At 59.1% G+C, this 57,317-nt stretch carries 53 protein-coding genes and 4 tRNA genes (2 of these 57 cut by a window edge); 21 read left to right on the top strand and 36 right to left on the bottom strand.

The genetic code is table 11. The features are described from left to right. Positions 1-607, bottom strand: partial view of an ABC transporter ATP-binding protein gene (locus JOE29_RS07015; RefSeq protein ID WP_057445898.1) — the 5' portion only. Its footprint begins 218 nt before the window's first position; the window shows 607 of its 825 coding nt (coding positions 1-607); its start codon is at positions 605-607; its stop codon lies beyond the left edge, outside the window. 4 nt (positions 608-611) lie between these two features. Beyond that, positions 612-1,469 (bottom strand): ABC transporter permease subunit, encoded by an 858-nt coding sequence (locus JOE29_RS07010; protein WP_058446405.1) that lies wholly within the window; start codon positions 1,467-1,469, stop codon positions 612-614. 256 nt (positions 1,470-1,725) lie between these two features. On the opposite strand from JOE29_RS07010, the gene JOE29_RS07005 reads away from it, so the two are divergent. After that, positions 1,726-2,814 carry an LLM class flavin-dependent oxidoreductase gene (locus JOE29_RS07005; protein WP_210079205.1) on the top strand — a complete coding sequence of 363 codons (1,089 nt, stop codon included), beginning with the start codon at positions 1,726-1,728 and terminating at the stop codon, positions 2,812-2,814. Between the two features lie 65 nt (positions 2,815-2,879). Here JOE29_RS07005 and JOE29_RS07000 read toward each other — a convergent pair whose 3' ends face one another. Beyond that, positions 2,880-3,785: a LysR family transcriptional regulator gene (locus JOE29_RS07000; protein ID WP_003393841.1), complete on the bottom strand. Its 906-nt coding sequence runs from the start codon at positions 3,783-3,785 to the stop codon at positions 2,880-2,882. Positions 3,786-3,992: 207 nt separating this feature from the next. Here JOE29_RS07000 and JOE29_RS06995 point away from each other — a divergent pair, with 207 nt between their 5' ends. The 4 genes from JOE29_RS06995 (at position 3,993) to JOE29_RS06980 (ending at position 8,610) form a co-directional block, all read left to right on the top strand. Next, complete coding sequence (locus JOE29_RS06995; protein ID WP_210079203.1) at positions 3,993-4,601, top strand: cysteine dioxygenase; 609 nt, start codon at positions 3,993-3,995, stop codon at positions 4,599-4,601. Beyond that, complete coding sequence (locus JOE29_RS06990; RefSeq protein WP_210079200.1) at positions 4,598-6,181, top strand: rhodanese-related sulfurtransferase; 1,584 nt, start codon at positions 4,598-4,600, stop codon at positions 6,179-6,181. Before JOE29_RS06995 ends, JOE29_RS06990 begins: the two co-directional genes overlap by 4 nt. A 224-nt stretch (positions 6,182-6,405) precedes the next feature. Beyond that, positions 6,406-7,395 (top strand): ABC transporter substrate-binding protein, encoded by a 990-nt coding sequence (locus JOE29_RS06985; RefSeq protein WP_029572781.1) that lies wholly within the window; start codon positions 6,406-6,408, stop codon positions 7,393-7,395. Between the two features lie 21 nt (positions 7,396-7,416). After that, complete coding sequence (locus JOE29_RS06980; protein ID WP_103363336.1) at positions 7,417-8,610, top strand: acyl-CoA dehydrogenase family protein; 1,194 nt, start codon at positions 7,417-7,419, stop codon at positions 8,608-8,610. Between the two features lie 6 nt (positions 8,611-8,616). Here the strand turns inward: JOE29_RS06980 and JOE29_RS06975 are convergent, their stop codons facing one another. The 3 genes from JOE29_RS06975 to JOE29_RS06965 all read right to left on the bottom strand — a co-directional run bounded on the left by JOE29_RS06975 (position 8,617) and on the right by JOE29_RS06965 (position 12,944). Then, positions 8,617-10,887, bottom strand: a complete 2,271-nt coding sequence (locus JOE29_RS06975; protein WP_210079198.1) for a molybdopterin guanine dinucleotide-containing S/N-oxide reductase — start codon at positions 10,885-10,887, stop codon at positions 8,617-8,619. 38 nt (positions 10,888-10,925) lie between these two features. Next, on the bottom strand, positions 10,926-11,918 hold the full coding sequence (locus tag JOE29_RS06970; protein ID WP_210079196.1) for an ABC transporter substrate-binding protein: 993 nt from the start codon (positions 11,916-11,918) through the stop codon (positions 10,926-10,928). A gap of 117 nt (positions 11,919-12,035) precedes the next feature. Further along, positions 12,036-12,944: a LysR family transcriptional regulator gene (locus tag JOE29_RS06965; RefSeq protein ID WP_210079194.1), complete on the bottom strand. Its 909-nt coding sequence runs from the start codon at positions 12,942-12,944 to the stop codon at positions 12,036-12,038. A 183-nt stretch (positions 12,945-13,127) separates the two neighbouring features. Here JOE29_RS06965 and JOE29_RS06960 point away from each other — a divergent pair, with 183 nt between their 5' ends. After that, on the top strand, positions 13,128-13,850 hold the full coding sequence (locus JOE29_RS06960; protein WP_003314693.1) for a pirin family protein: 723 nt from the start codon (positions 13,128-13,130) through the stop codon (positions 13,848-13,850). Between the two features lie 135 nt (positions 13,851-13,985). On the opposite strand, the gene JOE29_RS06955 is transcribed toward JOE29_RS06960, so the two are convergent. From JOE29_RS06955 to JOE29_RS06940, 4 genes are all read right to left on the bottom strand, one after another. Further along, a tRNA-Gly gene (locus tag JOE29_RS06955) sits at positions 13,986-14,061 on the bottom strand. 4 nt (positions 14,062-14,065) lie between these two features. Further along, positions 14,066-14,141 (bottom strand) — tRNA-Glu (locus JOE29_RS06950). Positions 14,142-14,241: 100 nt separating this feature from the next. Then, positions 14,242-14,317: transfer RNA gene (locus tag JOE29_RS06945), tRNA-Gly, on the bottom strand. Between the two features lie 2 nt (positions 14,318-14,319). Then, positions 14,320-14,395 (bottom strand) — tRNA-Glu (locus JOE29_RS06940). 304 nt (positions 14,396-14,699) lie between these two features. On the opposite strand from JOE29_RS06940, the gene JOE29_RS06935 reads away from it, so the two are divergent. Beyond that, positions 14,700-15,458, top strand: a complete 759-nt coding sequence (locus tag JOE29_RS06935) for a hypothetical protein (protein ID WP_004416847.1) — start codon at positions 14,700-14,702, stop codon at positions 15,456-15,458. Positions 15,459-15,512: 54 nt separating this feature from the next. Here the strand turns inward: JOE29_RS06935 and JOE29_RS06930 are convergent, their stop codons facing one another. After that, the gene (locus JOE29_RS06930) at positions 15,513-15,995 is read right to left on the bottom strand and encodes a GAF domain-containing protein (protein ID WP_016568678.1); all 483 of its coding nucleotides are present in this window, start codon (positions 15,993-15,995) and stop codon (positions 15,513-15,515) included. Beyond that, complete coding sequence (locus JOE29_RS06925) at positions 15,992-16,882, bottom strand: ATP-binding protein (RefSeq protein ID WP_003314690.1); 891 nt, start codon at positions 16,880-16,882, stop codon at positions 15,992-15,994. The genes JOE29_RS06930 and JOE29_RS06925 overlap by 4 nt, the downstream gene beginning before the upstream one ends. An 85-nt stretch (positions 16,883-16,967) precedes the next feature. Between JOE29_RS06925 and JOE29_RS06920 the strand changes: the two genes are divergently transcribed. Next, entirely contained in the window at positions 16,968-19,319 is a 2,352-nt protein-coding gene (locus tag JOE29_RS06920; protein ID WP_210079192.1) for an ATP-binding protein, read from the top strand. Between the two features lie 4 nt (positions 19,320-19,323). Here the strand turns inward: JOE29_RS06920 and JOE29_RS06915 are convergent, their stop codons facing one another. Further along, positions 19,324-19,809 (bottom strand): glutathione peroxidase, encoded by a 486-nt coding sequence (locus JOE29_RS06915; protein WP_003418059.1) that lies wholly within the window; start codon positions 19,807-19,809, stop codon positions 19,324-19,326. 57 nt (positions 19,810-19,866) lie between these two features. Beyond that, a complete protein-coding gene (gene msrB / locus JOE29_RS06910; RefSeq protein ID WP_003314687.1) occupies positions 19,867-20,262 on the bottom strand; it encodes a peptide-methionine (R)-S-oxide reductase MsrB in 396 nt (131 codons plus the stop codon). 188 nt (positions 20,263-20,450) lie between these two features. On the opposite strand from msrB, the gene JOE29_RS06905 reads away from it, so the two are divergent. Together JOE29_RS06905 and htpX are read left to right on the top strand one after the other, a co-directional pair. Continuing rightward, positions 20,451-21,662: a pyridoxal phosphate-dependent aminotransferase gene (locus tag JOE29_RS06905; protein ID WP_003314686.1), complete on the top strand. Its 1,212-nt coding sequence runs from the start codon at positions 20,451-20,453 to the stop codon at positions 21,660-21,662. Between the two features lie 265 nt (positions 21,663-21,927). Continuing rightward, complete coding sequence (gene htpX, locus JOE29_RS06900; RefSeq protein ID WP_003314685.1) at positions 21,928-22,815, top strand: protease HtpX; 888 nt, start codon at positions 21,928-21,930, stop codon at positions 22,813-22,815. 146 nt (positions 22,816-22,961) lie between these two features. On the opposite strand, the gene JOE29_RS06895 is transcribed toward htpX, so the two are convergent. After that, positions 22,962-23,624: a thiopurine S-methyltransferase gene (locus JOE29_RS06895; protein WP_210079181.1), complete on the bottom strand. Its 663-nt coding sequence runs from the start codon at positions 23,622-23,624 to the stop codon at positions 22,962-22,964. A gap of 101 nt (positions 23,625-23,725) precedes the next feature. On the opposite strand from JOE29_RS06895, the gene JOE29_RS06890 reads away from it, so the two are divergent. Next, positions 23,726-24,493 carry a class III extradiol ring-cleavage dioxygenase gene (locus JOE29_RS06890; protein WP_074997888.1) on the top strand — a complete coding sequence of 256 codons (768 nt, stop codon included), beginning with the start codon at positions 23,726-23,728 and terminating at the stop codon, positions 24,491-24,493. A 90-nt stretch (positions 24,494-24,583) separates the two neighbouring features. Here the strand turns inward: JOE29_RS06890 and JOE29_RS06885 are convergent, their stop codons facing one another. After that, entirely contained in the window at positions 24,584-26,290 is a 1,707-nt protein-coding gene (locus JOE29_RS06885; RefSeq protein ID WP_170855933.1) for a DEAD/DEAH box helicase, read from the bottom strand. A 421-nt stretch (positions 26,291-26,711) separates the two neighbouring features. Next, the gene (locus tag JOE29_RS06875; RefSeq protein WP_137983226.1) at positions 26,712-27,473 is read right to left on the bottom strand and encodes a spermidine synthase; all 762 of its coding nucleotides are present in this window, start codon (positions 27,471-27,473) and stop codon (positions 26,712-26,714) included. Positions 27,474-27,642: 169 nt separating this feature from the next. Here JOE29_RS06875 and JOE29_RS06870 point away from each other — a divergent pair, with 169 nt between their 5' ends. Next, a complete protein-coding gene (locus JOE29_RS06870) occupies positions 27,643-28,989 on the top strand; it encodes a 3-deoxy-7-phosphoheptulonate synthase class II (RefSeq protein ID WP_004411146.1) in 1,347 nt (448 codons plus the stop codon). 26 nt (positions 28,990-29,015) lie between these two features. On the opposite strand, the gene JOE29_RS06865 is transcribed toward JOE29_RS06870, so the two are convergent. After that, a complete protein-coding gene (locus JOE29_RS06865; RefSeq protein WP_003342689.1) occupies positions 29,016-29,249 on the bottom strand; it encodes a DUF1127 domain-containing protein in 234 nt (77 codons plus the stop codon). A 94-nt stretch (positions 29,250-29,343) separates the two neighbouring features. Between JOE29_RS06865 and JOE29_RS06860 the strand changes: the two genes are divergently transcribed. Further along, positions 29,344-30,198, top strand: coding sequence for a LysR family transcriptional regulator (locus JOE29_RS06860; RefSeq protein ID WP_201025969.1), 855 nt, complete (start codon positions 29,344-29,346; stop codon positions 30,196-30,198). Here the strand turns inward: JOE29_RS06860 and JOE29_RS06855 are convergent. Further along, complete coding sequence (locus tag JOE29_RS06855) at positions 30,188-30,934, bottom strand: sulfite exporter TauE/SafE family protein (protein WP_003424767.1); 747 nt, start codon at positions 30,932-30,934, stop codon at positions 30,188-30,190. The genes JOE29_RS06860 and JOE29_RS06855 overlap by 11 nt on opposite strands. Positions 30,935-31,123: 189 nt before the next feature. Between JOE29_RS06855 and JOE29_RS06850 the strand changes: the two genes are divergently transcribed. After that, a complete protein-coding gene (locus JOE29_RS06850) occupies positions 31,124-31,597 on the top strand; it encodes a MarR family transcriptional regulator (protein WP_003342696.1) in 474 nt (157 codons plus the stop codon). Between the two features lie 202 nt (positions 31,598-31,799). Continuing rightward, positions 31,800-32,219, top strand: a complete 420-nt coding sequence (locus tag JOE29_RS06845) for an organic hydroperoxide resistance protein (protein WP_003342698.1) — start codon at positions 31,800-31,802, stop codon at positions 32,217-32,219. 102 nt (positions 32,220-32,321) lie between these two features. Here the strand turns inward: JOE29_RS06845 and JOE29_RS06840 are convergent, their stop codons facing one another. Both JOE29_RS06840 and earP read right to left on the bottom strand, forming a co-directional pair. Further along, positions 32,322-32,891, bottom strand: coding sequence for an elongation factor P (locus JOE29_RS06840; RefSeq protein ID WP_002554550.1), 570 nt, complete (start codon positions 32,889-32,891; stop codon positions 32,322-32,324). Between the two features lie 99 nt (positions 32,892-32,990). After that, positions 32,991-34,127, bottom strand: coding sequence for an elongation factor P maturation arginine rhamnosyltransferase EarP (gene earP, locus JOE29_RS06835; protein ID WP_210079171.1), 1,137 nt, complete (start codon positions 34,125-34,127; stop codon positions 32,991-32,993). Positions 34,128-34,286: 159 nt separating this feature from the next. Between earP and JOE29_RS06830 the strand changes: the two genes are divergently transcribed. From JOE29_RS06830 to JOE29_RS06820, 3 genes are all read left to right on the top strand, one after another. Continuing rightward, a complete protein-coding gene (locus JOE29_RS06830) occupies positions 34,287-34,685 on the top strand; it encodes a hypothetical protein (protein WP_003424765.1) in 399 nt (132 codons plus the stop codon). A 3-nt stretch (positions 34,686-34,688) separates the two neighbouring features. Continuing rightward, complete coding sequence (locus JOE29_RS06825) at positions 34,689-35,171, top strand: transcription elongation factor GreAB (RefSeq protein WP_137983843.1); 483 nt, start codon at positions 34,689-34,691, stop codon at positions 35,169-35,171. Positions 35,172-35,294: 123 nt separating this feature from the next. Beyond that, positions 35,295-35,501 (top strand): hypothetical protein, encoded by a 207-nt coding sequence (locus JOE29_RS06820; RefSeq protein WP_002554553.1) that lies wholly within the window; start codon positions 35,295-35,297, stop codon positions 35,499-35,501. Between the two features lie 72 nt (positions 35,502-35,573). Here JOE29_RS06820 and JOE29_RS06815 read toward each other — a convergent pair whose 3' ends face one another. Beyond that, complete coding sequence (locus JOE29_RS06815) at positions 35,574-36,851, bottom strand: aromatic amino acid transport family protein (protein ID WP_024648738.1); 1,278 nt, start codon at positions 36,849-36,851, stop codon at positions 35,574-35,576. Between the two features lie 366 nt (positions 36,852-37,217). Between JOE29_RS06815 and JOE29_RS06810 the strand changes: the two genes are divergently transcribed. After that, positions 37,218-38,009, top strand: a complete 792-nt coding sequence (locus JOE29_RS06810) for a TlpA disulfide reductase family protein (RefSeq protein ID WP_046719136.1) — start codon at positions 37,218-37,220, stop codon at positions 38,007-38,009. Between the two features lie 119 nt (positions 38,010-38,128). Beyond that, a complete protein-coding gene (locus JOE29_RS06805; protein WP_003314666.1) occupies positions 38,129-38,698 on the top strand; it encodes a TetR/AcrR family transcriptional regulator in 570 nt (189 codons plus the stop codon). 103 nt (positions 38,699-38,801) lie between these two features. Here the strand turns inward: JOE29_RS06805 and JOE29_RS06800 are convergent, their stop codons facing one another. The 14 genes from JOE29_RS06800 to mtnA form a co-directional block, all read right to left on the bottom strand. After that, positions 38,802-39,164: a helix-hairpin-helix domain-containing protein gene (locus JOE29_RS06800; RefSeq protein ID WP_003314665.1), complete on the bottom strand. Its 363-nt coding sequence runs from the start codon at positions 39,162-39,164 to the stop codon at positions 38,802-38,804. A 159-nt stretch (positions 39,165-39,323) separates the two neighbouring features. Further along, the gene (locus JOE29_RS06795; RefSeq protein ID WP_003393786.1) at positions 39,324-41,318 is read right to left on the bottom strand and encodes a nucleoside-diphosphate sugar epimerase/dehydratase; all 1,995 of its coding nucleotides are present in this window, start codon (positions 41,316-41,318) and stop codon (positions 39,324-39,326) included. Positions 41,319-41,422: 104 nt separating this feature from the next. Continuing rightward, positions 41,423-42,433 carry a glycosyltransferase family 4 protein gene (locus JOE29_RS06790; protein ID WP_003424762.1) on the bottom strand — a complete coding sequence of 337 codons (1,011 nt, stop codon included), beginning with the start codon at positions 42,431-42,433 and terminating at the stop codon, positions 41,423-41,425. Beyond that, the gene (locus tag JOE29_RS06785) at positions 42,426-43,406 is read right to left on the bottom strand and encodes an SDR family oxidoreductase (protein ID WP_074997894.1); all 981 of its coding nucleotides are present in this window, start codon (positions 43,404-43,406) and stop codon (positions 42,426-42,428) included. The genes JOE29_RS06790 and JOE29_RS06785 overlap by 8 nt, the downstream gene beginning before the upstream one ends. Positions 43,407-43,604: 198 nt before the next feature. Continuing rightward, a complete protein-coding gene (locus JOE29_RS06780) occupies positions 43,605-45,038 on the bottom strand; it encodes an MBL fold metallo-hydrolase (RefSeq protein ID WP_103363348.1) in 1,434 nt (477 codons plus the stop codon). A gap of 412 nt (positions 45,039-45,450) precedes the next feature. After that, a complete protein-coding gene (locus JOE29_RS06775) occupies positions 45,451-45,693 on the bottom strand; it encodes a lipopolysaccharide assembly protein LapA domain-containing protein (RefSeq protein WP_003314660.1) in 243 nt (80 codons plus the stop codon). Between the two features lie 24 nt (positions 45,694-45,717). Further along, positions 45,718-46,014: an integration host factor subunit beta gene (ihfB, locus tag JOE29_RS06770; protein WP_002554561.1), complete on the bottom strand. Its 297-nt coding sequence runs from the start codon at positions 46,012-46,014 to the stop codon at positions 45,718-45,720. A 321-nt stretch (positions 46,015-46,335) separates the two neighbouring features. Beyond that, on the bottom strand, positions 46,336-48,027 hold the full coding sequence (gene rpsA, locus JOE29_RS06765) for a 30S ribosomal protein S1 (protein WP_002554562.1): 1,692 nt from the start codon (positions 48,025-48,027) through the stop codon (positions 46,336-46,338). Positions 48,028-48,148: 121 nt separating this feature from the next. Continuing rightward, on the bottom strand, positions 48,149-48,838 hold the full coding sequence (gene cmk, locus JOE29_RS06760; RefSeq protein ID WP_003319089.1) for a (d)CMP kinase: 690 nt from the start codon (positions 48,836-48,838) through the stop codon (positions 48,149-48,151). Continuing rightward, a complete protein-coding gene (locus JOE29_RS06755; protein ID WP_024960060.1) occupies positions 48,835-50,439 on the bottom strand; it encodes a prephenate dehydrogenase/arogenate dehydrogenase family protein in 1,605 nt (534 codons plus the stop codon). The genes cmk and JOE29_RS06755 overlap by 4 nt, the downstream gene beginning before the upstream one ends. Before the next feature lie 57 nt (positions 50,440-50,496). Further along, positions 50,497-51,591 (bottom strand): prephenate dehydratase, encoded by a 1,095-nt coding sequence (gene pheA / locus JOE29_RS06750; RefSeq protein WP_003314657.1) that lies wholly within the window; start codon positions 51,589-51,591, stop codon positions 50,497-50,499. After that, positions 51,591-52,676, bottom strand: coding sequence for a 3-phosphoserine/phosphohydroxythreonine transaminase (gene serC / locus JOE29_RS06745; RefSeq protein WP_210079161.1), 1,086 nt, complete (start codon positions 52,674-52,676; stop codon positions 51,591-51,593). The genes pheA and serC overlap by 1 nt, the downstream gene beginning before the upstream one ends. A gap of 204 nt (positions 52,677-52,880) precedes the next feature. Then, a complete protein-coding gene (gene gyrA / locus JOE29_RS06740; RefSeq protein WP_074952134.1) occupies positions 52,881-55,658 on the bottom strand; it encodes a DNA gyrase subunit A in 2,778 nt (925 codons plus the stop codon). Positions 55,659-55,962: 304 nt separating this feature from the next. Beyond that, on the bottom strand, positions 55,963-57,039 hold the full coding sequence (gene mtnA / locus JOE29_RS06735; protein ID WP_004416794.1) for an S-methyl-5-thioribose-1-phosphate isomerase: 1,077 nt from the start codon (positions 57,037-57,039) through the stop codon (positions 55,963-55,965). A 120-nt stretch (positions 57,040-57,159) separates the two neighbouring features. On the opposite strand from mtnA, the gene JOE29_RS06730 reads away from it, so the two are divergent. After that, positions 57,160-57,317, top strand: partial view of a TRZ/ATZ family hydrolase gene (locus JOE29_RS06730; protein ID WP_003424754.1) — the start only. Its footprint extends 1,174 nt past the window's final position; 158 of the gene's 1,332 nt are visible here — the first part of the coding sequence; it begins with the start codon at positions 57,160-57,162; its stop codon lies beyond the right edge, outside the window.

Here is a 57,317-nt window from a genome sequence, read left to right as displayed (position 1 = left end):
CAGCGAGCAGGATCGCCTCATCGACATCATGCGTCACCAGCAGCACCGCCGGGGTGTGTTTGCGCCACAGGTCGATGATCAGTTGATGCATGCGAATGCGCGTCAACGCATCGAGTGCGGCAAAAGGCTCGTCGAGCAGCAACAGTTTTGGCTCACGGACTAGCCCACGCGCCAGCGCCACACGCTGCGCTTCGCCACCGGACAAGGTGGCCGGAAAGGCATTCAGCCGATGCGCCAGGCCAACTTCGGTCAATGCCGCTTCAGCCCGAGCCTTGGCATCGTTGATGCGCAGGCCGAGAACCACGTTTTTCCACGCGCTTTTCCACGGCATCAGGCGCGGCTCTTGAAAAACCGCCGCACGCGCGACCGGCACACGGAGCTCACCGCTGTCGATCTCGTCCAGCCCGGCCAGAGTGCGCAGCAAGGTGGTCTTGCCGGAGCCACTGGCCCCGAGCAAAGCGACAAATTCGCCCGGAGCAATGTCCAGATTCAGCCCGTCGATGACCCGTTGCCGACCAAACTGGCGCACCACGTCGCGCAGTTGTACAGGCGCCTGCCCCGCTTGGGGGGCGACGAATGGAGTGTTGCGCAGATCAGGAGTCGCCATGTGTTCAATGCCTCACGAAGGTCGGTCGCCAAGCCAGCGCATAGCGCTCCAGCGTGCGAATGATGGCGTCGATCACCAGACCAAGGACGCTGTAGATCAACAGGCAGATAACGATTACATCAGTGCGCATGAAGTCCCGCGCATCACTGGCCAGATAACCGATGCCAGCGGTGGTGTTGATTTGCTCGACAAAGACCAGGGCCAGCCACGAAATACCCAGTGAATAGCGCAGCCCGACAAAAAACGCAGGCAACGAGCCGGGCAGGATGACGTGCCAGATCAGCTCGCGGCGGCTCAAGCCGAGCGTATTGGCAGCCTCAATGAGTTTCGGGTCGATATTGCGGATGCCGGAAAACAGGTTCAGGTACACCGGAAACGTGGTGCCCATGACGATCAGCGCCACTTTGGTGAACTCGCCAATGCCGAACCAGAGGATGAACAGTGGCACCAGTGCCAGCGAGGGAATGGTGCGCAACATCTGCATGGGCGAGTCAAGGACGATTTCGCCACGTCGGGAAAGCCCGGTCACCAGCGCAGCGACCACGCCGATGCTGACGCCAATGCTCAAGCCCGACAGTGCCCGTTGCAACGAAACCCACAAGTGGTGGGCCAGTTCGCCCGAAACGATCATCGACCAGAGCGTACCGCCGATCTGCGACGGCGCGGCAATCACGCGGACTGGCAGCAGACCGGTTTGTGAAGCCAGCTCCCAGAGCAGCAACAGCACCAGCGGGCTGAGCAGACGCAAGACAAAACCCGGCACTTGCCAGCGCGGGCGAACCGATTGCGAGACGCGGCTCTGTTCGGGTTTTTTGACCACCAGAAAACCGGGGTCTGCGAGGTTCAGCGTTGTGTCAGACATGGGCACATCCTTCCTGGACGAACCGGGCAGGACGCACCCGATACATTATGAGGGCCATGCTATTAGCATAAGAACGCTGCGTGAAATTCGATTTAGACCTAAGCTAATAGTCAAAATATTTGATCAAACAAACAAATATCATGCATATTTTTTATAATTAACTTAGACCGAAATCGAATTTCACAGCGTCTGCCCCTTGCCTTTATGGTGCCTCTCGACAAGGTCGAACGGACCTCAACCATTGGCAGGAGTTTTCATGAGCATCGAATTCATTGGCTATATCGCCACGCAACCCGGTTCTGAAATTCACCCGCGCAGCGGCGCGGGCATCCAGCCCGACTACGTGAAGACCGTGGCCAAGGCTCATGAAGATGCCGGTTTTGATCGCGCGCTGATCGCCTACCACTCCAACAGCCCGGACAGCACGCTGGTCGCAGCGCATGCCGCCAGCGTCACCACCAAACTGAAGTTTCTGGTCGCCCATCGCCCCGGCTTCATCGCGCCCACGGTGGCCGCACGGCAGTTCGCGACGCTGGACGTGTTCAATGGCGGCCGCACTGCCGTGCATATCATCACCGGCGGTGACGACAAGGAACTGCGCGCCGACGGCAGCCATATCGGCAAGGACGATCGATACGCACGCAGCGACGAATACCTCAGCGTGGTGCGTCAGGAATGGACCAGCGACAAGCCGTTCGATCATAACGGCACCTACTACCAGCTTGAGGGTGCGCACTCGTTGGTCAAATCCCCACAGCAGCCACATATCCCTCTGTACTTCGGTGGTTCCTCGGCGGCGGCGATTGCTGTGGCGGGTAAACACGCCGATGTTTATGCATTGTGGGGCGAGACATACGAGCAGGTGCGTGACGTGGTGAAACAGGTCCGCGCCGAAGCCGCCAGACATGGGCGGACCATTCGTTTCAGCCTGTCATTGCGCCCGATTCTGGCAGAGACCGAGGAACAGGCCTGGGCACGTGCCGACAGTATTCTGGAAAAGGCCAAGGCCCTGGCAGACCGCAACGGCTTTGTACGTCGCGAACCGCCGAATGAAGGATCACGCCGCCTGCTGGCCGCTGCTGCACAAGGATCGCGCCTGGACAAGCGCCTTTGGACAGGCATCGCCGGCCTGCTCGGCGCACAGGGCAACTCGACCTCGCTGGTTGGCACCCCGGAACAGGTCGCTGAAGCGCTGCTGGATTACTACGATCTGGGGATTACCACCTTCCTGATTCGCGGCTTCGATCCACTGGAAGATGCCATCGACTACGGCAAGAAGCTGATCCCGCTGACCCGCGCATTGGTGGCGCAACGTGAACAGCAGGCTCGCGAACAGGTCGCCTGATTCAACCTATATCCTGCGGGCCGGTCTGACGCCCAACGCCAGACCGCCTGCCCGCAATGCGGTGTTCAGGCGGCTGCCGAGACCGGCTTGAGCGACCGAGCCACCAGTGTGCCAAAGGCTTCCACCGGCGCTTGCAGGTTACCGAGAAAGCGCGGGTAGAACAGCCACAAGTCCATTACCGGCTTGAAGTCCTTGAGCGGCAGCGCCACCAACTGCTCGCGGTGCGCGCTGCGTTCCAGCAGCGGACGGGGCACCAGGCCAAGCCCCATGCCATCGGCCACCAGCCCGAGTTGCAGCTCGGTGCCGAAAGTTTCCAGATTGACCTTCATGCTCAAGCCCTGATCGGTCAGCGTGCGCTGCAAGCCTGCACGAAAACCGCAGCCGTCCGGATTAAGCACCCAGCCCTGCTCATAACAATCCGCCAGCTTGCCGGGCTTTTTCGGGGCCAGCCCCTTGGCGCAGACCACCACCAGCTCCATCTTGCCAATCGACTGACCAATGATGTTGTCTGGAAATATCTTGCCTGCCGGAAACAGCGCAGCCGCTGCATCCAGCTCGCCGTTTTCGATCTTGCCGATCAGGTGGCTGCCCCAACCGGTGCTGACCTGGGCGCGCAGATCGGGAAACTCCCCACGCAACTGCTTGAGCGCATCGAGCAGCACCACGTCACCGATGGTTTGCGGCACGCCCAGACGCAAAAGACCGCTGGGCGGCGTGTCACTGGCCACCAGCTCGCGCAACGAATCCATCTCGCGCAGGATCGCCAGGCACTTCTGGTACACCTGAAGGCCCATCGGAGTCGGCTTGAGCGGTTTGGTATTGCGGTCGAACAGCTCGACCCCGAGGGCTTGCTCGAAATTCTGCACCCGGCGCGTGATGGCGGGCTGGGTCAGGTCCAGCGATTCAGCGGCGTGGCTGATCGACTGGCAGCGGATGACTGCAACGAACGCATCGATATCATCAATTTTCATTCGGACCGCACATAAAAAAGAGATTAAACATAGGCAAAAAGCATAGTACCAGCAGGCGCTCATGGATAGCCCGAGCGTAGATTTCGCGGATTACGACAAACAAGTAAAAGACGTTTTCGTTATAACCTAATCATTAAAAAATAGCATATTAAATATCTATATTATGCTTATATCGAACCATTCCCTGACTTTGATCTGGAAATGGACATGACTCAGAACCGACACCCGGAGCGACTCGGGGCCTTTATCGATGCACTCACCGAACTGCTTGGCAGCGAGCCGCATGAAGGCGATCTGTTGCGCCGCGGCGGCAAGCTGCTGGCGCAACTGGTCAGCCACGATGACTGGCTGGCAGAAGAATTTACCGTACCCGACGCCAACCGCTATCAGCAATTTCTGCTGCATGCCGATCCACAGCAGCGTTTTTCGGTAGTCAGTTTCGTCTGGGGGCCTGGCCAACGCACACCTATTCACGACCACCGCGTGTGGGGGCTGATCGGCATGCTGCGCGGCGCGGAAGATTCCCAGGGCTACCTTCGCAACGCGCAAGGGCACCTGGAAACCAGCGGCCCGGCGATTCGCCTGCAACCCGGCCAGGTCGAGGCGTTGTCACCGCACAGCAATGATGTCCATCAGGTCAGCAACGCCTTCAACGATCAGGTGTCGATCAGCATCCACGTTTACGGCGCCGATATCGGCACTGTGAAGCGTGCGGTCTATGACCTCGACGGCAGCGAAAAACTGTTCATCTCCGGCTATTCGAACGCCGCCGCCACCGCCCATCAGGATCAGCCAACAGGGAGCCCGACCCCATGACCACACCTGCCACCCGATCATTCGCCGACATTCGCCAGGCCTTGCTGGACCGCCAGGAGCTGGCCTTGGTAGATGTCCGCGAAGAGGCCCCCTTTGCCCAGGCTCATCCGCTGTTTGCCGTGAACATCCCGCTGTCGAAGCTGGAGCTGGAGATTTTCTCCCGCATCCCGCGACGCGACACGGCCGTGACCCTTTACGACGATGGCGAAGGTCTGGCGCAGATCGCCCTGCAGCGCCTGCAGACACTGGGCTACAGCGACGTGAAACTGCTCGACGGCGGCCTCCAGGGCTGGCGCGCGGCTGGCGGCGAGCTGTTCATCGACGTGAATGTGCCGAGCAAGGCGTTTGGCGAGCTGGTGGAGCATCACCGCGCCACCCCGTCGCTGGCCGCAGAAGAGGTCAAGCGCCTGATCGACAGCAATGCCGACGTGGTGGTGCTCGATGCCCGGCGCTATGACGAATACCAGACCATGAGCATTCCAGGCGGCATCAGCGTACCGGGCGCCGAACTGGTGCTGCGGGCACGTGAGCTGGCACCGGATCCCACTACTCGAATCATCGTCAATTGTGCGGGTCGCACGCGCAGCATCATCGGCACCCAGTCGCTGGTCAACGCGGGCCTGCCCAATCCGATCAACGCACTGCGCAATGGCACCATTGGCTGGCTGCTGGCCGGCCAGACGCTGGACCATGGCCAGAACCGGCGTTTTGCGGCAGTCAGTGAAGAGACCCGCGAAACCGCCAGTGCCGATGCGCGCCAGGTGGCCGATCGAGCCAAGGTCAAACGAGCCAGCCGTGCTGATCTGCAACGCTGGCAAGCCGAGGCTTCACGTACCACTTACCTGTTCGATGTACGTACCCCGGAAGAGTTTGCCAAAGGCCACCTGCCCGGCGCGCGTTCCACACCGGGTGGGCAACTGGTGCAGGAAACCGATCATTTCGCCAGCGTCCGCGGTGCGCGAATCGCGCTGCTGGACGACGACGGCGTGCGCGCCAACATGTCGGCCTCCTGGCTGGCGCAGTTGGGCTGGGACGTGTCGGTGATTGATGACCTGGAGGCAGCGGATTTCAGCGAACAGGGCGACTGGGACGCGCCCTTCCCGACGCCGCCGCAGGTCGAGGCGATCAGCGTCGAGACCCTTACTCAATGGCAGAAACAGGTAAACGTGGCGGTGCTGGATTTCACCGCCAGCGCCAACTATGTCAAACAGCATATCCCTGGTGCCTGGTGGACCTTGCGTGCCGACCTGAAGCAGGCGCTGGGCAAGCTGCCGGCAGCTGACCGCTATGTCTTGACCTGCGGCAGCAGCCGTCTGGCGCGCTTTGCCGTGGCCGACCTGGAAGCGTTGACCGACAAGCCGGTGTTTCTGCTCGAAGGCGGCACCGCCAGCTGGATCAAGGCCGGCCTGCCGCTGGAGCACGGCGAAAGCCGACTGGCCTCGCCACGCATCGATCGCTACCACCGCCCGTACGAAGGCACCGACGCACCGCGCGAAGCCATGCAGGCGTATCTGGACTGGGAATTCGGCCTGGTGGAGCAGCTGGGACGTGACGGAACACATGGGTTTTACGTGATTTGATGCCGTTGAGTACACCGCGCAGCGCATTGGCACAAGCGCCAAGTGGGAGCGAGCTTGCTCGCGAAGAGGGCGCTACATTCAGTGCATTTTCTGCGTCTGGAACAGGGTCTTCGCGAGCAAGCTCGCTCCCACAAGGCTGCGTCCGACTCTAAAGGTGAGGCGTATTGGCACAAGCGTCAAAGGCTCATCAGGACTATTCATCACCCTATTGGAGACACACTTAAATGCTGCCTTTTTTCAAATCCCCCCTGCCCTTCAAAAGCCTGTTGCTGGGCGCGCTGTTGAGCGTCATGGCAGGTCAGCAGGTTCTGGCCGCTGAGCTGGCACCGTTGCTGGTCGCCAATCAGAAGTCGTTGCTGAAAACCCTGCTGCAGGTTTCCGGTGAGCTCAAGGACGTGCCTTACGAGATTCAGTTTTCCGAGTTTCCCGCAGCGGCGCCCTTGGGAGAGGCGCTGAATGCGGGCGCGGTGGATATCGGTGCGCTGGGTGATGCACCCTATGTATTCGCTCTGGGGGCGGGTGCACCCTTGAAAGTGGTCAGCATCACCCACGCCCAGGGCCGCTTCACCACTGCGGTGCTGGTGCCGAAAAACTCGCCGATCAAGACTGTTGCCGACCTCAAGGGCAAGCGCATCGTCACCGGACGCGGCTCCATCGGCCACTATCTGGCGATCCGCGCCTTGCATGAGGCCGGGCTGAAAACCAGTGATGTTACCTTCATCAATCTGCTGCCCAGCGAATCGCGTCTGCTGCTGGACAGTGGCGATGCCGACGCCTGGGCGACATGGGACCCGTACACCACGATCTCCATCACGCAAAGCGACGCGCGGGTGCTGGTCAGTGGCAGCGAGCTGCTGAGCAACCATCTCTACCTTGCCGCAACCAGCAAGGCCATCGAAGGCAAACGCGCGCAACTGGATGATTTCGTTGCCCGTGTGGAGCGCGCTTTCAACTGGTCCAACGCCCATCCCGAGGAGTACGCGGAGGCCCAGGCGAAAGTCACCGGCCTGCCCCTGGCGGTGCACCTCGCAGTGGCCAAGGCGACGAAAATGCAGCGTACGCCGATTGATGACCAGATTGTCCAGGGCCTGCAAAACACTGCAGACACTTACCTGGCTGAAGGCATTCTAAGCAAACGGATCGACGTTTCGACAGGCTTCGACAAAAGCTTCAACGCGTCGCGCGCGCAGATCGCGCAGGCCACCGCTCAATAAACGCTGCGAAAAGGACCCCGCATGACACTCTCGACCCTGCGCCCTACCCCGCGCCAGCAGCAAGACGCCCCCGAGTCCGCGGAGGACTTCAGTAAACGGCTGGCAGAACTGACCGCAGCGCTGGCCGAAACCGCCGAGCAATACGATATCAGCGCGCAATTTCCCCATGCCAACTTCCAACTGCTGCACGCTCACGGCCTGCTTGGCCTGACGGTTCCGACCGAACTGGGCGGCGGCGGTGCCGACTTGCCCCGCGCTCAAAAGGCGATCAGCGCGGTGGCCCGGGGAGAGCCGTCGACGGCGCTGATTCTGGTCATGCAATACCTGCAGCATTCGAGGCTGCAGGAGAACCGCAACTGGCCAAGCCATCTGCGCGTGCAGGTGGCCGAACAGGCCGTGCGTGAGGGCGCGTTGATCAACGCTCTGCGCGTCGAGCCCGATCTGGGAACGCCCGCGCGGGGCGGCCTGCCAGGCACCATCGCACGCCGCACCGCGCAAGGCTGGCGCATCAGCGGCAGCAAGATCTACTCCACCGGCAGCCACGGTCTGACCTGGTTTGCCGTATGGGCGCGCAGCGATGACGATGACCCGCTGGTGGGCAGCTGGCTGGTCCACAAGGACTCGCCGGGCATCACCATCATTGAGGACTGGGACCATCTGGGCATGCGTGCAACCAGCAGCCACGAAGTCAGATTCGACAACGTGCTGGTGCCACTCGATCACGCCGTCAGCGTCAGCCCGTGGAGCGCACCGCAATCCGAGCTGGATGGATCAGGCCTGCTGTGGATGGCGGTGCTGCTGTCGTCGGTCTACGACGGCATCGCTCAATCCGCCCGCGACTGGCTGGTGCACTGGCTGGAACAGCGCACACCCTCCAACCTTGGCGCGGCGCTGTCGACCCTGCCGCGCTTTCAGGAAACCGTCGGGCAGATCGATACTCTGCTGTTCGCCAATCGCAGCCTGCTGCAATCGGCTGCTCACGGGCACACACCTGCCCAGCACGCCGGGCAGATCAAATACCTGGTAACCGGCAACGCCATCCGCGCGGTGGAGCTGGCCATCGAGGCTTCGGGGAATCCTGGACTGTCACGCAGCAACCCGTTGCAGCGCCACTACCGCAACGTCCTGTGCGGTCGGGTGCATACCCCACAGAACGATGCGGTGCTGGCCAGCGTGGGCAAGGCGGCGTTTGCGGCACGCAGCAAAGACCAATAAGACGCGTCAGAGCAGTGACGGCGGCTCGAACGCCGTCACCGGCGGCAGGTCCTGATCCCATTTGACGATGTCCACCGATGCTGTCTGTGCTGAACAGCCCTGCGACAGGCTGGAGGCGCCCACATCTTCGGTGATCACATTCGGGTTGCCGTGTTTTTCCAGGCTGCCCCGCTCGCCATGCACCAGCGGGTCGAACCAGGCCCCGGTGGCAATCTGCACTACGCCGGGGCGAATGCCGTCCGACACGATCACCCCGGCCAGAAACGCGCCACGCTCGTTGAACACCTTGACCACATCGCCATCGACCAGCCCGCGTGCGCGAGCATCCAGCGGATTAAGGGTCAGCGGCTCGCGCGCCTGAATTTTCGAGGAGCGACTGTAACTGCCGTGGTCGTACTGACTGTGCAAACGGGTTTTCGGTTGGTTGGACAACAGGTGCAGCGCGTGGGTCGGCGCAGGCTTTTCCAGCCACACCGGGTGACCGGGACAATCGGCATAGCCAAAGCCTGCGATGCGCTCGGAGAAAATTTCGATGCGCCCGGACGGCGTCGGCAACGGATGCGCGTCAGGGTCATGACGAAAGGATTCAAGCAGCACGTTGTCGGTGTGCGGGTAGTCTATTTCCAGTACACCGTCACGCCAGAACTGCTCGAACTCGGGCAGGGTGATGCCAAACGTTTCGGCCCGTTGCCGAGACTCGTCATAGATAAAGCGCAGCCATTCCCCCGCATCCCGACCTTCGGTAAACGCTGGTGCCACCCCCAGCCGTTCGGCCAGCGCGGCCAGAATCGAGTAGTCGTCACGCGACTCTCCCACGGGCTCGATCGCCTGCTGCATGGCGATCATGAAACGGTCGGAGGCCGAACTGCCGATGTCATTTCGCTCCAGGGCCGTGGTGGCCGGCAGCACGATGTCGGCATAGCGTGCCTGGGCGGTCCAGAACTGCTCGTGGACGATGATGGTTTGCGGCCGCTGCCACGCCTCCAGCAGCCGATTGAGGTCCTGATGGTGGTGAAAGATATTGCCACCCGCCCAGTACACCAGGCGAATGTCCGGGTACCTGCGTTGCTGCCCGTTGTAATCGAAGGGCGTCCCGGGGTTGAGCAACATGTCCGTCACCCGCGCGACCGGAATGAACGCCTTGACCGGGTTGCTGCCCTGGGAAAAGCGCGGCCCCGAGAACGCTTTGCGGCCACTGCCGGTGTTGTTCATGCAACCATACCCCAGGCCGAAACCGGCACCGGGCAAACCGATCTGCCCCAACAGCGCAGCCAGAGTCACGGTCATCCAGAACGGTTGCTCGCCGTGTATAGAACGCTGCAATGAATAGGCGACGTTGATCATGGTGCGCTTGCTGGCCATGCGTCGGGCCAGCTCGACAATCTGCTGCGCAGGAATATCGGTCAGCGCCTCGGCCCAGCATGGGTCTTTCGGCTGGCCATCAGTGTGGCCCAGCAGGTACTCGCGAAAACGTGCATAGCCCACGGTATAGCGCTGGACGAAATCCTCGTTGTGCAGCCCTTCGCTGATCAACACCCAGGACAGCGCCATCATCAACGCCGTGTCGCTGCCGGGACGTACCGCCAGCCACTGGTTATGCGTCGGGCCGACCAGATCGTCACGCAGCGGGCTGACATTGACGAACTGCACCCCCGCGTCGGACATACGCTGTAGCGCGTCGCCCAGCAGATGGTCGCTGGCACCACCGGGGCTGGTCTGGGCATTCTTGGCGGGCAAGCCACCGAACGCGACGAACAGCTCGCAATGCTCGGCCAGGTTTTTCCAGGAGGTATGCGCCGCCAGCAGCCAGTCCATGTTGCCGACGATGTGCGGCATCAGTACCCGCCCGGCACCCAGACTGTAGCTATCGGTACTGAACACATAACCGCCGATGCAGTTAAGGAAGCGATGCAACTGGCTTTGCGCGTGATGAAAACGCCCCGCGCTGCCCCAGCCATAGCTGCCGCCGAAAATAGCCTGATTGCCGTGCTCGTGCCGGACTCGCTGCAACTCGCTGGCGACCAGATCCAGCGCGACCTCCCAGGAAACCTCGATGAACGGCTCCTGACCACGCAGATCAGGCCGTCCACCGGCCTGCTGAAGAAAACTGCGGCGTATCGCCGGGCGTCTGATGCGGGTCGGTGAGGTAATGGCCTCGGCAACCGAATCGCCGATCGGAGACGGGTCCTTGTCCCATTCTGCCGGCAGCAGCCCGGTCAGCTTGCCGTCCTCGACCTGTGGGCGGTAAGCGCCCCAGTGCAATGATGTGAAACTCATGGTGATGGCTCCCGGATGGCGCAGTGGCAGGCAGTCGGTCAGCGCACTGCTTGCGCCTGATCGGCCAGCGCGGCACTGAACGACTCGTCAAACACGCTGGCAGCAGGATAACGCTTGGTCAGCCCAGCGTTGTTGAAGAAATCGATGGTCTGCTGCGCACCGGCCACCACTTGCGCAGTGATCGGCACGACCACTACCTGAGCACGGGAAAACCAGCGGCGTGCTACCTCGGCATCGGCCTTGGTCAGCGCGGACCAGACGTTGGCGTAGCGTTCATTGTGCTGCGGATCGCTGACCGACCAGGCCCGGGCGGCCTGCAGGCGTTGCAGGAAATCGCTGATCTGCGCACGCTTGTCCTTGATGGCCTGATCGTTGGCGACGATGAAGCTTTGCGCCGGAATCAAGCCCTCGGCAGTCGCGATAATCCGCGCGCCCTGTCGTTCCTGTTGAGTGACGTAGGGTTCCCAAGTAGCAATCGCATCCACCGAACCGCCGTCCAGCGCGTGGGAGGAATCCAGTGCGCTGAGGTAGCGATAGTCAACGGCATCGCGGGCGATACCTGCCTTGTCCAGTGCAGTGAGCATCAGTTGCTGGCTGAACGAACCTTTCCAGATGGCGACCTTCTTGCCCGCCAGATCCGCCACGGTCTTGATTGGCGAGTCCTTGCGCACAACGATGGCAACGCCGTCGAGGTTCTGTCGCGACACACCGATGACCTTGATCGGAGCCCCCAGCGCGCCCATGAACAGCGCAGGCGAATCACCCAGCAAGCCAATATCCAGGCTGCCAACGTTCAAGGCCTCGGCGACCGGCGAGCCTGCGGTGAACTGCTTCCATTCCAGTTCGTAAGGCAGATCCTTGAGCACCCCGGCGGCTTCCATCACGGTACGGGCGCTGTAGCTCTGATCGCCGACGATCAGATTGGCCGCCTGGGTATTGAGCGAGGCCACGAGGCCCAGCGACAGCCCCTTCAGCAAGCGTTGGCTCCAGCGGACGAGGGTCGTTGGCACAGGTAGGTTCTCCACAGGCATTGGGCAAATCGAAATGATCGGCAACGACCCTAACACCCGAACAAAAATTAGCTAAATTCATTTTTGTTCTAGCCTAAGATGCAAATTAATTATCAATGAATCGGCCGCCAGCCTGCTTCAAGCTCGCCGATCATTCAGTTCGAGACCTGATTCCAGACGCTCGCGCAGGAACTCGATGAATGCCTGCACCGGTCGCGACGCCTGTCGGTGTTGCGGATAAACCGCTGACAGCGTCAACGGCTCGGGACGCAGGTCATCCAGCACCCGGACCAAGCTGCCCTCGCGCAGCGCCGCGCCGACAATGAAGGTAGGCAAATAGGTGATGCCCAGCCCGGCAATGGCTGATTCCCTCAGCAGCTCGCCATTATTGGCGCGCATACGCCCGCTGACATTGAGGGTCAACGGCTTCTCCTGCCCTTGAAAACGCCATTGCGCCTGACGGCTGTGGCCATAGGGCAGGCAATCATGGGTGTGCAGGTCTTCGGGCTTTTGTGGTGTGCCGCGCTCGGCCAGGTACGCCGGGCTGGCGCAGTACACCCGGTCGATCAAGGCAATGCGCCGGGCGATCAGACTGGAATCTTCCAGCACCCCGATACGCAGCACCACGTCGTAGCCTTCGCTGATCACATCCACCGGACGGTCACTCAGGTCCACCTCCACCGCCACCTCGCGATAGCGCTGCAAAAACAGCGGCAGCAGGCACGCCAGGTGCGTAACGGCAAACGACAGCGGCGCACTCACGCGCAGGGTGCCGCGCGGTTCGTTGTTCTGTCCGGTGATGCCCTGCTCCACCTGCTCAAGCTCGGCGAGCAGACGCAGGGCCGATTCGTAGTAACTCTGCCCCAACGGCGTGACATCCAGACGTCGCGTCGAGCGGTTGAGCAGGCGTACGCCCAGACGCTCCTCCAATTGCATCAGGCGACGACTGACGAACTGCTTGGACAAGCCCAGCTTGTCGGACGCGGCGGTCAGGCTGCCGGACTCCATTACCTGGCAGAACATGCGCATGTCTTCAAAAGGGTTCATCTGTTGCGACCTGATCAAGCGCTAATGGCGTTCGACAGAGCGTAACGCAGCGTTGACCACTGTCAACCTCAGAGAGACAGTCATTCATATTTCAGCTACTTATTGCGACAGTCGATAAGCCGTACTCTTCGTCCTACGTGATCGATTGCTGAATGTGCAGCGTCGATAGATGGAGAAAGAATCATGCTGACTCTTCGCAAAGCCTCTGATCGTGGTGCAGCCGACCATGGCTGGTTGAAATCCTTTCACACCTTTTCCTTTGCCGGCTATCGCAACCCGCAGGAACAGGGCTTTTCCGACCTGCTGGTGATCAACGACGACCGTGTCAGTGCAGGCAAAGGCTTCGGCCAGCATCCTCATCGAGACATGGAGATCTTTTCCTACGTGCTGAAAGGCGCGCTGGAACACAAGGATACGCTGGGCACTGGCTCGGTGATTCGTCCCGGTGACGTGCAATTGATGAGCGCCGGTACCGGTGTGGCGCACAGCGAGTTCAACCACTCGCACACTGAGGGCGTGCATTTTCTGCAGATCTGGATCGTGCCGAATGTTGCAGGCGCGGCGCCCAACTACCAGGAAAAGCATTTCAGCCCCGAGCAGAAACGCGGTCGCTTGCAGTTGATCATTTCGCCGGAAGGCGAGAACGGTGCGCTCAAGGTGCGCCAGGACGCTCGCGTGTATGCCGGCCTGTTCGATGGCGATGAAACCGCCACCCTGGAGCTGGCAGCCAACCGCTATGCCTACGTGCACGTTGCCCGTGGCAGCGTGGTGCTCAATGGCGAGCAACTGGGTGAAGGGGATGGCGTGCGTGTACGCGACGAACAGACGCTGAGCCTGAGCGCAGGGGTTGACGCAGAGGTGTTGGTGTTCGACATGCGGCCAAATGAATTGCCGCAGATGCCTTGAGCCTGAAACGAAAAAACGCCGCTCTTAATAGAGCGGCGTTTTTTTATATAACGTTAAAAACCCGTGACGTTAAAACATCTTGCTTAAAACGCACAAACAAAAACGCCGCTCTGTTGAGCGGCGTTTTTGTGAATTTGGAGCGGGAAACGAGACTCGAACTCGCGACCCCGACCTTGGCAAGGTCGTGCTCTACCAACTGAGCTATTCCCGCAATATGGCGTCCCCTAGGGGACTCGAACCCCTGTTACCGCCGTGAAAGGGCGGTGTCCTAGGCCACTAGACGAAGGGGACACTGCCTGAAACACCATGGTGTGTGTTTCAGTTCCAGACATCATCCGAAGACGTGTTCTGGTTTCACTCAACCCTGCCCTAAGGCAAAGCTGCTTAAAATTGGAGCGGGAAACGAGACTCGAACTCGCGACCCCGACCTTGGCAAGGTCGTGCTCTACCAACTGAGCTATTCCCGCAATGGCGTCCCCTAGGGGACTCGAACCCCTGTTACCGCCGTGAAAGGGCGGTGTCCTAGGCCACTAGACGAAGGGGACACACGTACAACATTCACTACTTATTTGCGCTACGCTGTGTGCTTTACGCTGTAAGTGGCGCGCATTCTATGGATGGATTGAGGGGTCGTCAACCCCCATGTGAAAATTTATTGAAATCAATAACTTCGATGCCGTTCGGAGGATGACCGACCGTCGCCAGGCGCGCGGCTGATCAATCTTCCCTCATCTATATAGAAGAGATGCCGACAAACTCCGAGAGGGACATCTATGCGCAGTAGTGCTTAGCCACTACACTCGCACTAAAACTAATTGAACGAATGAGGTTTGCACAGTGACTCCACTCATGATCACGCTGATGGTAGTAGCAGGTATCGCACTGCTCATCGCGATCGGCTACCTGAATCACGTCGCTGAAAACGGCAAACTGGAGAAGGCTCGCACCAAGGTCGAACTCGGGGATCGCCTGCGTCGCTGCAGCGAGATCACCGAAGTGTTCCCGGGCCAGCTGATGTCCCCCGCCTTGAAGCTGTTGCTGGCGCGGCTGGAGCTGAACGTCGTGCAGCGCATGCTGAACATGGAGAAAGGCAACGCTCAGCTCAAGCACCGCATTGGCGAACTGGAAGAGCAGATTGCCAAGGGCGAAGGCATCGAGATACCCAACCCGGTCACACCGATCCAGACCGAAGCCAAGGCCAAGGACGTGCGTTTTCTGCTGGAAGCCCTGCACGGTCAGGTGACGCGCGCTGCGCATGACGGTTTTCTGCAGACCAGCGAAGCGAAACACTGGATTCGTGAAATCCGCACGATCCTGGTCAATCTGCACATCGAATTTTTCAACAACCTTGGCCAGACCGCACTTTCCCAGGATCAGCCAGGTCAGGCACGCCTGGCATTCGAACGCGGCGTACAGTACTTGCGCAACCAGCCGGACCCGGTCACTTATCAACAGCAACTGCTGGCGATGGAAAAACAGCTGGCCCGCGCCAACTCGGTGGTACTGACTAACACCGCACCGACCGAAGACGACGACAACGAACTGACCGAAGGCCTGAAGCAGGACGACACCGAATCGGAATGGAAGAAGAAAGTCATCTACGATTGATGACTGCCCCGCCGCTGCCGGAATTGTGCGCCGGGCAGCGGCAGGCCGACCGGCTCAGCAGTCGGTCGATGCCAGAAAGATAGCCGCAAGACGCTCGATCCCTGCCTGATCCTCCTCGTTGAAACGCCCCACACTCGGACTGTCCAGGTCCAGCACACCGATCAGACGCCCCTCCTTGATCAATGGCACTACCAACTCGCTGTTCGATGCACTGTCGCAGGCAATATGTCCGGGAAATTCGTGAACGTCCTGGACGCGCTGGGTTTGCCGACTCTGCGCGGCCGCCCCGCAAACGCCGCGGCCAAAAGGGATGCGTACACAGGCGATCTGCCCTTGAAACGGCCCCAGCACCAGTTCTTCGTTACGATTGAGGTAAAAACCCGCCCAGTTCAGATCATCGAGCTGGGTGTAGAGAAACGCCGAAAACTGCGCCGCATTGGCGATGAAATCGCGCTCATCGGCCAGCAGTGCCTCAAGTTGTGCGGCCAGCAGGCCGTAGCCGTCCAGGCCCGCGCCGGTATTTTGCAAATCAATCATGTGTGTTGCTCCAACAATTCAAGTCCTACCCAGTAACGTGCAAATTGATAGGCGCAGCGGCCATTGCGATTGCCGCGCGCGGTTGCCCAGCGAATCGCGGCTTTTTCCAGGTTTTCGTCACGCTGCCACTGCAATCCGGCTTTTTGCGCCAATTGCGTGATCCAGTGTTCGACCACGTTCAGATAATGTTCCTGAGTGAACGGATAGAACGACAGCCATAGCCCGAACCGGTCAGACAAGGCGATCTTGTCTTCGACGGCCTCACTGGGGTGCAGTTCGCCGTCAACGTGTTTCCAGTCAACGTTGTCACTTTCCTTCTCGGGCACCAGATGACGACGATTGGAGGTTGCATACAGCAGCACGTTGTCAGGCGCCTGCTCCAGCGAGCCGTCGAGCACACTCTTCAGCACGCGATAATCACCCTCGCCCGACTCGAACGACAGGTCATCGCAGAACAATACGAAACGCTGCGGCAGCTTGTGCAGTTGTTCGACCACACGCGGCAAGTCGCCCAGGTGATCGCGTTCGATCTCGATCAGACGCAGCCCGGCCGGGGCGTACTCGGCCAGCAGCGCGCGGATCAAGGATGACTTGCCGGTGCCGCGCGAACCCCAGAGCAAAGCGTGGTTGGCAGGCAGTCCTTCGATAAACTGGCGGGTATTGCGCCCCAATTGATCGCGCTGCAGGTCGACGCCGATCAGATCGGTCAGGCGTGTATCCAGGCTCACTTGCAACGGCATCAGGTAACCGCTGCGCCCTTCTTGCACCCAGCGCGCGGCGAGAGCCTGCGACCAGTCGACCGGCTCGCGCAGCGCTGGCAGCAAGGGCTCCAGTCGAGCCAGCACGGCGTCGGCGCGCTGCAGAAAAGCATCCAACCGAGAATCCACGGGATCTCCTTATATTTAACTGATTAGTCAGCAGTGCCGATCAGCTATGCTTGGCCGGCACCGGGCACCAGAAGTGGCAGTACTCATGGATATATCGCTCAAAAACAGGCTGTCGTTCAAGCAGGCACGCCTGGCTGTATTGATCGGCTTCGTGCTGGGGACCTTGCTGAGCCTGTTTCAGATTGCGATCGATTATGCCAGCGAAGACGCTTCCATCAATCGAGAAATCAAGTCGCTGCTGGAAATCATCCAGAACCCGGCATCGCGCATCGCCTACAACATCGACTCCGAGCTGGCCCAGGAACTCACACTCGGCCTGCTGCGCTCCCCTGCCGTGGTCAGCGCCAGGCTTACCGACAACAACGACGCCGTGCTCTCCAGCGTCGAGCGCCCAATGGCCACCGGGCGTTATCGGGTGTTCAGCGACTGGCTGTTCGGCGAAAGCCGGCAGTTTCAGGAAAAGCTGCACCTCAATCACCTGCCCAATGAAACCATCGGCACACTGTACCTGACCGTGGACACCTTCGCGTTCGGCAGCCATTTTCTGCAACGCGCTGAAATCACCCTGCTCAACGGCTTCGTCCGCAGCCTGGCGCTGGCCGGGATTCTGACCATCCTGTTTTACGCGACCCTGACCAAGCCGCTGGTGAGAGTGATCCGCGAATTGAGCAGTCGCGATCCGCGTAACCCTGACCAAGGCAAAATCACCTGCCCGCCCTACCATGCCCAGGATGAAATCGGTGTGCTGGTCGAGACGTTCAACCGTCAGTTTGAAACCATGAGCAGCGAGTTTTCCAGGCGCCGCGCGGCCGAGGACCGGCTGACCGACCATCTCAACGAACTGGAAAACATCGTCTCGGCGCGCACCAACGAGCTCAAGGCCAGCAACCTGCGCCTGCGCGAGTCCAACGAGGAACTGCAGATAGCACGCAGCACGGCGCTGGACATGGCCCATGCGCGCTCGGCGTTTCTGGCGCACATGAGCCATGAGATTCGTACACCGCTCAACGGTCTGCTGGGCATGCTGGCGCTGTCGCTGGACAGTCCGCTGGGTGCCGAACAACGCCAGCAGCTAATGATCGCCCACGACTCCGGCAAGGTGCTGGTCGAGCTGCTCAACGATATTCTCGACATGTCCAAGTTCGATGCCGGCCACCTGGAGATCGAGCGCATTCCTTTCGACCTGGGGATGTTGATCGAGGACACCGCCAATCTGCTGTCGCAGAACGCAGCCCCCAGCGTGGAGCTGACCTGCCTCATCGCGCCGGACTTCCCGGCCATGGTCACCGGCGATCCGACCAGGGTGCGTCAGATCGTCAGCAATCTGCTGTCCAACGCCCTCAAGTTCACCCGCTTCGGGCGCGTGGATGTGCGTCTGACTCATCATCGGGACGCCAGCTCCGGTGAAAACCGCGTGCGCATCGAAGTCCGCGATACCGGCATCGGCATTGCGCAGGACGCCCAGACCAGAATCTTCCAGCCGTTCACCCAGGCTGAAACTGCCATCACCCGCCAGTACGGCGGCACCGGGCTGGGCCTGGCGCTGACCAACAACCTCTGCGAGGCCATGAATGGCACGTTGAGCATCCAGTCGCAGTCCGGTTTCGGCAGCCAGTTCTGCGCCGAGCTGCCGCTGCCGGTCCACGTGCCTGCGGTCACTCAGACCCCGCTCAAGGGCCGTGTGACGGTGGTCAGCTCGGCAGGCAGCGGCCTGGTGGAGCTGCTTGGCAGCCTGCTGCCGTTCTGGGGGGTCGACCTCAAGCGACGCAGCATCGACGATCGCCCGGAAGCAGTGGACCTCGACGGCAGTCCTGATCTGGTGATTACCGACTGCCCCGAGTGCCTGTTTGCCATTCGCCCCACGACGCCCGTGCCGATCCTGCTGGTGACCGCCTATGGCAACTTCATGCCTGGCGAACAGGTTGCCGCCCTGGCCCCGCTGCAACAGCAGGCCCGGCCACTGGCGCGCAATGCGCTTTACCACACGCTGCGGCGCATACTGGGTCAGGAAGAGACAGGCCTCAAGGACACACAGGCGCTCGAACATACTGCACCACGTCTGGCGCGGGTGTTACTGGTGGAGGACAACCCGGTCAATCAACTGGTCGCCAAGGGCATCCTCGGCAAGCTGGGTTGCGAAGTGATCATCAGCAGCCACGGCGGCGAAGCCCTGGAACAGCTGGAGCAAGGCCATTTCGACCTGGTATTGATGGACTGCAACATGCCGGTCATGGACGGCTATGAAGCCAGCCGCCAGATCCGCAGCAGTGGCCGCTGGCCGAACCTGCCGATCGTTGCCCTTACCGCCAATGCCATGCCCGATGAACGCGAGCGCTGCAAGGCGGCAGGCATGAATGACTATCTGGCCAAGCCGTTCCGGCGTGCCGAACTGGTCAGCATTCTGGATCAGTGGATACCCATTACCGGTATCGACTGAAGGCTCAGCGCAGCAGCGCCTCGATCTCGCCCGTCAGTTCCTCAGGCTTGGTCAATGGCGCGAAACGCTTGACCAGCCGACCATCCTGGCCAATCAGGAACTTGGTGAAATTCCACTTGATGCGCTCCGTACCCAGCAACCCCGGAGCCTGCTGCTTGAGCTGCACGAACAGCGGATGGGCCTGCTCGCCGTTCACATCGATCTTCTTGAACAGCGGGAAGCTGACGCCATAGTTCAGCTCGCAAAAGCCGGAAATCGCCCCCTCGTCGCCTGGCTCCTGCTTGCCGAACTGGTTGCAGGGAAAGCCCAGCACCACCAACCCCTGATCCCGGTAATCCTGCCAGAGCTTCTCCAGCCCCTTGTATTGAGGGGTGAAGCCACATTTGCTGGCCGTGTTGACCACCAGCAACGCCTTGCCGGAAAAATCAGCGAGGGTTTTCTGTTCGCCCTTGATCGTCGTGACCGGGATGCTCAGCAGGTTTTCACTCATCAAAGGAGGCCTCGATACTGAAATTGGAACAGGGCGGTGGCTGAATCTGCAGGGCGCTCAGGCGCGCGGCACCAGATCCAGGCAGACCGAATTGATGCAATAACGCAGTCCGGTAGGTGGCGGTCCATCCGGGAACACATGGCCCAGGTGCGCATCACATTTGGCGCAAACCACTTCAGTACGAATCATGCCGTGGCTCATGTCGCGAACCTCGACCACTGCACTGCCCTCGAGCGGCGCATAGAAGCTGGGCCAGCCGCAGCCTGAATCGAACTTGGTGGTGGAATCGAATAGCGGCTCATGGCAGCAGATGCATTCGTAGATACCGTCTGTCTTTGTCCCGTTGTACTTGCCGGAGAACGGCCGCTCGGTGCCTTTCAGACGACAGACGTTGTACTGCTCCGGGTCGAGCATCTGCTTCCACTCTTCCAGCGTTTTTTCCAACTTGTCCACAGGTACACCTCCGAATTCGAAAAACCCTGATCTGTACCTTTTCCGCAGATCAGGTGGCACGTATCATTGCGCCAGGTCAGACGTCAGTCTGGCACCCGCGTTTGTCGTACACAAACCCATTTTCATGGCGAATGTAGCGACCTTCATTGCAAGCCGGCGACAGCTCGTCCATTTTCGGGATCATCACCATGCAGTTCAACAAATCGAACAAGCTCGCAAACGTCTGCTATGACATTCGCGGGCCGGTGCTCAAGCACGCCAAACGCCTGGAAGAGGAAGGCCATCGCATCCTCAAGCTGAACATCGGCAACCCGGCGCCGTTTGGTTTCGAGGCGCCGGACGAAATTCTGCAGGACGTGATCCGCAACTTGCCGACTGCGCAGGGCTACAGCGACTCCAAGGGCCTGTTCAGCGCCCGCAAGGCGGTGATGCAGTATTACCAGCAGAAGCAGGTCGAAGGCGTCGGCATCGAAGACATCTACCTGGGCAACGGCGTGTCCGAGCTGATCGTGATGTCGATGCAGGCGTTGCTCAACAATGGCGACGAAGTGCTGGTTCCGGCCCCCGACTACCCGCTGTGGACCGCTGCTGTCGCCTTGTCCGGTGGCAGCCCGGTGCATTACCTGTGCGACGAGCAGGCCAACTGGTGGCCTGATCTTGAAGACATCAAGGCCAAGATCACCCCGAACACCAAGGCCATGGTCATCATCAACCCGAACAACCCGACAGGTGCGGTGTACTCGCGCGAAGTACTGTTGGGCATGCTGGAACTGGCCCGCCAGCATAATCTGGTGGTGTTCTCCGACGAAATCTACGACAAGATCCTGTATGACGACGCAGTGCACATCTGCACCGCCTCGCTGGCGCCGGACCTGCTGTGCCTGACCTTCAACGGCCTGTCCAAGTCGTATCGGGTTGCGGGCTTCCGTTCCGGCTGGATCGCCATTTCCGGGCCGAAACACAACGCGCAGAGCTACATCGAAGGCATCGACATTCTGGCCAACATGCGCCTGTGTGCCAACGTGCCGAGCCAGCACGCCATCCAGACCGCGCTGGGCGGCTATCAGAGCATCAATGACCTGATCCTTCCTCCTGGCCGTCTGCTGGAACAGCGCAACCGCACCTGGGAGCTGCTCAACGACATTCCCGGCGTCAGCTGCGTGAAGCCGATGGGCGCGCTGTATGCGTTCCCGCGCATTGACCCGAAGGTCTGCCCGATCCTCAACGACGAGAAGTTCGTCCTCGACCTGCTGCTTTCCGAGAAGCTGCTGGTGGTCCAGGGCACAGCGTTCAACTGGCCGTACCCTGACCACTTCCGCGTCGTAACCCTGCCCCGCGTCGATGAGCTGGAGCAGGCCATTGGCCGCATCGGTAACTTCCTGAAGGGTTATCGGCAGTAAACAGCCACAGCCCTCCCGCCTGACCTGTCTGCCCCGACCCGCTCGGGGCAGTTTATTTCTGCGTGTCTGAAACATCATGAGCGCCCTGCCACAAACGCTTCAGGCATCGACCGCTCTGGCTCAGGCGCCGTTCAGCCTTGCGGGATTACCATTTATTGCGACAAGAGGACACAGTTTGAAATAGTCCCTCTGTTGAATAGCAGCAAGCATCACCTTATATACCCGGCATCGAGTTACATATTTACCTGAGGAGAACGTTTCGACCATGATGCGCATTTTGCTGTTTTTGGCCACTAACCTTGCGGTCGTGCTGATTGCCAGCATCACCCTGAGCCTTTTTGGCTTCAATGGGTTCATGGCGGCCAACGGGGTTGATCTGAACCTCAATCAGCTGCTGGTTTTCTGCGCTGTGTTCGGTTTCGCGGGCTCGCTGTTCTCGCTGTTCATCTCCAAGTGGATGGCGAAGATGAGCACCGGTACTCAGATCATCAGCCAGCCTCGCACTCGCCATGAGCAATGGTTGCTGCAGACCGTTGAACAACTGTCCCGCGACGCGGGCATCAAGATGCCGGAAGTCGGTATTTTCCCGGCGTACGAAGCCAACGCGTTTGCCACGGGCTGGAACAAGAACGATGCCCTGGTTGCGGTCAGCCAGGGCCTGCTCGAGCGCTTTTCGCCGGATGAGGTGAAAGCCGTACTGGCTCACGAGATCGGCCACGTTGCCAATGGCGACATGGTGACGCTGGCGCTGGTGCAGGGCGTGGTGAACACCTTCGTGATGTTCTTCGCCCGCATCATCGGTAATTTCGTCGACAAGGTGATCTTCAAGACTGAAAACGGTCAGGGCATCGCTTACTACATCACGACGATCTTCGCCGAGCTGGTACTGGGCTTTCTGGCCAGCGCCATCGTCATGTGGTTCTCGCGCAAACGCGAATTCCGCGCTGACGATGCCGGTGCACGACTGGCGGGTACGAGTGCAATGATCGGCGCGCTGCAACGCTTGCGTTCCGAACAGGGCGTCCCGGTGAACATGCCTGACAGCCTGACCGCCTTCGGTATCAATGCCGGTCTCAAGAAGGGCCTCGCCGGCCTGTTCATGAGCCACCCGCCGCTGGAGCAACGCATCGAGGCCCTGCGCCGTCGCGGTTGAACCGCGAACGCGATAGCCTTCGCCCCGCGCATAGCAATGAGAGGTGTTCTTCCGGACACCTCTCGTTCCTCACGCTCCGCGTGGGAATGCAGTTCGTGACGCAGGGCGTCAAACGGTTCTGCGATTCAGAGAGATTCAGGACCAACTCAGCGCGATTGACGCTCCAACACATAAACATGCTCATCCATACGCTCCAATCCGGCCTTCAACCCCTTGGCACTGCTGTGCAGCGTATCCTGCCCACCAACCTTGGTGACCTCCCAGTTCCCTGACATGACCCTCTGCAGCCATGTGTGCGGGACGGAGAATGGCGGGCCTTCGAGCAGGGCCTGGTCGTATTCCAGGGTAATCAGCAAACCGCTGCACGCCTGCGGCATTAGCGCTTCAAGCTGCCGCACATAGCGTTCGCGCATATCCGCTGGCAGGGCGATCATCGCGGCGCGGTCGTAAAACGCCGCGCAATGACCGATATCGCGCACAGTCAGCGCGAAGAAATCACCGCACCAGATTTCGATACCCGGCACTGCGTAGACCTTGAAGTCGCCCTGCGACGTGATGTGCGGCTGCTCACCACGCTCGGTGAAATAGCGCTCTACCGCCGCCTCGGACAGCTCGGCGCCCACCACGTGATATCCCTGCCCGCTCAGCCAGCTCATGTCCTGGCTCTTGCCACATAACGGCACCAGAACCCGCGCTCCCGGAACAACATTCAGCGAGGACCAATATTGTTGCAGGTCCTTATTGACCTCTGACTGGTGAAAGCCGATCTGCCCGGCACTCCAGCGCTGCAGCCAAAAATCCGCCTGCATGAAACCTCCTTAAAATTCGATAAAAAAGCGCCAGAACTTATATTAGATTTAGATCATAAAAATGACCGACTATGAGTCATCCCACTATTCTGGAGCTTTAAATGTTCCCCAGCCTGTTTATTTCCCATGGCTCCCCCATGTTGGCGCTGGAACCCGGCGAAAGCGGCCCGGCTCTGAAGCGACTGGCTGCCAGCCTGCTCCGGCCTCGCGCCATCGTGATGGTGTCTGCCCACTGGGAAAGCCATGAACTGATCGTCAACGGTAATCCACAACCCGAGACATGGCATGACTTCGGCGGCTTTCCGCCCGAATTGTTTGCAGTTCAGTACCCGGCGCAAGGGCTGCCGGAGCTGACGCGCAAGGTGGTTGAACTGCTTGCCGCCAGCGACTTGCCTGCACGCATCGACAGCAGACGTCCCTTCGACCACGGCGTCTGGGTGCCTTTGTCGCTGATGTACCCGGACGCCGATATTCCGGTGGTGCAGGTTTCGCTGCCCAGCCGCCAGGGGCCGGAATTACAGACCCGCGTGGGCCGGGCACTGGCCAGCTTGCGTGAACAGGGTGTGCTGATCATCGGTTCAGGCAGCATCACGCACAACCTGCGTGACCTTGACTGGAACGCCGGCCCCGACAGTATCGAGCCCTGGGCTGCCGCGTTTCGCGACTGGATGATCGACAAGCTGCAAAACGACGATGAAGCCGCGTTGCACCACTACCGCAGCCTCGCTCCTCATGCGGCCCGTGCGCACCCCAGTGACGAGCACCTGCTGCCGCTGTATTTCGCACGCGGCGCTGGCGGTGTTTTCGGCATTGCCCATCAGGGCTTCACCATGGGCGCACTCGGGATGGATATCTATCGGTTCGGGTGAAGCCAATAGCGCCAATTTGCCTGAATACAAAGCAAAAAAATCCCCGAACCAGTCGGGGATTTTTTATTGGCCGATCAGCTCAAGAGCCGATCAGTCTTCGCGATAGCGACGCAGCTTGAGCTGCTTGCCAGCAACGCGGGTGTCCTTGAGCTTGGTCAGCAGACGCTCAAGACCATCTTCCGGCAGTTCAACCAGGCTGAAGCTGTCACGGACCTGGATACGGCCGATCGCTTCGCGGGCCAGGCCGCCTTCGTTGAGAATGGCACCGAGCAGGTTCTTGGCAGCGATACCATCACGCGCACCCAGCGCGGTACGGCAACGAGCACGGCCTTCGGCCAATGGAACCGGCGCACGACGCTCACGCTCAGGACGATCACCACGGTCGCTGCTGCGCTCTGGACGATCACCGCGTGGGGCGTTGTTCGGAACCAGTGGACGCTCGCGCTCGATGGCTGCCAGGGTCAGTGCCTGACCGTTGGTAGCCTTGCGCAGCAGTGCAGCAGCAAGAGCGCGAGGGCTGCAGCCGATGTCGGCAGTCAGACGATCGAGCAGATCACCGTGAGTCGATTCGGCATCGGCGACCAGCGGCGACAGGCTGTTGGTCAGTTTCTTGATGCGCGCATCCAGAACGGCCTGGGCATCCGGCAGGCGGACTTCCGCAACCTTCTGACCGGTAACACGCTCGATCACTTGCAGCATGCGGCGCTCACGAGGCGTCACCAGCAGCAGGGCGCGACCTTCGCGACCGGCACGACCGGTACGGCCGATACGGTGAACGTAGGACTCTGGATCGTAAGGCATGTCCACGTTGAATACGTGAGTGATACGCGGAACGTCAAGACCACGGGCAGCAACGTCGGTCGCCACAACGATGTCCAGACGGCCATCCTTGAGGGATTCGATAACGCGCTCGCGCTGGTTCTGGGCGATGTCGCCGTTCAGTGCGGCAGCCTTGTAGCCTTTGGCTTCAAGGGCGCTGGCCAGATCCAGGGTCGCCTGCTTGGTGCGGACGAACATGATCAGGGCATCGAAGTCTTCGACTTCCAGCAGGCTCAGTACAGCCGAGGTCTTCTGGTCAGCGTGAACCAGCAGGTGAGCCTGTTCGATCGCGGTAACAGTCTGGGTCTTGGTCTGGATCTTGACGTGCTTCGGATCACGCAAATGGCGCTCAGCGATGGCACGGATCGACTGCGGCAAAGTAGCCGAGAACAATACGGTTTGCTTGGTTTCCGGCATGGCCTTGAAGATAACTTCGAGGTCGTCCATGAAGCCCAGCTTGAGCATTTCGTCCGCTTCGTCGAGAACCAGGTGGTTCACGGTCGCCAGGACTTTCTCGTCACGACGCAGGTGGTCGCAGAGACGGCCCGGGGTAGCGACGACGATCTGTGCGCCATTACGGATAGCCTTGAGCTGAGGGCCCATCGGCGCGCCGCCGTAGACCGCTACAACGGTCACGCCCGGCATTTGTTTTGCGTAGGTCTCGAACGCGGTGGCAACCTGAAGTGCCAGTTCGCGGGTCGGGGCCAGGATCAGTGCTTGCGGCTCGCGCTTGCTCGGGTCGATCCGATGCAGGATAGGCAGTGCGAAAGCGGCGGTTTTACCCGTACCGGTTTGCGCCTGACCGATCATGTCGTGGCCGGCCATGATGATCGGGATCGACTGCTGCTGAATGGCCGACGGCTCTTCGTAGCCAGTGGCGATAACGGCTGCGAGGATATTTGGATGAAGTTCAAAAGCGGCGAAGCCGCCGAATTCCTGGGTCATGGGTCTGCCTCTAGTGCATCCGCAAAGACCCATGCTCCAAAGCTGCGCGTGCCGTGTACGACCCTAAAGTCACCCTGGCTGCTTTGTCGGCGGGGATTTGCGAAAACGTTTGATGAATGGATCGCCTAGGATAGTCCGCAGAGCGAACAAGCAGCCGAAGCTGGCTTCGGGAAATTGCAATACCTTGACGAGGGTCCTGTTAAAGACCGGCGCGCACTATACCGGAAATACGCACCTTGGTGAGTCTTTTTTTACGAAACGTTGCGCCATTTTTGAGCGGCGGCAGGCCCTGGGTGCGGGCAGAAGACCGCTTGATCAGGGCGCGGGCCCGAGATTGCGGGCATTGCCGCTTAAACGTTTAACCTATTCTTGCACATGACCGGCATTCTGGCCTTCGAGGTGTGGCGAATTGTCCCACCCCGTTTTCAGAACAACCTACTCACCCGCCGCCTGCTCAGGTGGCGGAACGAATGGCCCTGATCAGCGACGCCAGCGCGTAGCCCAGATGCGGCGCAAGTGCCTCGGCTCGCCCGCTCAACGCGTCGATATCCAGCGTCTGATCCAGGTCGGCGGGCACGAGCAGGATGACGTTGCCCTCCTTCACCGGCAGCTCCCAGTAATGGCGGTGGTAAAGGCCGCGCAACAACGCCGCTCCCAGCGGTTTGCCGTCGTCAGTGGCCCACTGATTGATGATCAGCCAGCCGCCCGGGTTCAACCGCTGCTGACAGCTCTGCAGGAAATTCCAGGCCAGATGCCCGACGCCAGGCCCGACATCGGTGTACAGGTCGACAAAGATCAGGTCGGCAGGCTCGGCGCTGTCCAGCAGGTCCAGCGCATCGCCGATGCGGATATACAGTCGCGGATCGTCGTCGAGCCCCATGAACTCCATGGCCAGACGTGGCACATCCGGGCGCAGCTCGATGACTTCCACGTCCTCGAGTGGCAGGAACTTCATGCAGGCCTGGGTCAGCGTACCGGCCCCCAACCCCAGAAACAGCGCGCTTTCCGGCGCGTCATGGCACAGCGCGCCGATCAGCATCGCCCGGGTGTAGTCGTACTCCAGCCAGCTCGGATCGGCTGTAAAGGTGCAGCTTTGCTCGATGGCATCGCCAAACTCCAGAAAGCGGTAGTCCTCCACTTCCAGCACGCGAATCATGCCGAAGTCGTCGTGGACCTCGGCCAGGATTCGCTCTACGCGCTCACGCTCTTCCGTCATCACCGTTCCTGGTTGCCTGCGCTGAGCGCAAAATACGAATTGTCGGGCAAGCGCACGGCTTTGTCACACGTTGTGGCGTCCAGCACCGCTCCAGTGGTCTGCACCAGACTGGCAGAGCAACGGCGAACTGCTAACATGCCGATCCGATTGCACAACTCTAGAGCCAATAATGAGCCAACCCTGGAGCCCCGACAGCTGGCGGGCACTGCCGATTCAGCAGCAACCTCACTACCCTGATGCCGAGCACCTGCACCGGGTCGAACAGACGCTGGCCAGTTATCCGCCGCTGGTGTTCGCCGGCGAAGCCCGTGAGTTGCGCCGTCAGTTTGCCGAAGTGACCCAAGGGCGTGCGTTCTTGCTGCAGGGCGGCGACTGCGCAGAAAGCTTCATGGAGTTTTCCGCCGCCAAGATTCGCGATACGTTCAAGGTCCTGCTGCAGATGGCAATCGTGATGACGTTTGCCGCCGGCTGCCCGGTGGTGAAAGTCGGACGCATGGCCGGGCAATTTGCCAAGCCACGCTCGGCCAATGACGAAATCATCGACGGCGTGACGCTCCCGGCGTACCGCGGCGATATCGTCAACGGTATCGGGTTCGACGAGAAGAGCCGTGTGCCGGACCCGGAGCGCCTGCTGCAGGCCTATAACCAGTCCACCGCCACCCTGAACCTGCTGCGCGCCTTCGCTCAGGGCGGATTTGCCGATTTGCATCAGGTCCACAAATGGAACCTGGACTTCATCGCCAACTCGGCGCTCGCCGAAAAATACAGCCAGCTGGCCGGGCGTATCGATGAAACCCTGGCGTTCATGCGCGCCTGCGGCATGGACAGCTCGCCGCAATTGCGCGAAACCAGCTTCTTCACCGCTCACGAAGCGTTGCTGCTCAACTACGAAGAAGCCTTCGTGCGACGCGACAGTCTGACCAACGATTACTATGATTGCTCGGCGCACATGCTGTGGATCGGCGACCGCACACGTCAGCTGGATGGCGCGCATGTCGAGTTCCTGCGCGGGGTCAACAACCCGATCGGCGTCAAGGTCGGCCCGAGCATGAATACCGACGACCTGATTCGCCTGATCGACATCCTCAACCCGGACAACGACCCTGGACGCCTGAACCTGATCGCCCGCATGGGTGCCAACAAGGTGGCTGATCACTTGCCGCAGCTGATCCGCGCCGTCGAGCGCGAAGGCCGCAAGGTGCTGTGGAGCTCGGACCCGATGCACGGCAACACGATCAAGGCCAGCAGTGGCTACAAGACCCGCGATTTCGCGCAGATCCTTGGCGAAGTGAAGCAGTTCTTTCAGGTGCATCAGGCCGAGGGCACTTACGCGGGCGGCATTCATATCGAAATGACCGGACAGAACGTCACCGAATGCATCGGTGGTGCGCGCCCGATTACTGAAGACGGCCTTTCGGATCGCTATCACACGCATTGCGACCCACGCATGAACGCCGATCAGTCATTGGAACTGGCCTTCCTGATTGCCGAGACCCTCAAGCAGGTCAGGCGCTAAACAGGAAACCCGGGCCAACTGCCCGCTCAATGCTTGAGCGGGTCGTCCCAGAACGGACGTTCGGCTTCCTGCTGAATGTCGGCACGGCTCAAGCCCAGGTCCTTAAGTGTTCCGTCACTCATTTGCGCCAGCAGGTGGCGCTGGCGGTGCAACTCCAGCCAGCGCTGCAGATGACCCTTGAGCACTGTGAACACCGCGCCCGCCTGCAAACACCCATCAGCCCTTTCCACCCCTACGCATTGTTTCTGACCTTTCATCATCTTGCCCTCCTTGTGGGATGACTGAAGTCTCGCTTCGGGCGTAGGATCAATCCAACGAATGTTCGTTATGCCTTCCATCTGGGAGATTGATGTATTGGCCACCTACCCGAGCATTGATACCGAACTGTTGCGCACCTTCGTGGCGATTGCCGATCACGGTGGTTTTACCCGTGCAGGCGAAGCCGTCAACCGCACTCAGTCGGCGGTCAGCATGCAGATGAAGCGTCTGGAAGAAGATGTCGTGCAGCGCCCGCTGTTTCAGCGTGAAGGCCGGGTCCTGAACCTGACTGCCGAGGGTCAGGTACTGCTCGGTTACGCGCGACGAATCCTCAAGCTGCACAGCGAGGTGTTCAACACCTTGCGCGAGCCGCACATGATCGGCGTGGTGAAAATCGGCTCGCCTGACGATTACGTGATGCGCTTCCTGCCCGGCATTCTGGCGCAGTTCGCCCTAGCGTATCCGCTGGTTCAGGTGGAAGTGCATTGCGAGCCATCGGACCTTCTGCTGCAACGTCACGACCTGGATCTGACCATTGTCACGCGCAAGCCAGGCACCGAGATCGGCACATTGCTGCGTCAGGAACGTCTGATGTGGATGGAGGCCATCGGCTTTGCCCCGCATGAGCAAACGCCCATTCCCCTGGCGATGTTCAACACCCACTGCTTCTGTCGTGACTGGGCGTGCAATGCGCTGGACGGCGTCGGGCGTGACTACCGCATCGCCTACAGCAGCTCGAGCATGGCGGCGATCACCGCAGTGGTCAGCGCAGGCCTGGCAGTCACCGCGCAGTTCCAGAGCCTGGCCACAGCGGATTTGCGCATCCTCGGCGAGGCGGAACAATTGCCACAGTTGCCAACCGCCAGCATCGTATTGCTACGCAAGCCTGAAAATCCCTCGCCCATCACCGAATGCATGGCCGATTACATCATCGCCGGCTTCAAACCTTGAGCGCGAGAATGACCGCACAGAGCACTAGAAACACGCAGAACATCAGGCGCAGGGTGCGCTCCGGCAACGAATGCGCCAGCTTCACGCCCCAACTGATGCTGGCCAGGCCGCCAATGGCCAGCGGAATGCCCATCGCCCAGTTGACGTGATCGTGCAGCGCGTAGGTGACCAGCGTGATGCCGGTGCTCGGCGCCGCCAGGGATAGCGCCAGCCCTTGGGCCACGACCTGGGTCGCGCCAAAGACACTGGTGAGGATCGGCGTCGCCACTACCCCGCCGCCAACGCCAAAAAGACCACCGGTCACGCCGGACCCGACGCCCAGCAGCCATAGCCACTTTTCATGACGCAACCCGCCCGCGGCCTGTTTGCTGCGCCAATACATCTGCGCAACGTTGAACACGGTCAGTACCACCAGAAAACCGACGAAGGCCAGGCGCATGCCCTGCGGGTCGACGCGGACCGCGAGCAGTGAGGTCAACCAGGCAAAAATGAAACTGGGGATGATCAACATCAGCGCATTACGCAGCAGAATCCGGTTGCGCTGGTTGTAACGCCACAAGGCAAGCAACACATTGGGCAGGACCATCAACAAGGCGGTCCCTTGAGCGAGTTGCTGATCCAGACCAAACAGCACCCCGAGTGCGGGAATTGCCACAAGACCACCACCGATGCCGAACAATCCTCCCAGGGTGCCCATCGCTGCACCCAGCAACACAAACATCACAATTTCAATCACACTGCATCCCCACCCAATCAATGAGCAAATGCTACGCAGTCCTGCTCTGGACCGACACCCGATGGCGCCGTTTTTTTTCACGCGTCACGCACAATCCCAGCGCGTTGAGCGCACATGAGCAAAATTATCTGGCGCATTAAAGAGTGCAACACTAAGTTAAACTCATCCGACCGAGTTTGAGGACCTGATATGAGCGCCGACGAAAGCCCGACCCGCGCCGCACCTGCCGATTGCGATTCGCTGCTGCTGGATAACCAGTTGTGTTTCGCCCTGTATTCCACGTCGTTGATGATGACCAAGGTTTACAAGCCGCTGCTGCAGGCGCTCGGGCTCACCTATCCGCAGTACCTGGCGATGATGGTGCTGTGGGAAAGGGACGGGCTTACCGTGGGGGATGTCAGCACCCGCCTGCTCACCGATCCGGGCTCATTGACGCCATTGCTCAAACGCCTCGAAGGTGAGGGCTTCATCAGCCGTACGCGCAGCAAGGAAGACGAGCGGGTGGTGCTGCTTCACCTGACTGCGCAGGGCCGCGAATTGCAGCAGAAGGCCTTGACCGTCCCTGGCTGTGTTCTTTCGTCGAGCGGGCTGACCATGGAAAAGCTTCGCGACCTGCAAGCCCAGTTGCTGCAGCTGCGCGAGCACCTGCACCACAGCCTCTAGGAAAAAGTGCAGACCTGCCTCTCGTCACCGCGCGTGAGGTCTGACAGGTGCTCCAAGCATGTTTTCTTGCTTCCAACGACCATCCTCGACCTTTTTGCAAAATTAGCTTGCGCGCAAACTATCCTTGGACTACCTTTGCTTTGCGATTAGTTAGCGCGCAAGTATTTAGCGCAATCAAACCTTCATCGAACGAGGCAAAATCATGGACACTCTTTACACCGCAGTTGCAACCGCCACCGGCGGCCGTGATGGTCGTGCTGTTTCCGACGACAAGATTCTCGACGTCAAGCTGGCGACCCCGAAAGAACTCGGTGGTGCTGGCGGCGCAGCCACTAACCCTGAGCAGCTGTTCGCTGCCGGTTATTCGGCCTGCTTCATCGGTGCATTGAAGTTCGTGGCCGGTCAGAGCAAACGCAGCATTCCGGCAGACACCTCGATTACCGCCCATGTAGGCATTGGCCAGATTCCAGGCGGTTTCGGTCTGGACATCGATTTGCATGTCAGCCTGCCAGGCCTGGAGCAAGCCGACGCTCAGCAACTGGTCGATGCCGCTCACGTGGTTTGCCCTTACTCCAACGCCACTCGCGGTAACGTCGATGTGCGCCTGCATGTAACGGTCTGATCCGGTCTGACGCCTGAGTAACGGCCACCTCACAAAAACCTCAGGCACAAAAAAACCCGCAGCGATGCGGGTTTTTTGCGTAACGGGGTTACAAAACCGTGCTTACTTCGCACGGCCTTTGTAGGAACCGCCTTCACGGGTATCGATCTCGATCATGTCGCCGATTTCGATGAAGTCAGCAACACTCAGCTCGGTGCCGTTTTTCAGTTTGGCAGGCTTCATGACCTTGCCCGACGTGTCGCCACGAGCGGAGCCTTCGGTGTAGTCAACCTGACGCACGATAGTAGTCGGCAGCTCTACGGAAACCAGACGGTCTTCGAAGAACACGGCTTCGCAGACGTCGGTCATGCCTTCTTCAACGAAAGGCAGAACGCTTTCGATGTCTTCGGCGTTCAGCTCGTACATGGTGTAGTCAGTGGTGTCCATGAACGTGTAGGTGTCACCGCTGATGAAAGACAGGGTGGCTTCCTTGCGATCCAGGATCACGTCGTCCAGCTTGTCGTCGGCGCTGTAAACGATCTCGGTCTTGTAACCGGTCAGCAGGTTTTTCAGCTTGGTCTTCATGATCGCGCTGTTACGACCGGATTTGGTGAACTCAGCTTTCTGAACCAGCCAAGGATCGTTCTCGAGACGGATCACGGTACCGGGTTTCAGCTCTTTACCAGTTTTCATTGCATATATCCGAATTTGGATGGAATTAACCAAAGGCTCTGTACGAGAAACAACCTGCGCAGGCCTTTTTCGTACAGAGCCTTGTATCAAGGCCGCGTATCATAGCGAATTTACATAAAACTGCACCAGCGCCGTGGCAAGATCAGTCTGTGCGGCTTGTTGCTGGCACCATCGCTCCGCATGGTGCTGGATCTGCGGCCAGTACTCTGCCAGCGCCGTCCAGCACTCGCCGAGGTCGCCGCCGACATTCCAGCGCTGCCAGAACTGATTCAGCGCCTGCGCGGCTGCCGGCGAAAGACCCGCGAGATAGAGCGTTAAAAACGCATCGAGCTTGGGCAGATGCGCGTCGTCTTCCTGCTGGTAGATGTGCCAGAGCATCGGCCGCCCCGCCCACTGCGCACGCACGAACGAGTCTTCGCCGCGCACGATATTGAAATCGCAGCTCCAGAGCAGTTGGTCGTAAAGCTCCTGACGGATGAACGGCAGGACCTGAACCGTCAGCCCGCCGCAGGCCTGAATGAACCCGGCGCGCAGCGGATCTTTGGTACCCAGCCAACGCTGCAGGTCGCCGAGTATGCGCCCCTCTGGCACCAGAAGATGTGTCGGCCGGCTGTCGCTGGCCAAGGCATCGAGCCAACTGCCGAGCACGGGATTTTCATAGGCAAATACCGAGATCAGGCGCGCATCGGCCAACGCTTCGATACCCAACCCGCTCAGGAAGGCTTGCCTTGCCGCGCTGTTTTGCTGAAACGCCTGGCGCTGCTCGATGAGGCTTTTTTCGCGCAACAGGCCACCCGTGGCTTCGGAAAAACCCGGGAAGAAAAAGAACTTCTTCAAACCGTTCGACTGTGGCGAAGGCAGGCCGTGGCAGCCAGACACCCAGTCCTCGGCGCTGAGGTAATCGAGACTCAGCCACAGCGGCCTTGGCGAACGCTGCAGCATCGCTTCGGTGTAGCGCGTCGGCAGGCGGCAGGCGAACGCTTCGATGACGACATCAGGAATATCGGTGTTCAGCCACTCGGTCGGCCACTGGCAGACGCTCACGCCCTCTTGCCATTGTTGCCGGGCCTGGGGATCGGCTCCGGGGCACAAGCGAACGAAGGCCGACAGATCATCGATCCATAAACGCACTTGCAGGCCATGCTCGGCAACCAGCTGGCGCGCCAGGCGCCAGGTCACGCCCGCATCACCGTAGTTGTCGACTACGCTGCAAAAAATGTCCCACGAGGCTTTCATCCTGGCTCCCTGAGGCTGGATGGCAAAAAACGCTGATTGTCGTTCAGAACGGCACGTTGTCACCAGCCTGATGCTGTCGGACAAACAGGTGGCACAGTTTTCATACCCGACCATCAGGCATGGCACAATCACATCTGTTGGCCTGCAAGGAGTTCAGCCATGTCATTCCCTACCCGCCGTCGCGACCTGTACGTGTCGTTGAAATTGATCGTGTGCATTGCGCTGGGCATCTGGCTGGGCGCCCTGGCGGTGTTTCTGACCGCCCTGCTGTATTACAAAAGCCTGCCACCGGCCCAGACCCAGGCGCTGGACAATGCCGCCGCACAGTTGACCACCCCGCCCGCGCAAAAGCCCGCCTCCCCGTCTGCGCCGGAGACCGAGATGTTTCGCAAATATGAGCAAAGCCTGCGTGAAAGCGAGGCGCGTCAGGCGCGTGAACAGGCGCAGGAGCAACAGCAGCGCACCTTCAACCGCTCGAAGTGTGACTTCTGGATACAGCAGGATCGCACCGCGCCTAGCGAAAAAAGCCGTGCCAGCATCAATCAGTACTGCGGATAAACCATGAACAAACAGGATGTACTGCAACTGATCGTCGACAAACTGAACATCGATCTGGACATCGCCGAACGAGCGGCGCAGACCGCCTACGAAACGGCCACTCACGAAGAGAACATTGCCGAGAACAAGTACGACACGCTAGGGCTGGAGGCTTCTTATCTGGCAGCCGGCCAGGCGCGCCGCGTCGAGGAGATTCGTCAGTCGTTGACGCTTTATCGGAAATGGTCTCTCAAGCCATTCGATGAATCGCGTGGCATTCAGACCGGTGATCTGGTGGTCGTCGAGGATGCCGACGGGCAGACACACTATCTGTTTCTCGGCCCCGATGCTGCCGGCCTGAAGGTCAGTGCAGGGGATCAACTGGTCACCGTCATTACTGCCAGAGCCCCGCTCGGGCAGAGCCTGCTGGGCAAATTCGAAGACGATGCCGTACAGATTGTCATCAACGGCAGTCGACAATCCTACGAGATCACACAAACGTTGTGACACACCCGGCATCTGCAGGGTTGATCGCATCAAGTTTTTGTGGGTAAGGTTAACCGTCGCCATCACCACCGCAACCGGGGCAACATCAAAGCAAACAAGGACTAAAACCCAAGGAGATTTTTCATGACGAACGTCATCGCATTCCCTGACGCCCATGAACGTGATCGCCTGAAGTCCAGCCAAGATCCGGCGTTGAGATACTTGAACAAGAAAGAACGACAACTGATCGACCAACTGCGTTCGACCAGCCATGCGGGAAGGCAGTACGTTTACGACTATGCGAGCATCATGCACTTGTCCAGGCCGTTGTATCCCGAGCCAGTGGACTGATCACGATCGCATAACCTTATCGCAGTCTGCGCCGCTGGATCGGCGCAGACTTCGAGGTTTAGCTTGATGGCTTTAGCGGATTAGCGAAAAGATCAGTGCTGAAATCGCCACAACTCCGGCGGCAACCACAAAGTAGTTGGACCACGCGCCAGCGTATTTACGCATGGCCGGTACCTTGTGGATGGCGTACATCGGCATCAGGAACAGCAAAGCCGAAATCACCGGCCCGCCCAGGGTTTCGATCATGCCCAGGATGCTTGGGTTGAGCGTTGCCACCAGCCAGCACACCACCAGCATGAACGCCGCCGTCATGCGATCCAGCGCCTTGGGTGCAGGACGACGACCCGCCTTCAGAACCAGGCCTTTCAATCCCTCGCTGGCACCGATGTAGTGGCCGAGAAACGACTTGGAAATGGCCACGAACGCAATCAGCGGTGCGACAAAGGCGATGGTCGGGTTGTTGAAGTGGTTGGCCAGGTAGGACAGGATCGAGATGTTCTGCGCCTTGGCCTCGGCCAGCTGGACAGGCGACAGGGTCAACACGCAACTGAACACGAAGAACAGCACCATCACGACCATCAGACCGTGGGCACGGGCCAGAATCTGCGAACTGCGTACTTCCGCGTTTTCGCCATACTGACGCTTCTGATCGACGGCAAACGCAGAAATGATCGGTGTGTGGTTGAAAGAGAACACCATCACCGGAATGGCCAGCCACAGCGTGGGTATGAACGCCGATAGCTCAGGGAACGTAGTAGCGGTGCTCAGAATGCCGCCGGTCCAGTGCGGGATGAGGAATATCGCCAGAAACAACAGTGCGACGATGAACGGATAAACCATCAGGCTCATGGCCTTGACGATGAACCGCTCGCCACAACGCACCACGGCCAACAGCCCCATGATCAGCAAAAACGCCAGTGCGGCGCGCGGCGGTGGCGTGATGTGCAGCTGGTGCTCAAGAAAACTGCCCACGGTATTGGTGAGGGCCACGCTGTAGATCAGCAGGATCGGGAAGATGGCGAAGAAATACAGCAAGGTGATCATCGCGCCAGCACTCTTGCCGAAATGCTCTTCGACCACATCGGTGATGTCGGCACCCTCACGTCCTGAGAGCACGAAGCGCGTCAAACCGCGGTGAGCGTAGAACGTCATGGGAAACGCCAGCAGTGCCAGCGCCATCAATGGCCAGAAACCGCCGATACCCGCGTTGATTGGCAAAAACAGGGTACCCGCACCGATGGCGGTACCGAACAATCCGAGCATCCAGGTGGTGTCATTACGATTCCACGACGCGATGCTCTCGGGAGCTACATCCAGACGTTCTACGACGCCATTAGCCTGATCATTCATCCGGTCGACTCTCCGTGGCCGGTTTATCAAAAAGGGAAACGCATCGAAAAAACTGGCAGTCAGCGCTCCCCTCGAAAACAGCGGGCGAGATTCTCCGGGATTGACGCCAGAAGTCAAAGGTTTGTAGGACAATAGTTTCTTCCACGACATGCTGGCGTTCGAGCGCACGCCTTTTGCACAAAGGGCTGGAGGACGGTCGACCTCTTGTCGAGGAATTAGTGTTTCAACAGCTTACGGGCTCAATCGAGCCGACCCCGCGGCTTAACATTCGGGAACAGTTCTGCGTTTTTCCTGGAGGGACAGCAGCGATACCATGCCGCGCCTGTGCGGTACATCCGGCAAAAACCTCTTCAAGGACCAAAAACGATGTTGAGCATCAACGCCGGGCCGTTCGCCCTCGCGATATCCCATCTGTTGCTGTTGGGCGCCTTGATAACCGCCACGTGGGTAGAGGCCCGGCTCGTCCGGCATACCCTGACCAGAAAGACCGCAGTATTCGGACTCTTCATTCTGGGTATTGCCACTGCACGTACCGCATTCGTCCTGACCTATTTCGCGCAATACAGCGACGCCCCCTGGAAGGCGCTGGACATCCGTGATGGCGGCTTTGTGGTCTGGCCCGGGGTTATCTGCGCTCTGCTGGGCGGCTTGATCATCGGCTGGCGCCGTCCCGGACAGCGGCGCGCCCTGACGTTCGCAATGAGCATCGGACTGGCGATCTGGGTATCGGGCGGTTTGATTCTGGACCACTATCAGAAGGGCAATTCGCTGCCTGATACAACCCTTCGGACGCTGACTGGTGAGCCGGTCAGGGCCTCCGACTATCGGGGCAAACCAGTGGTCATCAACTTGTGGGCCACCTGGTGCCCTCCGTGCCGCCGCGAAATGCCGGTGCTGCGCGATATGCAACGGGAACGCGAGGACATTACATTTCTGTTCGTCAATCAGGCCGAAAGCGCCGGAGAAGTCAGCGACTACTTGTCGAAACAGCAATTGGTGCTAAGCAACAGCTTTCTCGATCCGGACGGCGAGTTCGCCCGCCAGGTGGGTTCGGCGGCGCTGCCCACCACTCTTTTCTACTCACCAGACGGACGGCTGATCGACAGTCATCTGGGCGAATTGTCCAGAGCCAGCCTCACTCATTACCTGGATAAATAGCTAGGTATTCACCTACCTGATTGAGATGAAGTTGTCATTGCGAGCGAAAGCCTGCTGCATCGTTTCACCTATCCATGTATAAATGCGCTTACACATTGGCCCTTCTGGAGACTCAGCGCATGCGTTACGCGCTTGATCATAAGGCCCAAACGCACCAACGCATCGTCAAGGAAGCGTCCATGCGCTTCCGTCGTGACGGCATTGGTGCTACGGGCTTGCAACCTTTGATGAAGGCACTTGGCTTGACCCATGGCGGGTTCTACGCGCATTTCAAATCCAAGGATGATCTTGTTGAACAGGCATTGAGTCACGCCCTCGACAATGTGAAAGGAATCACCAGCGACGTTTTCGCCAGGCAGGACTCGCTCAGTGAATTCATTGATCTCTACCTATCGATAGCCAGCCGCGATGCGGAAGACGGCGGTTGTCCGTTACCGACTATGTGCCTGGAACTAGGCCAGCGCGATCAGCCCAGCATGACGACGGATAAAATCATCCTTCATCTGCTGGAGCAGTTCGACAAGCCCCTGGCGGAGAATGGACTGGAGTCCAAAAGCCTGCCGGTGCTGTCCGCACTGGTAGGCGGTCTGGCACTCGCCCGCAGCGCTTTTGACGAGGAACTGTCACAGCGCATTCTGGACACGACCCGCGACTATCTCAAAAAGGAGATAAAAAAGAGCACCAACTGATCTTCTGGAACAGCTACTTTCTCGGAGAGCTTCCCCGGTGAGAGTTTATAAACACACAGGCCGATCATCGATCGGCCTGTGTGTTTAGCGGATGAAGCACTGATCAGTCGAGTGCAAGCTTTTCGCGATTTCTCTCCAGAATGGCCTTGCCGATTCCTTTTACTTCGATCAGTTCATCAATCGAGGTGAAATCGCCGTTGGCTTCCCGATAAGCCACAATGGCATCAGCCTTGTTCTTCCCGATCCCCGCCAGTTCTTTCTGCAGTGTCTGAGCATCGGCAGTATTGAGATTGACCCTGTCCTTGCGCTGCTCATGCGCCACAGCGGGTGCTGTTTCTTCCATCATCGGCGAATGGGATACCGCGGGCTGCGGGATGGCGGGCTGGGACGCAGGCGCGGCGTTGACCGCAACCGAGGTACTGGTGAGCAAGGCAAAGATCAAGGCACTGAAGATAGGGGTTCGCATAGATAAAGCTCCATAGCAGTTCAAGGCAGCATCCACATGCTGTGCCTGAAACTTAGACCAGCGTCCCCTCTTGGAAAAGAAGTCGAGCGTTGCTGCCTGTTGCCGGATCGTTCAACGTATTTCCACCCCTGCCCAGAGCCCCCGGCAGTGCTGATGAAATCACGTTTCGCCGCTGCGTTCCTGATACATCCAGTCAACGATTTCACCTTCTGGCGTATAACCGTTTACCGTTTCGCGCAGCAACTGACGCACGCTGGTGTAATCATCTCGGTCGACCGCATCCAGCAGCTTTGTCAGGCGGCCTTTCAATACATCCCATGGCAGGCAATCTTCATTTGCACTCATGATCATCGGGTGCTCGGTGGCAACCACGTTGTCGCCGATCAACAGCTCTTCATAGAGTTTTTCACCGGGACGCAGGCCAGTGAACTCGATGGAGATATCACCGTGCGGATTTTTCTCCGAGCGAATGGCCAGACCGGAAAGATGGATCATCTTCTCGGCCAGTTCGACAATCTTGACCGGCTCCCCCATATCGAGAACGAAGACATCACCGCCATGCCCCATGGAGCCGGCCTGAATCACCAACTGAGCGGCTTCGGGGATGGTCATGAAATAGCGGGTGATCTTTGGATGCGTCACCGTCAGCGGACCGCCTGACTGGATCTGCTTGTGGAACAGCGGGATCACCGAACCGGAAGAGCCAAGCACGTTGCCAAAGCGCACCATGGTAAAGCGGGTCTTGTTGACCTGATAGACGTTGGCCTTGTCACCGAAGATCACTGGCGCGGTTTCGCGGCTCAGTGCCTGCAATATCAATTCGGCAAGGCGCTTGGTGCTGCCCATCACGTTGGTGGGGCGGACCGCCTTGTCGGTAGAGATCAGGACAAAGTTGGACACCCCTGCCTGCAACGCCGCCTGGGCGGTATTGAGCGTACCCACGACGTTGTTGATGACGCCTTCCGCAATATTGTGCTCGACCATCGGCACATGCTTGTAGGCAGCAGCGTGATAGACCGTATCGACCTTCCAGGTTTTCATGATCGACAGCAGCTTGGGGTGATTGCGTACCGAACCGAGTATGGGCAGCAATTTCACCGAGAGTGACTCTCGAGCCGAGCGCTGTTCAAGTTCGGAGAGAATGCTGTAGAGATTGAACTCGCTATGGTCCAGCAGCAGTAATTGGGTAGGTTGCAGCAGCAGTATCTGTCGGCACAGCTCGGAACCGATCGAGCCGCCGGCGCCGGTCACCAGCACCGTCTTGCCCTTGATGCAGTGCTCGAGCAGGTTATCGCGAGCCGGGACTGCGTCGCGGCCCAAAAGGTCTGCAATGTCGACTTCCTGAAGGTCATCGACCTTGACCCTGCCAGCGGCCAGATCCATGAAGCCCGGAACGCTTCGTACGTGCAGCGGAAAGCCTTCCAGAAAGCCCAGGATTTCCCGACGACGCCCACGCGACGATGACGGGATTGCCAGGAGGATTTCCTGAGCTCCCGTGGAATCGATCATTCGCTGGATGTTTCGAGGCTTGTAGACCTGCAGACCAGAAATGACCCGATTGGAAATCGACTCATCATCATCGATGAACGCCACCGGATGCATCAGACGGCCCATGCGCAATGCGGCGACCAACTGGTTTCCCGCTGCACCGGCGCCGTAAATGGCAACCTTCTGCAAACCGTTGTCGCTCTTGGCGAAAGGCACGTGCTGCGCCGCAGCGAACCAGTCGCCGAGAAAATACTGCCGCATGGCCAGGCGCAGACCACCGATCATGACCATGCTCAGCCACCAGTAATTGAAGATCACCGAACGCGGGACCAATTGCTGGTGGTTGCTGTACACGTAGACCATGCAACCAAGGATCAACGACGACATCGTGACGGCCTTGATGATGGCAATCAGCGCATCATTGCCGAAGTAGCGCATGACTGCGCGATACATGCCGAATCGTATGAACAGCGGGATAGCCGCAACGGGCGCACTGATGAACAGCCACGTGTGCTTCTCGAGAGGATTGATCAGCTCATCGATACCCAGCCGTACCACAAACGCCATCCACAGAGCCAGCCAGACCAGGAAGACGTCGGTAGCAACCTGAATTATTCGTTTTTTGCGGCGTGGTAGAGCCAGTAATCTGGTCCGCAATCTGCTCATCAATTTTTTTATGCTCCGTTATGCTACCGGTTGCAACATGATCTGAAATCGGTACCTGTGAAACAGCTACGTGTCTGAGACAACCAGAAAAACACTTCGTTACCTTATTCTGCCTCGCCGGCGCCGAACCTCAACGCCAGCAGAATCAGCGGGCAGTAAGCAATGACCGCCCATATAAGCCCTTCCCCATCGCCCAGCGCAACCCATAGTGCAATGGGCAGCAACCAGACCAGATTGATCAACCCCACCGCAAGCGTAACCGGCACATGCCTGCCGTAGTGACGCGAAGCAAACTGGTAAGCATGGCTGCGATGCGCCTCGTAGAGCCTTTCTTTACGTAACAGGCGTCGCACGAGGGTTACGGTCGCATCGACGACAAACACTCCCAGCAGAATCAACCAGGACCAGAATAACTGAGGTGAAGCCCAGGAACCCTGAATGGATAGCACACCGAGCACTATGCCGAGGAAACCACTGCCCGCATCGCCCATGAATATCTTCGCCGGAGGGAAGTTCCAATAGAGGAAACCTGCTGCGGCAGCGCCCAGCATGAGCACTTCCCAGGACAGCCCGGCCTGGCCGCCAAACGCGTAGATAATGCTCATGCCCAGGCATACCGTGACCGCCTCGATACCGGCGATGCCGTCTATTCCGTCCATGAAGTTGTAGAGGTTCAGCATCCACACCAGATAGAACGCCGCGAGCACCTGCCAGAGCAACCCCAGGTCGACCGTCCAGCCCATGACGTCGAGCGGGGCAAGTCCGCCCAGCCAGAACAAGGCCCAGGCAGCCGCAGCAAAATGCCCCAGCAGGCGCCACCGTGCGGCGATATGCCCGTGATCGTCCATGAAACCGATCACCGCCACCAGGCCTCCCGAACCGACAATTGCGGCAAGTGCAGAGGGAGGCAGATAACCCGCCCACCCCAGCACAGCGATCGCCAGGATGAAAGTGATGACGATGGCAACACCGCCGCCCCTGGGCGTGGGTATGGAATGCGAACTTCGGGCGTTTGGAATGTCGATCAGACTTTTGGCGAGCGCATACTTGCGCAGCAACGCCGTTAGAATCAGAGACAGAAAGGCAATAGCGATTACCGACAGCCACTCAATCATGCTTGTCGTGTTCCAGATAATATCGGGCAGTGTCCTGCATGGCGTGTTCAATACTCACAGGTGGATGCCAATCCAGCATCGTACAGGTTTTACTGATATCGACCTGCAGCGAGTTGCACAGCCGTTGTGAAAAAGCTTTCTTGCCTAACAGTGCTGCAGCCGCTTTCAACAGCGAGGCCGGCACCGGCAACAGTCGAGCAGGTTTGCCCAGGGCCTTGCCCATTTCGCGCAGCAGCCTGGTCGTGGACAAATCTTCCCCATCACTGACCAGAAACGTCTGGTCAGCCGCAGCAGGATGATCGACACAGACCGTCACCAGGTCTGCCAGGTTATCCACCGCCACAAGGCTTCTACGATTATCGATGGACCCGAGCGGCAACGGCAGCCCCTTGTCCAGCCAGCGCATCATGCTTCTGAAGTTAGCCTTGACCCCCGGACCGTAGACCAGTACCGGTCGAATGATCACCACCTGCATACCGGTGCGGGCAGACAACTCACGCAAGCCCTCTTCGGCCCTGAGCTTTGAAACACCATAGGCATCCAGCGGATTGCACGGGTCGCTGGCCGTGAATGGCGCACCTACAGGCGTAGACTCGCCATTGGCCTTGATGGAACTAATAAAGATGAAGCGTCTGACGCCTGCGGCTGCGGCCTGCTCGGCCAGATTCAGCGTTGCGGTGACATTAGCGCGCAAGTATTCCTGATCCGGCGCTTCAGCGGTCTCGTTCAGTACATGAACACGGGCAGCACAATGAATCACCACGTCCGCGCCAGCTACAAAACTTGCCCATTGATTGTCCGGTGCCAATGATTGCGCGCTGACAACATCGATGCGCGGACTGGAAGCGACATAAGCGCCTCGGACTGCAACCCTCACAGCAAAGCCTGTGCGCTCGATCAGCCGACGAACCACGGCACTGCCCACGAAACCTGTCGCACCTGTTATTGCAACCAATGCAACATCACCGCTCATGCAAACACGCCCTTCCAAATCGGCCAAATATTGCTCAAGTAACGCCTTTTGACAACTGAAATATGTTCAATCCATTTTATAACGTTCACGATGATGCTCAACGTGTACCAAGGTCAATGCACAATCATCATGTCCTGGCACTCACTTGCAAGAATTCGATTACCACGCCAGCCGACAACTAACGTGCTCATCGTGCCTTCAAGGGATAAACAGTTCCAACGGGCGTTTTTCGAGCGAGTACTTACGACTCAGAATATTACCCAGAACCTTTTTCGCAGCCGCTTCGCCATGCACCAACCGAATCTGCGTCGGCCACTCTTTCATCCCCGTGACGAACTCGACCAATTCGACCTGATCGGCGTGAGCAGAATAGCCTTTTGCGGTATGGACTCCGGCATTTATATCAAAGCGCTCGCGATCCAGCTCTACATAGCCGCCCGATGGGCCATGTAACTGAATGGCCTCGCCCGGTGTTCCCTTGCCCTGATAGCCGACAAATACCACGTTATGTCGTGTGTCGCCGAGCATGGCTTTCAGGTAATTGACGATTCTGCCTCCTGCACACATGCCGTTACCGGCAATCACAATGGCCGGACGCGCCGTACTGGCCAGGTAATTGACCGTACGCAAATGCTCTTCATGGGTGTCGACGGTAACCAGTTGCTCGAAACCCAACGGCTTTCTGCCGACGTCGAGCCTTAGCCGGGCGTCCTCATCCCAATAGTCTTCGAACGACTGATAGACCTTGGTAAAGCGACTCGCCAGAGGCGAATCAAGGATGATCGGCAACCTCGACCAGTCTGGGGCACTCTCACCCCGGTGCTCGCTGCTTTCAGTGCAATGATTCGAAGGCATCTTGCGTCGCAGTATGTCTTCCAGCTCGTAGAGCAATTCCTGGGTTCGGCCGATGCTGAACGCCGGTATCAGCACGGTGCCGTTATCCTCCAGCGCCTTGTCTATGATGCGCTCAAGTCCAAGCTGACGAATGTTGCGATCTTCGTGAACACGATTGCCGTAGGTGCTTTCCAGCACCAGCACATCCGCGCGCTCGGGCGGCTTCGGCGCAGGCAGAAAAGGCGTATGACTCGCCCCCAGGTCACCGGAAAACACCACCCGCACAGAACGCCCTTGTGCAGGATATTGAAGATCGCATTCTATATAGGCCGACCCCAATATGTGTCCGGCGCGCTGCAAGCGGACCCGGCAATGCACGGATTCGTTGTCGATCAGGCTGAACCAGTCATCGAATGGCAGAGCGATAATTCTCTTGTTGATGACGTCCAGGTAGCGCGCGACTTGCCCGGGGTCGTGTGCAAATTCAATTTTCAGGAGATCTTCCATGACCAGTGGCAACAGATGGGCACTGGGCTCACTGCACAGTATCGGCCCTTTGTAACCGGATGCCAGCAACTCTGGAATACGCCCGACATGGTCATTGTGTACGTGGCTGATCAGCAGCGCCCTGATAGCCTCGGGATCGAATCCGAATGACGCGCTTTCGGACTGCCTGCCGCGCTCCTGCACCGACCCACAGTCAATCAGCAGGCTGCTCGATACGTCGATGTGCAGCTGATGACACGAGCCCGTTACTGTATCGACAGCGCCGTGATGAATGATTTGCGGATAAAACATGCAGTCACCTTTTCTTGCCAGCCTGCTCTGAATATCCGGGATATCCGATATCAGGGCTGAACATTAAGTTTCGGCGCATTCTGCACTTGAACGAATCATTTTCAAGCCTTGACACAAGGCTGTCAGGGCAGCAGTAATCGACGCTGAAAATCAATATAACCCGTACCCCCTTTAAAATGGGTACACGATTTAAAAAAGCGAATATTCCTACACGGCGTAGTAACTAATCTTCATATAACAGAAGAATAAACCGACAGAATTATAAGACTCTTTTTTCGACAAAACTGTTTGAAGACACAACAAAGCGTGCCAGCTCAGCAGCAGCGCATGCTGCTTCATGAACAGAAGGGAGTAAAAGACGCGCGCTATCGTGTCGCCAGATCGTTCTCCGACGACGCATGATCAGCGCTGCTCAGACAGAGCGAGGGGAAGGTGCGCGCTTTTTGCGAAGGCTGGCTATCCACGCCAGTATCGGGCCAATGACCATGCCCACGAGCAACGCGAGGACAACAGGCAATGCCAGCGGAAGCTGAGGCGCCGACCAACCGAAAAACGTCACGGCAACAGACTGCCGGTTCTCAAGCACAAACACAGTTGTTGCCAAAACAACGAGCAATACGGCGACGATCAAAATGACTCGTTTGAAGATACGCATCTGGTGATCCTGTGGTGAATGGCTTTAAAAGCCCTCTTCTTCATCCTCGTTGACCCGATCCCGCAGCTCCTTGCCCGGCTTGAAATGCGGGACAAACTTGCCATCGAGGCTGACCGACTGACCGGTCTTCGGGTTGCGCCCTACCCGCGGTGCGCGGTAATGCAGCGAAAAGCTGCCAAAGCCTCGAATCTCGATTCGGTCTCCGGTTGCCAGACACTGGGACATTTGTTCAAGCATGGTCTTGATGGCCAGCTCGACATCCTTGGATGAGAGCAGCCCTTGATGGGTGACAATTCGTTCGATCAACTCCGACTTCGTCATATTTTTCCCTTCTTTTTCAAGCAGCTAGATCAGCGCTTGGAAGGTTTTAGCATGACCGGATGAATTTGAACAGCCCATCTATTGACTTATGTTCAATCCCGTCTAACCAGGCATGAACAGATTACAGCGACATGACAGGGGCGAGGCAGAGGGAGGGAGCTGGAGCAATAGACGAAACGAGACAGCCTGAGAAGCCAATGGAGGCGTTTTGCGACTCACACTGTGCGTCAGAGCGAGCCAGGAAGACCCGAACCTGTAGCGCCTGAACGATAGAAACAAAAAAGGACGACCGAAGTCGTCCTTTTTTTGGTCAAGCAGAACTTAGTTCTGTTTTTCCATTTGCGCGCGCAGCAGGTCACCAATAGTGGTAGGACCAGTGCTTTCAGCGACTTCAGGCTTGCTACGCAGGCTCTGGATCGCTTCTTTCTCGTCTTCAACGTCTTTCGACTTGATGGACAAGCTGATTACGCGGCTCTTGCGGTCAACGCTGATGATCTTGGCTTCGATCTCTTCGCCTTCCTTCAGAACGTTACGCGCGTCTTCAACGCGGTCACGGCTGATTTCGGAAGCCTTGAGGGTCGCTTCGATGTCGTCGGCCAGAGTGATGATGGCGCCTTTGGCGTCAACTTCTTTAACGATACCGCGAACGATGGCGCCCTTGTCATTGACAGTGACGTACTCGGAGAACGGATCGCTTTCCAGCTGCTTGATACCCAGCGAGATACGCTCACGCTCAGGATCAACCGACAGGATCACAGTGTCGAGCTCGTCGCCCTTCTTGAAGCGACGTACGGCTTCTTCGCCCACTTCGTTCCAGGAGATGTCGGACAGGTGAACCAGACCATCGATGCCGCCGTCCAGACCAATGAAGATACCGAAATCGGTGATCGACTTGATGGTGCCGGAGATTTTATCGCCCTTGTTGAACTGGCCAGAGAAATCTTCCCACGGGTTAGATTTGCACTGCTTGATGCCGAGGGAGATACGACGACGCTCTTCGTCGATGTCCAGAACCATGACTTCCACTTCGTCGCCAACCTGAACGACTTTCGAAGGGTGGATGTTCTTGTTGGTCCAGTCCATTTCGGAAACGTGTACCAGGCCTTCCACGCCTTCTTCCAGCTCTGCGAAGCAGCCGTAGTCGGTCAGGTTGGTAACACGCGCGGTAACGCGGGTGCTTTCCGGGTAGCGAGCCTTGATAGCGACCCATGGATCTTCACCCAGCTGCTTCAGACCCAGGGAAACACGATTGCGCTCGCGATCGTACTTCAGGACCTTGACATCGATCTCGTCGCCAACGTTGACGATTTCCGATGGATGCTTGATGCGCTTCCAGGCCATGTCGGTGATGTGCAGCAGGCCATCGACGCCACCCAGATCGACGAATGCGCCGTAATCGGTGAGGTTCTTGACGATACCCTTGACTTGCTGACCTTCCTGCAGGGACTCGAGCAGAGCTTCGCGCTCGGCACTGTTCTCGGCTTCCAGGACACTGCGACGGGAAACGACAACGTTGTTGCGCTTCTGGTCCAGCTTGATGACCTTGAACTCGAGCTCTTTGCCTTCCAGGTGAGTCGTGTCACGCACAGGGCGGACGTCAACCAGAGAACCAGGCAGGAACGCACGGATGCCGTTAACGTCGACAGTGAAGCCGCCTTTAACCTTACCGTTGATAACGCCCTTGACCACTTCTTCAGCTGCGAAAGCCGCTTCCAGAACGATCCAGCACTCGGCACGCTTGGCTTTTTCGCGGGACAGCTTGGTTTCGCCAAAGCCATCTTCGACCGCGTCCAGCGCAACGTGAACTTCATCACCGATCTTGATGGTCAGCTCGCCAGCGTCGTTGTGGAACTGCTCCAGCGGGATGAGGCCTTCAGATTTCAGACCGGCGTGAACCGTAACCCAACCTGCCTGGTAGTCGATATCAACGATGATCGCGGTGATGATCGAACCGGCCTGAAGGTTGAGGGTCTTTAGGCTTTCTTCAAAAAGTTCTGCAAAGCTTTCGCTCATTTTAATTCCTGTTGATCAAGGGCGAAGAATACGCCCATCTGCCACGCTCCAGACAACGTGGGTTTCGTTCAAGTAAAAGAAAGCCTGCGGGACTATGACTGGTCTCCCACATGCTTCTTCGTCATCCGGCAATACCGCGAAGCGCGATTTCGCTCAGAATGCGTTCCAGCACCTGTTCGATGGACAATTCAGTGGAATCCAGCTGTATGGCGTCGTGCGCCGGCTTCAACGGTGCTACCGCTCGCTGGGTGTCACGCTCGTCGCGTGCACATATCTCATCTAGCAGACTCGACAGACTAACATCATCGCCCTTGGCCTTCAACTGCAAGTAACGTCGACGCGCACGCTCCTCGGCACTGGCGGTGAGGAATATCTTCAGCGGTGCATCCGGAAAGACCACGGTACCCATGTCGCGACCGTCCGCGACCAGACCCGGCTCTTCCTGAAACGCTCGCTGACGCAACAGCAACGCATCGCGCACCGCCGGCAGCGAGGCCACCTGTGATGCGCCACTGCCGACCTGCTCGTTGCGAATGGCGTGGGTGACGTCCTCGCCTTCCAGAATGATGCGCTGCCCCTGCCCTGCTGCAGTCGCTTCGAACTGAACATCCAGATGAGCGGCCAGAACCTTGAGCGCTTCTTCATTGGTCAGGTCGACACCGTGATTGCGCGCCGCGAAAGCCAGCAGGCGATACAACGCGCCTGAGTCGAGCAGGCACCAGCCAAGTTTCCTGGCCAGCAATCCGGCGACAGTGCCCTTTCCGGAACCGCTGGGGCCGTCGATGGTAATAACAGGAGCTTTGATTTTCACTTTTTGTCCTCTTGCGCTACACGCATGCCAACTTGAGCGCACAGCGCCAGAAAATGGGGAAACAATGCGGCGGCATCCGCGCACGCCTGGATACGGATGGGTGCCGAAGCCCTCAACGATGCAACGCGAAACGCCATGACGATACGCTGATCACCGCGAGCATCCACCTCGCCGCCACCCGGCACACCGCCTTCGATAATGATGCCATCCAGCACGGGCTCGGCCTCGATACCGAGCGCCAGCAAACCGTCAGCCATCAGCCTGACGCACTCCGACTCATCGGCTTGCAGGGCCTGCGCGCCGCGCAGAATGGTACGCCCTTCTGCGCAGGCTGCGGCAACAAGAAGCACCGGAAATGCATTCAGCGCCAGAGGCACCAGTGCTTCGGGGATGTCAGCGCCTTTGAGCCGGGCCGAGCGAACATGCAGGTCAGCGACCGCTTCATTCGCCAGCTTGCGGACGTTCTGCAGCACGATATCGCCGCCCATCAGGCGCAAAATATCGATCGCCCCCTCGCAAGAGGAACTGACGGGAACGTCCTCCAGCAGCAGATCGCAGCCTTCACTGATCGACGTCGCGACCATGAACAGCACCGCCGACGTCACGTCAACCGGCCCCTTGATGCGATGACTGACACCCTCAGCAGACCCGCCGTGAAGTGCACGAGGCTCCTCAGGTGCGGTATCGACACGCGCACGGCTGGCGAGAATTCTGCCGAAGTGCTCCCTCGCTGCGCGTGCACGGGTAAATACATCCATCAACTGCGCGCCATCACCGGCATCCACAGCCTCGCGCAAGGCGTCGAGATCGGTGCGAAAGCTGTCCAGGGTGCGCAGTACGGCATCACGATTGGCCATGAAAATGTCATGCCACATGGTCGGATCGCTGCCTGCGATGCGCGTGAAATCACGAAACCCGCCCGCGGCATACCTGAATATGTCCAGGTTCTCATTGCGCTTGGCCAGCGAGTCGACCAGACCGAATGCCAGCAGATGCGGCAGATGGCTGGTGGCAGCCAGCACCTCGTCGTGGCGCTCGACCTGCATGTGCTCTACGTCGGCCCCAAGGGCTGACCACAACTGGTCGACAATCGCCACCGCCTGGGGATCGGTTTCAGTCAGTGGCGTGAGAATGACCTTATGGCGACGAAACAGCGCCGCATTGGACGCCTCGACACCGCTCTGCTCGGAGCCTGCAATCGGATGGCCGGGAACGAAGCGCGACGGCATGTGCCCGAACGCCTGACGTGCAGCCCTCACCACATTGCCTTTGGCGCTGCCGACATCGGTCAGGATTGCATGACCCAGATCGATCGGCGCCAGCAGCGCAAGCAGCTTTTCCATGGCCAGTATCGGCACCGCCAGCTGGATCACGTCCGCACCACGGCAAGCGGTGGCAAGGTCAGCCTCACAACGGTCCACGACCCCCAGCTCGACCGCCAGCTGTCGCGACTGCGGATCGAGGTCGACGCCGACCACCTCGCCACACAGGCCGCTTTCGCGCACACCCTTGGCAAAGGAACCACCGATCAGCCCGAGCCCGACGACCACCAGACGACCGATCACCGGCCGTACTGACTGTTCTGCAATCACATCAACCACGCGAACACACCTGACAACCCGGCAAGGTAAAAAACAAACGAATCATGGACCACACCCTCAGAGCACCGCTTTCGGGTAGGAACCCAGCACCTTCAAGGCGACGGCTTCGCTGCTGATTCGCTCCAGCACGGCCTTGACCAGCGGATCCTTGTGATGGCCGACGAAGTCAATGAAGAACACGTAGGTCCACTTGCCACTGCGCGAAGGACGGGTCTCGATACGCGTCAGGTCCAGGCCATTCTCGTGAAACGGCACCAGCAGCTCGTGCAGCGCGCCCGGCTTGTTGCTCATCGACACAATGATCGAGGTTTTGTCATCGCCGGTCGGCGGGACTTCCTGATTGCCGATAATGAGAAAACGCGTGGAATTGTCCGGACGATCTTCGATCTTTTCCGCCAGTCGGGTCAGGCCATACAGACCTGCCGCCATATCGCCGGCGATGGCCGCCGAGTTCCACTCGCCCTTTACCCGTTTGGCAGCTTCGGCGTTGCTGGCAACGGCGACGCGCTCGACATTCGGGTAATGAGCATCCAGCCATTTACGGCACTGAGCCAGCGACTGGGCATGGGAATAAATGCGCGTGATGCTTTCCGTCTTGGTGCTTTCGCCCACCAGCAGATGGTGGTGAATGCGCAGTTCGACTTCGCCGCAGATCACCATGTCGTGTTCAAGAAAGCTGTCGAGGGTGTGATTGACCGCGCCTTCGGTGGAATTTTCCACCGGAACCACGCCGAAATTCACGGCACCGGCGACCACTTCGCGGAACACTTCGTCAATTGCAGCCATCGGCAGACTGATGACGGCGTGCCCGAAATGCTTCATCGCGGCGGCCTGGGTAAACGTCCCCTCAGGGCCAAGATAGGCGACCTTGAGCGGCTGTTCCAGCGCCAGGCAGGAAGACATGATTTCGCGGAACAGACGCGCCATTTCTTCGTTGCTCAACGGCCCGCGATTACGCTCCATGACTCGCCTGAGCACCGCAGCTTCGCGCTCCGGCCGATAGAACACCGGCACCTCGCCTTCAGCCAGCGAGGACATCTTGACCCTGGCCACCTCCTGGGCACAGCGGGCACGCTCGCTGATCAGTTCCAGTACCTTTTCATCGAGGCTGTCGATACGGACGCGAAGCGCCTTGAGTTCTTGCTCGGACATCAGCCGTGCTCCTTCTCGAAGTCTTTCATGTAGGCCACCAGCGCGTTGATGGCGTTGATATCGATTGCGTTGTAGATGGATGCACGCATGCCTCCCACCGAGCGATGGCCCTTGAGGTTAAGCAGGCCGTTTGCATCGGCACCGGCCAGGAACAGCTTGTCGAGACGATCGTCAGCCAGGCGGAACGGGACGTTCATCCACGAACGATCAGGCTTGTTGATCGGGTTGCTGTACAGCTCGCTGGCGTCGATGAAGTCATACAGCGTGCGCTGCTTGATTTCGTTGCGCTTGCCGATCGCTTCGACACCGCCCTGCTCTTTCAGCCACTCGAAGACCAGCCCGGACAGGTACCAGGCCAGGGTCGGCGGCGTGTTGTACATCGAACCATTGTCGGCCGCGACTTTGTAGTCGAGCATGGTCGGGCACAGCGAGCGCGCACGACCCAGCAAGTCTTCGCGAATGATCACCACCACGATGCCGCTGGGGCCAATGTTCTTCTGGGCGCCGGCGTAGATCATGCCGAAACGCGAGATATCGAGCGGACGCGAGAGGATGTCCGAAGACATGTCGGCCACCAGGGGCACGTCGCCGGTTTCCGGAATCCAGTTGAATTCCAGACCGCCAATGGTTTCGTTTGGCGCGTAGTGGACGTAAGCCGCGTCCTTGGACAGCTTCCACTCGTTCTGGCCGGGAATGGCGAAGTAATCGTAGGCCTTGGCGCTGGCCGCGACGTTGATTGCGCCGTAGCGCGAAGCCTCGTCGATAGCCTTCTGCGACCAGATGCCGGTGTCGATGTAATCGGCCTTGCCATTTTCAGGCAGCAGGTTCAGCGCGATCTGGGCGAACTGCTGGCTGGCACCGCCTTGCAGGAACAACACTTTGTAATTCGAAGGAATGGACAGCAGGTCACGCAGATCCTGCTCGGCCTTGGTGGCAATGGAGACGAACTCATCACTGCGGTGGCTCATTTCCATGACGGAAAGGCCTTTGCCATGCCAGTCGAGGAGCTCCGCCTGGGCACGCAGCAGAACAGCTTCAGGAAGCGCAGCAGGACCTGCGCAGAAGTTAAAGGCTCGCTTGCTCATATCCACTCTCGTCAAATACGTTGGGTCTGTACGCGCTTGTTTCTGGTTACTTGCCACGAGCAGACAGACGCCGCAGCGACTGGCAGCTCCTTGCGGGAATCTTGATCCGGCCGCCGGGCTGGCCGAATGCCGCAAGGGCTGGACTTGCCTGGAATGCAGATGCATGCACAGACGAGCCAGCCCTTACCTGATTTACGTTACCGCTTAGTTCTTTGGTTCGTCTTCGTCTGACGCAGCATCCGCCTGCAGGTCTTCACCGGCATCGTCCACTTCAGCGGCATCGACGATCACGCCGTCGACAAGCTCACCCTCAAGCTCTTCGCCTTCGACTTCCGACGGCTCCTGAACACGCTCCAGGCCGACCAGTTTCTCGTCGCTGGCCAGCTTGATCAAGGTAACGCCCTGGGTGTTACGACCCAGACTGGAAACTTCACCGACACGGGTACGGACCAGCGTGCCCTGGTCGGAAATCAGCATGATTTCTTCGCCATCGAGCACCTGAACCGCGCCGACCAGACGGCCGTTACGCTCGTTGCTGACCATGGCGATGACGCCCTGACCGCCACGCTTGTACTCGGGGAACTCGGAGATCGCCGTACGCTTGCCGTAGCCGCGCTCGGAAGCGGTCAGAATCTGGCTGCCTTCTTCCGGGATCAACATCGAAATCAGCTTTTGACCTTCTGGCAGACGCATACCACGAACGCCGCGGGCTGTACGGCCCATGGCGCGCACGTCGGATTCCTTGAAGCGGGTCACCTTGCCGCCGTCGGAGAACAGCATGATTTCCTGTTCGCCATCGGTAATGGCTGCGGAGATCAGGATGTCGCCCTCGTCCAGTTCAAGGGCGATGAGGCCCGAGCTGCGCTGACGGCTGAATGCAACCAGCGGGGTCTTCTTGACAGTACCGTTGGCGGTGGACATGAAGATGAACGGAGCCTTCTTCTTGTCGGCCGCCTTGATACGGGCCTTGCGCTCTTCTTCGGTCTCGCTGCTGTTTTCCGCGTCGTCCAGCTCGCCTTCCAGGGCCTCGCCTTCCTCATCGGCACGCTTGCGCATGGCTTCAAGGTCGACCGGCAGCATGGTGGTGATGTATTCCCCGTCGCTCAACGGCAACAGGTTGACCAGCGGACGACCACGGGCAGCGCGGGACGCTTCTGGAATCTCGTAGGTCTTGAGCCAGTAGACCTTGCCCTTGCTGGAGAACATCAGCAGCGTGGTGTGGCTGTTGGCAACCAGCAGGTGAGCAATGTAATCCTCATCCTTGATGCCGGTGGCCGACTTGCCCTTGCCGCCACGACGTTGAGCCTGATAGACCGCCAATGGCTGAGTCTTGGCATAGCCGCCGTGGGAAATGGTGACAACACGCTCTTCTTCGGTGATCAGGTCACCCAGCGTCAGGTCCAGACGCGCATCGAGAATTTCGGTGCGACGGGCATCGCCGTATTCGGAGCGGATCAGTTCCAGCTCTTCGCGGATCACTTCCATCAGGCGCGTTGCGCTGTTCAGGATGCGGATCAGCTCGCCGATCTGATTGAGGATTTCCTGGTACTCGCCCAGCAGCTTCTCGTGCTCGAGACCGGTCAGGCGGTGCAGACGCAGTTCCAGAATGGCCTGAGCCTGTTCCGGCGACAGGAAATACTTGCCTTCACGCAGACCGTATTGCGGATCGAGGTTCTCGGGGCGGCACGAATCGGCACCGGCACGCTCGACCATCTCGACCACTGCGCTCGATTCCCAAGGCGTCTTGATCAACGCCTCCTTGGCTTCGGCAGGTGTCGGAGAGGCCTTGATGAGGGCGATGACCGGGTCAATGTTGGACAGCGCAACGGCCTGACCTTCAAGGATGTGGCCACGCTCGCGCGCCTTGCGCAGTTCGAACACGGTACGACGGGTCACCACTTCGCGGCGATGACGAACGAAGGCTTCCAGCAGATCCTTGAGGTTCAGGATGCGCGGACGACCGTCGATCAGGGCGACGATGTTGATACCGAAAACGCTTTGCAGCTGGGTCTGGGCATAGAGGTTGTTGAGGATAACCTCAGGCACTTCGCCACGACGCAGCTCGATGACCACGCGCATACCATCCTTGTCGGACTCGTCGCGCAGTTCGGTGATGCCTTCGAGTTTCTTTTCCTTGACCAGCTCGGCGATCTTCTCGATCAGACGCGCCTTGTTCAACTGGTAAGGCAGCTCGGTGATAACGATCTGCTGGCGACCGCCCACCTTGTCGATGTCTTCGACGATGGAGCGGGCACGCATGTAAATGCGTCCACGGCCCGTGCGATAGGCTTCGATGATGCCGGCGCGACCGTTGATGATCGCCGCAGTCGGGAAATCCGGACCGGGGATGTATTGCATCAACTCGTCGACCGTCAACTCGGGGTTGTCGATCAGCGCCAGGCAACCGTCGATGACTTCACCGAGGTTGTGCGGCGGGATGTTGGTCGCCATGCCCACGGCGATACCGCTGGAACCGTTGACCAGCAGGTTGGGAATACGGGTCGGCATGACCGCCGGGATCATCTCGGTGCCGTCGTAGTTCGGCACCCAGTCCACGGTTTCCTTGTGCAGGTCGGCCAGCAGCTCGTGCGCCAGCTTGGTCATGCGCACTTCGGTGTATCGCATGGCGGCGGCGTTGTCGCCGTCGACCGAACCGAAGTTGCCCTGACCGTCTACCAGCAGGTAACGCAGAGAGAATGGCTGAGCCATACGAACGATGGTGTCGTACACGGCGGTGTCGCCGTGCGGGTGATACTTACCGATCACGTCACCAACCACACGGGCGGATTTCTTGTACGGCTTGTTCCAGTCGTTACCCAGCTCGCTCATTGCGAACAGCACGCGCCTGTGCACGGGCTTCAAGCCATCGCGTGCATCGGGCAGTGCGCGACCGACGATTACGCTCATTGCGTAGTCGAGGTAGGACTGCTTCAGCTCGTCTTCGATATTGACCGGGAGGATTTCTTTGGCCAGTTCGCCCATGAGAAGCCTGATTCCTTTTTCTGGTGAAACCTCGCAAACCCATTCGGGGTATACGAAGCTCGCCGCTGCCAGCATATGCAGGGCAGCGACTTACGACAAATCAACGAGTTATGCCATGAATCTACGCAGCGTGGGCGACTACAATCAGTGTCCCCGATAACCGCCGGATATTACCACAATCGCCGAGGCGCTCACATCCTTTGCAGGCGCTGAAAGCGAGCCGCAGACACATAACACGCCTGAGAAACGCTTACAGGCCCGCCCAGCCGCATTGCACAACGGCGCCGGGTCGGGCCTGTCTGCCTCAGTGAAGGTGTTTACGGCTCATCAATTGAGCCATGCGCGCGGTATCGGGACGTTCGACAATGCCCTTTTCGGTCACGATGGCGTCGATCAGGTCTGCCGGCGTCACATCGAACACCGGGTTGAAAGCCTCGACCTCAGCGCCGACTCGCTGGCCGCCCACTTCGAGCAGTTCACGGCCGTCGCGCTCTTCAATGATGATGTCGTCACCACTGGCCATGTCCATGTCGATGGTCGAGCTCGGTGCGACCACCATGAAGCGCACCCCGTGGTGCATGGCGGCGACAGCAAGCTGATAGGTGCCGATCTTGTTCGCCACGTCGCCGTTGGCGGTGATGCGGTCAGCACCGACGATGACCCAGGTGATGCCCTTGGTGCGCATCAGGTGCGCGGCGGCGGAATCTGCGTTCAGGGTCACCGGGATGCCCTCGTTGGCCAGCTCCCAGGCGGTAAGCCGCGAACCCTGCAGCCAGGGCCGGGTTTCGTCGGCGTAAACCCGCTCGATCATGCCTTCCAGATGCGCCGCACGAATCACGCCCAGCGCCGTGCCGAAGCCGCCCGTGGCCAGCGCCCCGGTATTGCAGTGGGTGAGCACCGTCTGCAGATTGCCCTGGTGCTTGCGGATCAGGTCGGCGCCCAGCTGCGCCATGGTCAGATTGGCCTCGCGGTCGCTCAGGTGAATCGCCACGGCTTCGGCCTCGAGGGCCGCTAGCGGGTCATCGCCGTGCTTGACGCGCATCAGACGATCACGCATCCGGTTCAGCGCCCAGAACAGGTTCACTGCCGTCGGACGCGAATCGGCCAGCAACTGCAAGTCCTCTTCCAGCGCCGGATACCAGTCTGCACCTTGCGCGATACGCGCACGCGCGGCCAGCACCGCACCATAGGCAGCACTGATGCCGATAGCCGGCGCGCCGCGCACGACCATCGTACGAATCGCTTCGGCGACTCCCTCGGCGGTGGTATAGCGGTGCCAGACTTCCTCGAACGGCAGTACCCGCTGGTCCAGCAGGTACAGAGCGTCGTCTCGCCAATCGATGGCCTTAACTTTCTCCGCAGCCAACATTCGATCGCGCATCGCCAACTCCATCTTGAACATCCGAAACCCAGCATCAAAAGCCGCTGATTATAGCGAGCCGCCTGCGAAGACGCTCGGGTATACTTCGTCATCAACGTAATAAACGATGGAAACCTTCTCATGCCGAACGCTACAGCACCGCTCGACCTTTTGCTCCTGCCCGCCTGGCTGGTGCCGGTCGAGCCCGCAGGCGTCGTGCTCAAGGACCACGGCATCGGCATTCGCGATGGCTGTATCGTCTATATCGGTCCACGTGCCGAAGCGCTGCGGCAAAACGC

Source organism: Pseudomonas sp. PvP009, from assembly GCF_017832995.1.
In the GTDB taxonomy this organism is placed as follows: Bacteria; Pseudomonadota; Gammaproteobacteria; order Pseudomonadales; family Pseudomonadaceae; genus Aquipseudomonas; species Aquipseudomonas syringae.
This window is presented reverse-complemented; position numbering and strand designations above follow the sequence as displayed.

Bases quoted from the DNA above. Each gene is read 5' to 3' on its own strand.
- JOE29_RS06985 (WP_029572781.1), top strand. From the start codon at position 6,406: ATGCTGCCTTTTTTCAAATCCCCCCTGCCCTTCAAAAGCCTGTTGCTG.
- mtnA (WP_004416794.1), bottom strand. From the start codon at position 57,039: ATGCGCGATCGAATGTTGGCTGCGGAGAAAGTTAAGGCCATCGATTGG.
- JOE29_RS06830 (WP_003424765.1), top strand. From the start codon at position 34,287: ATGTCATTCCCTACCCGCCGTCGCGACCTGTACGTGTCGTTGAAATTG.
- JOE29_RS06990 (WP_210079200.1), top strand. From the start codon at position 4,598: ATGACCACACCTGCCACCCGATCATTCGCCGACATTCGCCAGGCCTTG.
- JOE29_RS06850 (WP_003342696.1), top strand. From the start codon at position 31,124: ATGAGCGCCGACGAAAGCCCGACCCGCGCCGCACCTGCCGATTGCGAT.
- JOE29_RS07010 (WP_058446405.1), bottom strand. From the start codon at position 1,469: ATGTCTGACACAACGCTGAACCTCGCAGACCCCGGTTTTCTGGTGGTC.
- JOE29_RS06980 (WP_103363336.1), top strand. From the start codon at position 7,417: ATGACACTCTCGACCCTGCGCCCTACCCCGCGCCAGCAGCAAGACGCC.
- JOE29_RS06960 (WP_003314693.1), top strand. From the start codon at position 13,128: ATGCTGACTCTTCGCAAAGCCTCTGATCGTGGTGCAGCCGACCATGGC.
- gyrA (WP_074952134.1), bottom strand. From the start codon at position 55,658: ATGGGCGAACTGGCCAAAGAAATCCTCCCGGTCAATATCGAAGACGAG.
- JOE29_RS06865 (WP_003342689.1), bottom strand. From the start codon at position 29,249: ATGATGAAAGGTCAGAAACAATGCGTAGGGGTGGAAAGGGCTGATGGG.
- JOE29_RS06840 (WP_002554550.1), bottom strand. From the start codon at position 32,891: ATGAAAACTGGTAAAGAGCTGAAACCCGGTACCGTGATCCGTCTCGAG.
- JOE29_RS06935 (WP_004416847.1), top strand. From the start codon at position 14,700: ATGATCACGCTGATGGTAGTAGCAGGTATCGCACTGCTCATCGCGATC.
- JOE29_RS06795 (WP_003393786.1), bottom strand. From the start codon at position 41,318: ATGAGCAGATTGCGGACCAGATTACTGGCTCTACCACGCCGCAAAAAA.
- JOE29_RS07000 (WP_003393841.1), bottom strand. From the start codon at position 3,785: ATGAAAATTGATGATATCGATGCGTTCGTTGCAGTCATCCGCTGCCAG.
- pheA (WP_003314657.1), bottom strand. From the start codon at position 51,591: ATGTCCGAGCAAGAACTCAAGGCGCTTCGCGTCCGTATCGACAGCCTC.
- JOE29_RS06905 (WP_003314686.1), top strand. From the start codon at position 20,451: ATGCAGTTCAACAAATCGAACAAGCTCGCAAACGTCTGCTATGACATT.
- JOE29_RS06815 (WP_024648738.1), bottom strand. From the start codon at position 36,851: ATGAATGATCAGGCTAATGGCGTCGTAGAACGTCTGGATGTAGCTCCC.
- JOE29_RS06825 (WP_137983843.1), top strand. From the start codon at position 34,689: ATGAACAAACAGGATGTACTGCAACTGATCGTCGACAAACTGAACATC.
- JOE29_RS06775 (WP_003314660.1), bottom strand. From the start codon at position 45,693: ATGCGTATCTTCAAACGAGTCATTTTGATCGTCGCCGTATTGCTCGTT.
- ihfB (WP_002554561.1), bottom strand. From the start codon at position 46,014: ATGACGAAGTCGGAGTTGATCGAACGAATTGTCACCCATCAAGGGCTG.
- JOE29_RS06890 (WP_074997888.1), top strand. From the start codon at position 23,726: ATGTTCCCCAGCCTGTTTATTTCCCATGGCTCCCCCATGTTGGCGCTG.
- JOE29_RS06845 (WP_003342698.1), top strand. From the start codon at position 31,800: ATGGACACTCTTTACACCGCAGTTGCAACCGCCACCGGCGGCCGTGAT.
- htpX (WP_003314685.1), top strand. From the start codon at position 21,928: ATGATGCGCATTTTGCTGTTTTTGGCCACTAACCTTGCGGTCGTGCTG.
- JOE29_RS06885 (WP_170855933.1), bottom strand. From the start codon at position 26,290: ATGGGTCTTTGCGGATGCACTAGAGGCAGACCCATGACCCAGGAATTC.
- rpsA (WP_002554562.1), bottom strand. From the start codon at position 48,027: ATGAGCGAAAGCTTTGCAGAACTTTTTGAAGAAAGCCTAAAGACCCTC.
- JOE29_RS06780 (WP_103363348.1), bottom strand. From the start codon at position 45,038: ATGTTTTATCCGCAAATCATTCATCACGGCGCTGTCGATACAGTAACG.
- JOE29_RS06965 (WP_210079194.1), bottom strand. From the start codon at position 12,944: ATGAACCCTTTTGAAGACATGCGCATGTTCTGCCAGGTAATGGAGTCC.
- JOE29_RS06975 (WP_210079198.1), bottom strand. From the start codon at position 10,887: ATGAGTTTCACATCATTGCACTGGGGCGCTTACCGCCCACAGGTCGAG.
- JOE29_RS06810 (WP_046719136.1), top strand. From the start codon at position 37,218: ATGTTGAGCATCAACGCCGGGCCGTTCGCCCTCGCGATATCCCATCTG.
- JOE29_RS06995 (WP_210079203.1), top strand. From the start codon at position 3,993: ATGACTCAGAACCGACACCCGGAGCGACTCGGGGCCTTTATCGATGCA.
- JOE29_RS06805 (WP_003314666.1), top strand. From the start codon at position 38,129: ATGCGTTACGCGCTTGATCATAAGGCCCAAACGCACCAACGCATCGTC.
- JOE29_RS06800 (WP_003314665.1), bottom strand. From the start codon at position 39,164: ATGCGAACCCCTATCTTCAGTGCCTTGATCTTTGCCTTGCTCACCAGT.
- JOE29_RS06920 (WP_210079192.1), top strand. From the start codon at position 16,968: ATGGATATATCGCTCAAAAACAGGCTGTCGTTCAAGCAGGCACGCCTG.
- earP (WP_210079171.1), bottom strand. From the start codon at position 34,127: ATGAAAGCCTCGTGGGACATTTTTTGCAGCGTAGTCGACAACTACGGT.
- JOE29_RS06915 (WP_003418059.1), bottom strand. From the start codon at position 19,809: ATGAGTGAAAACCTGCTGAGCATCCCGGTCACGACGATCAAGGGCGAA.
- JOE29_RS07005 (WP_210079205.1), top strand. From the start codon at position 1,726: ATGAGCATCGAATTCATTGGCTATATCGCCACGCAACCCGGTTCTGAA.
- JOE29_RS06785 (WP_074997894.1), bottom strand. From the start codon at position 43,406: ATGAGCGGTGATGTTGCATTGGTTGCAATAACAGGTGCGACAGGTTTC.
- JOE29_RS06820 (WP_002554553.1), top strand. From the start codon at position 35,295: ATGACGAACGTCATCGCATTCCCTGACGCCCATGAACGTGATCGCCTG.
- JOE29_RS06930 (WP_016568678.1), bottom strand. From the start codon at position 15,995: ATGATTGATTTGCAAAATACCGGCGCGGGCCTGGACGGCTACGGCCTG.
- JOE29_RS06875 (WP_137983226.1), bottom strand. From the start codon at position 27,473: ATGACGGAAGAGCGTGAGCGCGTAGAGCGAATCCTGGCCGAGGTCCAC.
- JOE29_RS06870 (WP_004411146.1), top strand. From the start codon at position 27,643: ATGAGCCAACCCTGGAGCCCCGACAGCTGGCGGGCACTGCCGATTCAG.
- JOE29_RS06790 (WP_003424762.1), bottom strand. From the start codon at position 42,433: ATGATTGAGTGGCTGTCGGTAATCGCTATTGCCTTTCTGTCTCTGATT.
- JOE29_RS06970 (WP_210079196.1), bottom strand. From the start codon at position 11,918: ATGCCTGTGGAGAACCTACCTGTGCCAACGACCCTCGTCCGCTGGAGC.
- JOE29_RS06895 (WP_210079181.1), bottom strand. From the start codon at position 23,624: ATGCAGGCGGATTTTTGGCTGCAGCGCTGGAGTGCCGGGCAGATCGGC.
- serC (WP_210079161.1), bottom strand. From the start codon at position 52,676: ATGAGCAAGCGAGCCTTTAACTTCTGCGCAGGTCCTGCTGCGCTTCCT.